Annotated in this window: 40 protein-coding genes, 1 tRNA gene and 1 pseudogene (1 of these 42 only partly in view); 4 read left to right on the top strand and 38 right to left on the bottom strand. The window is 69.6% G+C overall.

Annotated elements, in window-relative coordinates; all coding sequences use genetic code 11:
- Nucleotides 1-93: 93 nt before the first annotated feature.
- From ACIBAI_RS21400 to ACIBAI_RS21275, 26 genes and pseudogenes are all read right to left on the bottom strand, one after another.
- Nucleotides 94-540: a DUF2550 domain-containing protein gene (locus tag ACIBAI_RS21400; RefSeq protein WP_344603583.1), complete on the bottom strand. Its 447-nt coding sequence runs from the start codon at nt 538-540 to the stop codon at nt 94-96.
- Between the two features lie 129 nt (nt 541-669).
- A complete protein-coding gene (locus ACIBAI_RS21395; RefSeq protein WP_344603585.1) occupies nt 670-1,047 on the bottom strand; it encodes a F0F1 ATP synthase subunit epsilon in 378 nt (125 codons plus the stop codon).
- Nucleotides 1,048-1,159: 112 nt separating this feature from the next.
- Entirely contained in the window at nt 1,160-2,596 is a 1,437-nt protein-coding gene (gene atpD, locus ACIBAI_RS21390) for a F0F1 ATP synthase subunit beta (protein WP_399036406.1), read from the bottom strand.
- On the bottom strand, nt 2,597-3,514 hold the full coding sequence (locus ACIBAI_RS21385) for a F0F1 ATP synthase subunit gamma (protein WP_399036405.1): 918 nt from the start codon (nt 3,512-3,514) through the stop codon (nt 2,597-2,599).
- 21 nt (nt 3,515-3,535) lie between these two features.
- Nucleotides 3,536-5,128 carry a F0F1 ATP synthase subunit alpha gene (gene atpA / locus ACIBAI_RS21380; protein WP_344603591.1) on the bottom strand — a complete coding sequence of 531 codons (1,593 nt, stop codon included), beginning with the start codon at nt 5,126-5,128 and terminating at the stop codon, nt 3,536-3,538.
- 146 nt (nt 5,129-5,274) lie between these two features.
- Nucleotides 5,275-6,090, bottom strand: a complete 816-nt coding sequence (locus tag ACIBAI_RS21375) for a F0F1 ATP synthase subunit delta (RefSeq protein WP_399036490.1) — start codon at nt 6,088-6,090, stop codon at nt 5,275-5,277.
- A gap of 2 nt (nt 6,091-6,092) precedes the next feature.
- The gene (locus ACIBAI_RS21370) at nt 6,093-6,647 is read right to left on the bottom strand and encodes a F0F1 ATP synthase subunit B (protein WP_399036403.1); all 555 of its coding nucleotides are present in this window, start codon (nt 6,645-6,647) and stop codon (nt 6,093-6,095) included.
- 42 nt (nt 6,648-6,689) lie between these two features.
- Nucleotides 6,690-6,926: an ATP synthase F0 subunit C gene (gene atpE, locus ACIBAI_RS21365; RefSeq protein WP_159535807.1), complete on the bottom strand. Its 237-nt coding sequence runs from the start codon at nt 6,924-6,926 to the stop codon at nt 6,690-6,692.
- A gap of 75 nt (nt 6,927-7,001) precedes the next feature.
- Nucleotides 7,002-7,772 carry a F0F1 ATP synthase subunit A gene (atpB, locus tag ACIBAI_RS21360; protein WP_399036488.1) on the bottom strand — a complete coding sequence of 257 codons (771 nt, stop codon included), beginning with the start codon at nt 7,770-7,772 and terminating at the stop codon, nt 7,002-7,004.
- 273 nt (nt 7,773-8,045) lie between these two features.
- On the bottom strand, nt 8,046-8,483 hold the full coding sequence (locus ACIBAI_RS21355; RefSeq protein WP_399036401.1) for a hypothetical protein: 438 nt from the start codon (nt 8,481-8,483) through the stop codon (nt 8,046-8,048).
- Between the two features lie 341 nt (nt 8,484-8,824).
- Complete coding sequence (locus ACIBAI_RS21350; RefSeq protein WP_344603599.1) at nt 8,825-10,153, bottom strand: MraY family glycosyltransferase; 1,329 nt, start codon at nt 10,151-10,153, stop codon at nt 8,825-8,827.
- 129 nt (nt 10,154-10,282) lie between these two features.
- The gene (glyA, locus tag ACIBAI_RS21345) at nt 10,283-11,521 is read right to left on the bottom strand and encodes a serine hydroxymethyltransferase (RefSeq protein WP_399036399.1); all 1,239 of its coding nucleotides are present in this window, start codon (nt 11,519-11,521) and stop codon (nt 10,283-10,285) included.
- A 116-nt stretch (nt 11,522-11,637) separates the two neighbouring features.
- Nucleotides 11,638-12,315, bottom strand: a complete 678-nt coding sequence (locus ACIBAI_RS21340) for a protein-tyrosine-phosphatase (protein WP_344603603.1) — start codon at nt 12,313-12,315, stop codon at nt 11,638-11,640.
- On the bottom strand, nt 12,312-12,959 hold the full coding sequence (locus ACIBAI_RS21335) for an L-threonylcarbamoyladenylate synthase (RefSeq protein WP_344603605.1): 648 nt from the start codon (nt 12,957-12,959) through the stop codon (nt 12,312-12,314). Before ACIBAI_RS21335 ends, ACIBAI_RS21340 begins: the two co-directional genes overlap by 4 nt.
- A gap of 50 nt (nt 12,960-13,009) precedes the next feature.
- Nucleotides 13,010-13,849, bottom strand: coding sequence for a peptide chain release factor N(5)-glutamine methyltransferase (gene prmC / locus ACIBAI_RS21330; protein WP_344603607.1), 840 nt, complete (start codon nt 13,847-13,849; stop codon nt 13,010-13,012).
- A gap of 80 nt (nt 13,850-13,929) precedes the next feature.
- The gene (prfA, locus tag ACIBAI_RS21325; RefSeq protein WP_344603609.1) at nt 13,930-14,997 is read right to left on the bottom strand and encodes a peptide chain release factor 1; all 1,068 of its coding nucleotides are present in this window, start codon (nt 14,995-14,997) and stop codon (nt 13,930-13,932) included.
- Between the two features lie 109 nt (nt 14,998-15,106).
- Nucleotides 15,107-15,331, bottom strand: coding sequence for a 50S ribosomal protein L31 (rpmE, locus tag ACIBAI_RS21320; protein ID WP_344603611.1), 225 nt, complete (start codon nt 15,329-15,331; stop codon nt 15,107-15,109).
- Nucleotides 15,332-15,588: 257 nt separating this feature from the next.
- Complete coding sequence (locus ACIBAI_RS21315) at nt 15,589-16,728, bottom strand: LCP family protein (protein ID WP_399036396.1); 1,140 nt, start codon at nt 16,726-16,728, stop codon at nt 15,589-15,591.
- A 237-nt stretch (nt 16,729-16,965) separates the two neighbouring features.
- Nucleotides 16,966-18,453, bottom strand: a pseudogene (locus ACIBAI_RS21310) (S1 family peptidase); the annotation flags it as partial.
- 160 nt (nt 18,454-18,613) lie between these two features.
- A complete protein-coding gene (gene rho, locus ACIBAI_RS21305) occupies nt 18,614-20,659 on the bottom strand; it encodes a transcription termination factor Rho (RefSeq protein WP_399036394.1) in 2,046 nt (681 codons plus the stop codon).
- Between the two features lie 408 nt (nt 20,660-21,067).
- Complete coding sequence (gene thrB, locus ACIBAI_RS21300; RefSeq protein WP_399036393.1) at nt 21,068-21,985, bottom strand: homoserine kinase; 918 nt, start codon at nt 21,983-21,985, stop codon at nt 21,068-21,070.
- Between the two features lie 311 nt (nt 21,986-22,296).
- Nucleotides 22,297-23,355, bottom strand: coding sequence for a threonine synthase (gene thrC, locus ACIBAI_RS21295; protein WP_344603621.1), 1,059 nt, complete (start codon nt 23,353-23,355; stop codon nt 22,297-22,299).
- A gap of 6 nt (nt 23,356-23,361) precedes the next feature.
- Nucleotides 23,362-24,690 (bottom strand): homoserine dehydrogenase, encoded by a 1,329-nt coding sequence (locus tag ACIBAI_RS21290; protein ID WP_399036391.1) that lies wholly within the window; start codon nt 24,688-24,690, stop codon nt 23,362-23,364.
- A gap of 161 nt (nt 24,691-24,851) precedes the next feature.
- On the bottom strand, nt 24,852-26,243 hold the full coding sequence (gene lysA / locus ACIBAI_RS21285) for a diaminopimelate decarboxylase (RefSeq protein ID WP_399036389.1): 1,392 nt from the start codon (nt 26,241-26,243) through the stop codon (nt 24,852-24,854).
- A 15-nt stretch (nt 26,244-26,258) separates the two neighbouring features.
- Nucleotides 26,259-27,374 carry an ArgS-related anticodon-binding protein NrtL gene (gene nrtL, locus ACIBAI_RS21280; protein ID WP_399036388.1) on the bottom strand — a complete coding sequence of 372 codons (1,116 nt, stop codon included), beginning with the start codon at nt 27,372-27,374 and terminating at the stop codon, nt 26,259-26,261.
- A 267-nt stretch (nt 27,375-27,641) separates the two neighbouring features.
- The gene (locus ACIBAI_RS21275; RefSeq protein WP_399036485.1) at nt 27,642-28,202 is read right to left on the bottom strand and encodes a response regulator; all 561 of its coding nucleotides are present in this window, start codon (nt 28,200-28,202) and stop codon (nt 27,642-27,644) included.
- Nucleotides 28,203-28,441: 239 nt separating this feature from the next.
- Here ACIBAI_RS21275 and ACIBAI_RS21270 point away from each other — a divergent pair.
- Nucleotides 28,442-28,513 (top strand) — tRNA-Arg (locus tag ACIBAI_RS21270).
- Between the two features lie 262 nt (nt 28,514-28,775).
- On the opposite strand, the gene ACIBAI_RS21265 is transcribed toward ACIBAI_RS21270, so the two are convergent.
- The 8 genes from ACIBAI_RS21265 to ACIBAI_RS21230 all read right to left on the bottom strand — a co-directional run bounded on the left by ACIBAI_RS21265 (nt 28,776) and on the right by ACIBAI_RS21230 (nt 34,291).
- Nucleotides 28,776-30,164 carry a tyrosine-type recombinase/integrase gene (locus ACIBAI_RS21265; RefSeq protein WP_399036387.1) on the bottom strand — a complete coding sequence of 463 codons (1,389 nt, stop codon included), beginning with the start codon at nt 30,162-30,164 and terminating at the stop codon, nt 28,776-28,778.
- Nucleotides 30,161-30,373, bottom strand: coding sequence for a helix-turn-helix transcriptional regulator (locus tag ACIBAI_RS21260; protein ID WP_399036385.1), 213 nt, complete (start codon nt 30,371-30,373; stop codon nt 30,161-30,163). Before ACIBAI_RS21260 ends, ACIBAI_RS21265 begins: the two co-directional genes overlap by 4 nt.
- A complete protein-coding gene (locus ACIBAI_RS21255) occupies nt 30,363-31,733 on the bottom strand; it encodes a replication initiator (protein WP_399036384.1) in 1,371 nt (456 codons plus the stop codon). The genes ACIBAI_RS21260 and ACIBAI_RS21255 overlap by 11 nt, the downstream gene beginning before the upstream one ends.
- Nucleotides 31,730-31,990 carry a hypothetical protein gene (locus ACIBAI_RS21250; protein WP_399036381.1) on the bottom strand — a complete coding sequence of 87 codons (261 nt, stop codon included), beginning with the start codon at nt 31,988-31,990 and terminating at the stop codon, nt 31,730-31,732. The genes ACIBAI_RS21255 and ACIBAI_RS21250 overlap by 4 nt, the downstream gene beginning before the upstream one ends.
- A gap of 104 nt (nt 31,991-32,094) precedes the next feature.
- Nucleotides 32,095-32,385: a hypothetical protein gene (locus tag ACIBAI_RS21245; RefSeq protein ID WP_399036380.1), complete on the bottom strand. Its 291-nt coding sequence runs from the start codon at nt 32,383-32,385 to the stop codon at nt 32,095-32,097.
- 32 nt (nt 32,386-32,417) lie between these two features.
- Complete coding sequence (locus ACIBAI_RS21240; protein ID WP_399036377.1) at nt 32,418-32,612, bottom strand: hypothetical protein; 195 nt, start codon at nt 32,610-32,612, stop codon at nt 32,418-32,420.
- Between the two features lie 12 nt (nt 32,613-32,624).
- A complete protein-coding gene (locus ACIBAI_RS21235; RefSeq protein WP_399036484.1) occupies nt 32,625-33,734 on the bottom strand; it encodes an FtsK/SpoIIIE domain-containing protein in 1,110 nt (369 codons plus the stop codon).
- Between the two features lie 209 nt (nt 33,735-33,943).
- Nucleotides 33,944-34,291 carry a hypothetical protein gene (locus ACIBAI_RS21230; RefSeq protein WP_399036376.1) on the bottom strand — a complete coding sequence of 116 codons (348 nt, stop codon included), beginning with the start codon at nt 34,289-34,291 and terminating at the stop codon, nt 33,944-33,946.
- A gap of 207 nt (nt 34,292-34,498) precedes the next feature.
- Here ACIBAI_RS21230 and ACIBAI_RS21225 point away from each other — a divergent pair, with 207 nt between their 5' ends.
- Complete coding sequence (locus tag ACIBAI_RS21225) at nt 34,499-35,239, top strand: GntR family transcriptional regulator (RefSeq protein WP_399036373.1); 741 nt, start codon at nt 34,499-34,501, stop codon at nt 35,237-35,239.
- Between the two features lie 504 nt (nt 35,240-35,743).
- On the opposite strand, the gene ACIBAI_RS21220 is transcribed toward ACIBAI_RS21225, so the two are convergent.
- Nucleotides 35,744-37,126 (bottom strand): ATP-binding protein, encoded by a 1,383-nt coding sequence (locus tag ACIBAI_RS21220; RefSeq protein WP_399036371.1) that lies wholly within the window; start codon nt 37,124-37,126, stop codon nt 35,744-35,746.
- A gap of 469 nt (nt 37,127-37,595) precedes the next feature.
- On the opposite strand from ACIBAI_RS21220, the gene pglX reads away from it, so the two are divergent.
- Nucleotides 37,596-41,207 (top strand): BREX-2 system adenine-specific DNA-methyltransferase PglX, encoded by a 3,612-nt coding sequence (pglX, locus tag ACIBAI_RS21215; RefSeq protein WP_399036368.1) that lies wholly within the window; start codon nt 37,596-37,598, stop codon nt 41,205-41,207.
- A 160-nt stretch (nt 41,208-41,367) separates the two neighbouring features.
- Here the strand turns inward: pglX and ACIBAI_RS21210 are convergent, their stop codons facing one another.
- The 3 genes from ACIBAI_RS21210 to ACIBAI_RS21200 form a co-directional block, all read right to left on the bottom strand.
- A complete protein-coding gene (locus ACIBAI_RS21210; RefSeq protein ID WP_399036367.1) occupies nt 41,368-42,270 on the bottom strand; it encodes a hypothetical protein in 903 nt (300 codons plus the stop codon).
- 202 nt (nt 42,271-42,472) lie between these two features.
- Nucleotides 42,473-43,294 (bottom strand): endonuclease domain-containing protein, encoded by an 822-nt coding sequence (locus ACIBAI_RS21205; protein ID WP_399036365.1) that lies wholly within the window; start codon nt 43,292-43,294, stop codon nt 42,473-42,475.
- 846 nt (nt 43,295-44,140) lie between these two features.
- The gene (locus tag ACIBAI_RS21200) at nt 44,141-44,440 is read right to left on the bottom strand and encodes a transposase (protein ID WP_399036496.1); all 300 of its coding nucleotides are present in this window, start codon (nt 44,438-44,440) and stop codon (nt 44,141-44,143) included.
- Between the two features lie 168 nt (nt 44,441-44,608).
- Between ACIBAI_RS21200 and ACIBAI_RS21195 the strand changes: the two genes are divergently transcribed.
- Nucleotides 44,609-44,689: the beginning of a DUF4352 domain-containing protein gene (locus ACIBAI_RS21195; protein WP_399036364.1), read on the top strand. It continues 282 nt past the right edge of the window; only the first 81 of its 363 coding nucleotides appear in the window; its start codon is at nt 44,609-44,611; its stop codon lies off the right edge, out of view.

The following is a 44,689-nucleotide window of genomic DNA, read 5'->3' as shown; positions in this document are numbered from 1 at the left end:
CCTCGGGGGGGGGGGCCGCCCCCGGGGCCGGGCCCCCCCCCCGCGCCCGGGGCGCCCCCCCCCCCCCCCGGGGGGGGGGCCCCCCCGACGCGGTCACGCCACGTTCACCCGCTGTCCGGGCGGCGCCGCCTCCAGCCAGGCGAGGAAACCGGTCAGCGCGTCCTCGCTCATCGCCAGCTCCAGCCGGGTCCCGCGGTGCAGGCAGGCCAGGACCACCGAGTCGGAGAGCAGCGCCAGCTCCTCCTCCCCGTCGGGGACGCGACGGCCGGCCACCTCGATCGCGGAGCGCTCCAGGGCGCGGCGCGGGCGGGGCGAGTAGGAGAAGACCCGGAACCACTCGATGCGGTCGCCGTTGTAGCGGGCCACTCCGTAGGCCCAGCCCTTGCCGCCGGCGTCGCCCTCCTCGGGGGCGTCCCAGCGCAGGGAGCAGTCGAAGGTGCCCCCGGAACGCTGGATCAGCCGGCGGCGCAGACCGAAGACGAACAGCCCCAGCACCACGAGGGCCACCACGATTCCGCACGCAGTCAGAGCGAGGACCATCGGCACCGACCTCCTCGTCTCCTAGGTAACGGAACGGAAAAAACATCCAGATCTGCCTCAGCCGCGACCGGCTCCGGATCGCTCCGGTGCCGGCCGCGGCTGAGGCACATCACCATACGGCTCGCAGGGTCAGCGCGCCGCCGTCGCCGCACGCAGTCGGACGTCCGCACGGCGCTGGGCCGCCACGTCGTCCTCCGCCTTCGCGCGCTCCAGCTCCTGCTCCGCGCGCTGGACGTCGATCTCGTCCGCCAGCTCGGCGATCTCCGCCAGCAGCGACAGCTTGTCGTCCGCGAACGAGATGAAACCGCCGTGCACCGCGGCGACGACCGTCCCGCCATCACTCGTACGGATGGTCACCGGGCCCGACTCCAGCACACCGAGCAGCGGCTGGTGACCGGGCATGACGCCGATGTCGCCGGAGGTGGTGCGCGCGACGACCAGGGTGGCCTCGCCGGACCAGACCTGGCGGTCGGCGGCGACCAGCTCGACGTGCAGCTCAGCAGCCAAGGGTGGCTCCTCGGGTCACCACCCGGCGGGAGTGCCGGGTGTTGGTTACAAGTCTAGTGGGCGTGGAGGAGGGGGCGGGACGAGCCCCGCCCCCTCACCGTGAGCACGGGGCTCAGGAGACGCCCAGCTCCTTCGCGTTCTTCTTCAGGTCCTCGATACCACCGCACATGAAGAACGCCTGCTCCGGGAAGTGGTCGTACTCGCCGTCGCAGATCGCGTTGAACGCGGCGATCGACTCGTCCAGCGGCACGTCCGACCCGTCGACGCCGGTGAACTGCTTGGCGACGTGGGTGTTCTGGGACAGGAAGCGCTCCACGCGACGGGCACGGTGGACGACGAGCTTGTCCTCCTCGCCGAGCTCGTCGATACCGAGGATCGCGATGATGTCCTGGAGGTCCTTGTACTTCTGCAGGATGTTCTTCACGCGCATGGCCGCGTTGTAGTGGTCCTGCGAGATGTAGCGCGGGTCCAGGATGCGGGACGTGGAGTCCAGCGGGTCCACGGCCGGGTAGATGCCCTTCTCGGAGATCGGACGGGACAGAACCGTCGTCGCGTCGAGGTGGGCGAAGGTGGTGGCCGGGGCCGGGTCGGTCAGGTCGTCGGCGGGGACGTAGATCGCCTGCATGGAGGTGATCGAGTGACCGCGGGTCGAGGTGATGCGCTCCTGGAGGATGCCCATCTCGTCGGCCAGGTTCGGCTGGTAGCCCACCGCGGAGGGCATACGGCCGAGCAGGGTCGACACCTCGGAACCGGCCTGGGTGAAGCGGAAGATGTTGTCGATGAAGAACAGCACGTCCTGCTTCTGGACGTCGCGGAAGTACTCCGCCATCGTCAGGCCGGCCAGCGCCACGCGCAGACGGGTGCCCGGCGGCTCGTCCATCTGGCCGAAGACCAGCGCGGTCTTGTCGATGACGCCCGACTCGCTCATCTCGTCGATGAGGTCGTTGCCCTCACGGGTGCGCTCACCGACGCCCGCGAACACCGACACACCGTCGTGGTTGTTGGCGACGCGGTAGATCATCTCCTGGATCAGCACGGTCTTGCCGACGCCGGCGCCACCGAACAGACCGATCTTGCCGCCCTTGACGTACGGGGTCAGCAGGTCGATGACCTTGATGCCGGTCTCGAACATCTCGGTCTTGGACTCGAGCTGGTCGAAGTTCGGCGCCTTGCGGTGGATCGGCCAGCGCTCGCCGTCGTAGCTCTCGTCGACGTTGAGCACCTCACCGATGGTGTTGAACACCTTGCCCTTGGTGAAGTCGCCGACCGGCACGGAGATCGGGGCGCCGGTGTTGATCACCGGGGCCTGGCGGACCAGGCCGTCGGTGGGCTGCATGGAGATCGTGCGGACCAGGCCGTCACCCAGGTGCTGGGCGACCTCCAGGGTCAGCGTCTTCTTCTCGCCCGCCTTGGCCGGGTCGGCGACCTCGACGTGGAGGGCCTGGTACATCTCCGGGATCGCGTCGACGGGGAACTCCACGTCGACGACCGGGCCGATGACCCGGGCGACGCGGCCCGTAGCCGTCGCGGTCTCAACAGTGGTGGTCATTTATCGGTCACTCCCCGCGGTCGCGTCGGCGAGAGCGCTGGCGCCACCGACGATCTCGCTGATTTCCTGGGTGATTTCGGCCTGGCGGGCCTGGTTGGCAAGCCGGGTGAGCGTCTCGATGAGCTCTCCGGCGTTGTCGGTGGCCGACTTCATCGCGCGCCGGGTGGCGGCGTGCTTCGAAGCGGCCGACTGGAGCAGCGCGTTGTAGATGCGGCTCTCCACGTAACGCGGCAGCAGGGCGTCCAGGACGTCCTCCGCCGAGGGCTCGAAGTCGTAGAGCGGGAGGATCTCGTCCTTGGACCGGCCCTCCTGCGCGACCTCGTCGAGGCTCAGCGGCAGCAGCCGGGCCTCGACCGCCGTCTGCGTCATCATCGACACGAACTCGGTGTAGACGATGTGGATCTCGTCCACGCCGCCGTCCGCCGTCTCCGTCCCGATCGCCTCGATCAGCGGCGCCGCGACCTTCTTGGCGTCCGCGTACGACGGCTCGTCGGTGAAGCCCGTGAACGACTCCGTGACCTTGCGCTCACGGAAGTTGTAGTGGGCCACACCGCGCCGGCCGACGATGTACGTGTCGACCTGCTTGCCCTCGCGCTCAAGCCGCTCGGTCAGCTGCTCCGCCGTCTTGATGGCGTTGGCGTTGAAGGCGCCGGCCAGACCGCGGTCGCTCGTCAGGAGCAGGACCGCGGCGCGGGTCGGGTTCTCCGCCTCCGTGGTCAGCGGGTGCCGGGTGTTGGAACCGGTGGCGACCGCCGAGACCGCGCGGGTGAGCTCGGTCGCGTACGGCGTGGAGGCCGCCACCTTGCGCTGCGCCTTGACGACGCGCGAGGCGGCGATCATCTCCATCGCCTTCGTGATCTTCTTGGTCGCGGTGACGGATCGGATGCGACGCTTGTAGACCCGGAGCTGGGCTCCCATGAGTCAGGTCCCTTCCTTACGTCACTTGGCGGCGGCAGCCGGGGTTTCCTCGCCGAGCAGCTTGCCGTCCGAGGTCTCGAACTGCTTCTTGAACTCCGCGATCGCGTCCGCGACGGCCTGGAGGGTGTCGTCGGACATCTTGCCGCCCTCCCGGATGGAGGTCATGAGGCCCTGCTCCTTGCGGTGCAGGTACTCCAGCATCTCCCGCTCGAAGCGGCGGATGTCGGCGACCGGGACGTCGTCCATCTTGCCGGTGGTGCCGGCCCACACGGAGACGACCTGGTCCTCGGTGGCCATCGGCTGGTACTGGTCCTGCTTCAGCAGCTCGACCATGCGCTGACCGCGCTCCAGCTGGGCCTTGGAGGCCGCGTCCAGGTCGGAACCGAAGGCGGCGAACGCCTCCAGCTCACGGAACTGGGCGAGGTCCACGCGCAGCCGGCCCGAGACCTGCTTCATCGCCTTGTGCTGCGCGGAACCACCGACTCGGGAGACGGAGATACCGACGTTCAGCGCGGGGCGCTGACCGGCGTTGAACAGGTCCGACTCCAGGAAGCACTGGCCGTCGGTGATGGAGATGACGTTGGTCGGGATGAACGCCGAGACGTCGTTGGCCTTGGTCTCGACGATCGGCAGACCCGTCATCGAGCCGGCACCCATGTCGTCGGAGAGCTTCGCGCAGCGCTCCAGCAGACGGGAGTGCAGGTAGAAGACGTCACCCGGGTAGGCCTCGCGGCCCGGCGGGCGCCGCAGCAGCAGGGAGACGGCGCGGTAGGCGTCGGCCTGCTTCGACAGGTCGTCGAAGACGATCAGGACGTGCTTGCCCTGGTACATCCAGTGCTGGCCGATGGCGGAGCCGGTGTACGGCGCGAGGTACTTGAAGCCGGCCGGGTCGGACGCCGGGGCGGCGACGATGGTCGTGTACTCCAGGGCGCCGTTCTCCTCCAGCGCGCGGCGCACGCCGGCGATGGTGGAGCCCTTCTGGCCGATGGCGACGTAGATGCAGCGGACCTGCTTGTTCGGGTCGCCCGAGCGCCAGTTGTCGCGCTGGTTGATGATCGTGTCGACGGCCAGGGCGGTCTTGCCGGTCTGGCGGTCGCCGATGATCAGCTGGCGCTGGCCGCGGCCGATCGGGGTCATGGCGTCGACGGCCTTGTAGCCGGTCTCCATCGGCTCGTGCACCGACTTGCGCTGCATGACCGTGGGGGCCTGCAGTTCGAGGGCGCGGCGGCCCTCGGTCTCGATCTCGCCGAGGCCGTCGATCGGGTTGCCGAGCGGGTCCACCACGCGGCCGAGGTAGCCCTCGCCGACGGCGACGGACAGGATCTCACCGGTGCGCTGCACCGGCTGACCCTCCTCGACGCCGCTGAACTCGCCGAGGACGATGGCACCGATCTCGCGCTCCTCGAGGTTGAGGGCGAGGCCGAGGGTGCCGTCCTCGAACTTCAGCAGCTCGTTGGCCATGGTCGAGGGCAGGCCCTCGACCTTCGCGATGCCGTCACCGGCGAAGGTGACCGTACCGACCTCCTCGCGCGAGGCCGCGTCCGGCTTGTACGCCTGGACGAAGTTCTCCAGCGCGTCCCGGATCTCCTCCGGCCGGATCGTGAGCTCCGCCATCTGGGTTCCCTGCTCTCCTTGTTGGGCCCGAAGTTTCACTTGGGGGGATGGGGACTCCCCCCTTTAGGAGGTGAATCCTCTGCACGGCCCAACGAGGGCCGTAAGTACGTACTGCGTGTTCAGTTGCCGTGTCCGTCGCGTGGCCGTCAGCCCGCCAGGCGGCGGCTGGCGTCCTCGATCCGGTCCGCGATGGAGCCGTTGATGACCTCGTCGCCGACCTGCACCCGGATCCCGCCGAGGACCGCGGGGTCCACGTCGAGGTTGAGGTGCATCTGACGGCCGTAGAGCTTCGCGAGGGCCGCGCCCAGGCGCTGCTTCTGCACGTCGCTCAGCGGTACCGCCGAGGTGACGACGGCGACCATGCGGTTCCGGCGCTCGGCGGCGAGCTTGGACAGGGACTCCAGTCCCGACTCCAGGCTACGTCCCCGCGGCGCGGACACGAGGCGCGTCACCAGACGCTCGGTGGCCGGCTTGGCCCGGCCGCCGAGCAGGCTGCGCAGCAGCTCGCCCTTGGCCGGGACGGTGGCCTTGCGGTCGGTCAGCGCGGCGCGCAGCTCGGTGCTGCCGGAGACGATCCGGCCGAACCGGAACAGCTCGTCCTCGACGTCGTCGAGCGTGCCCGCCCGCTGGGCGGCGGTGAGGTCGGCGAGGTTCGCCAGCTCCTCCAGCGCGTCCACCAGGTCGCGGGACTGCGACCAGCGGGAGCGCACCATGCCGGCCACCAGGTCGGCGGTCGGACCGCTGACCTGGGCGCCGAGCAGGCGCTGGACCAGCTCGGCCTTGGCCTCACCGGCCTGCGCCGGGTCGGTGAGGACCCGGCGCAAGCCGACCTCGCGGTCGAGCAGCGCGGTGACGGCGGCCAGCTCGTCGGCGAGCCGCCCGGCGTCCACGGCCGTGGAGTCCGTCAGCGCGTCGAGACGCTCCCGTGCGGCGACCAGGGCCTCGCGGCTCGCTCCGTGCACGGTCATCGCGCCGCCTCGGCCTTGTCCTCGAGCTCGTCGAGGAAGCGGTCGATGACGCGGCTCTGCCGGGCGTGGTCCTCCAGGGACTCGCCGACGAGCTTGCCGGCCAGCTCGGTGGCGAGCTTGCCGACGTCCTGGCGGAGCGCGGACGCGGCGGCCTTGCGGTCGGCCTCGATCTGGGCGTGACCGGCGGCGATGATCTCCTCGCGCTGCCGCTGACCCTCCGCGCGCATCTCGGCGATGAGCGCGGCGCCCTGCTCCTGCGCCTCCTGGCGCAGACGCGCGGCCTCGTGCCGGGCCTCGGCGAGCTGGGCCTTGTACTGCTCAAGGACGCTCTGGGCCTCGGTCTTCATGGCCTCGGCCTCTTCGATACCGCCTTCGATCGCCGCGCGACGCTCCTCCAGAACCTTGTTGATGTTCGGAAGCAGCTTCTTCCAGAAGAAGAAGAACACGATGGCGAAGGCGATGGTGCCGACGAGCAGCTCGGGGCCCGGCGGGAGGAGCGGGTTCTGCTTCTCCGTGTGCTCGGCCGCCAGCTGTACCAGGTTGGCGATCACATCAGTGCCTTTCGTCGAAACGCGTCGGTGAGTAAGAGGGTCTTACTGGCCGAACACGAACGGCATAACGATGCCGATGAGGGCGAGCGCCTCACAGAAGGCGAAGCCGAGGATCTGGTTGGCACGGATCAGGCCGGCGGCCTCGGGCTGGCGGGCGAGGGCCTGGGTGCCGTTGCCGAAGATGATGCCGATGCCGATGCCGGGGCCGATGGCCGCGAGGCCGTAGCCGATGGAACCGAGGGAACCGGAGACAGCGGCAAGGGTCTCAGTGGCAGCCATGCTGAATCTTCCTTCTCTGTTGCGAACCGGTGGGGGTTGGCCACCGGACGGCTGGTGGTTTGGTGAGGGAGTGGCTCAGTGGTGCTCGGCGAGAGCGCCCTGAACGTAGGAGCAAGCGAGCAGCACGAAGACGTAGGCCTGGACCGCCTGCACGAAAAGCTCGAAGAGGATCATGACGACGGTCATGAGGAACGAGACGCCCGCTGCCGGGATCATGTAGCTGTTCAGCAGGTACCAGCTGGCCACGGTGAACATCACGAGCAGCAGGTGACCGGCGAACATGTTGGCGAACAACCGGACCGCGTGGGTGAAGGGCCGGACCAGGACGTTCGAGAAGAACTCGATCACCACGACGAGCGGCAGCACCGGGCCGAGCGACTTGTCGTAACCGGTGAGGTTCTTGAACCCGCCCGCGAAGCCGTGCTTCTTGAACGTGAGCCCGAGCCACACCACGTAGACGATCGCGGCGAGCACCGCGGGGAACGCGATGATCGACGACACCGGGAACTGCGCGAGCGGGATCACGGACCAGATGTTCATGATCCAGATGAAGAAGAACAGCGAGACCATGAGCGGGACGTACTTCTCGCCCTCACGCTTGCCGAGGGTCTCGTAGACGATGCCGCGGCGTACGAAGTCGTAGCCGGCCTCGCCGATCATCTGGAGCTTGCCCGGCACCATCTTGGCCTTGCCGAAGGCCGCCCAGAAGAAGCCGACGACGAGGACGGTGGTGATGAGCGCGAGCAGCATCACCTTGTTGAACTCGAACCCGCCGACGGTGGCGATCGGCTGGAAGAGGAACGAGTGCAGGCCCGGAGCCGGAAAACCACACCCGTTGTCGGACATGATCCGACAGCTCCAGTCAAAGGCGAGCTGGGTCTGGTCAGCACTCACCGCGGGCTCCTTCGGCGTGACGCATAGGTACGGCAACCTCGTTGTGTCGGCGCGGCGCGCAGCCGCGGATCGGCACCGGACAGGTGTTACGGATGTGGGGGCGGCTGGGGGGCATCGAGCCTCGCGATTGAGCAGGCGTCAGCTCAGATGCCCGCGCCCGCGATGCCGCAGTTGGCACCGGACGATAGCAGGAGTTCTCACTGGTCTTTATCGCGCCCCTACTCGTCACGACGGCGACCCGGTCCTCTGGGGCTTCTCGCCCTTCGCGGAGTCCGGATCGACGTAGAAGATCCTGGCCTTCATGTGCGCACGGGCCTGCGCGGCCATCCACACCACGGTCGTGACGACGAGCGACAGGGCGAACGTCTTCGCGTTGAAGGCGGAGGTGTCCCTGAAGAGGGCGACGAAGATCAGGAGCAGCAGGAGCTGGGCGACATAGAGCATCAGCCCCATGGCCTGGAACAGCTGCGGGAGCGTTTTCGCCGTCCACTGCAGGACGTACAGGCCGATACCCATGAAGAGGATGGCGAGCACCGTGCCGACCGCGGCCCCGAGAGCGCCCTTGCCTCCGGCCACCGCACCGCTGACGGCGACGGCGACCGCACCGGCAGCCGCCGTGGGCACAGCGCACTGCAGAAGGTTCCGGACGTCATGGGACGGCATGGCGGCAACTCCGCTTTCGCAGGGGGCAGGGTGTCGTCATGGACGAGCGTAGTCCCGGGCTGAGTGGAGACCTCACACCAATGGACCGTCGCACTACGGTCCTCTTGGCTCTATCCGGGGGGTTCTCGTGAACCGTATCACAAACTATTTGATGCAGTCTTTACCTGCAGGTGTGCCAACCGTCACACATGAGAGTGACTCTGCGCGTCTGTGCAGTTTCAGTGGTGACTTGTCTGGTATTAGGGCGCTTCGCCACCCCACGGGACTCCCACGACTTGGCAATGCTCTAGTCAGATTCTTACCTGGGGCCTCTTACCCGGTGCCTTGCCGGCGCCCGGGCGTCAGCGTGACGAGCCGGCTCTCCCCCGGTCCAGGGGACGCGAACGGGGGCCGACGGCGGTCGCCCCGTTGACGTGCGCGGCACCCGCGGCCACCGGCGCGCGGTGCTCCTGGTCCGCCGGGGCGGAGGCCGGTGCGGCGGCCGGCGCGGATTCCGCCACCGCCCGGCGCCGGTAGCGCGGCGGCACGAAGCGCTCCGCCCACCGCGGGGCGCGCGGGGTGAAGCGCGGCAGCAGGAGCAGCACCAGGCCGACCGCGCTGAAGAAGACGACGCCGAGGACGATCCACATCGACGCGGAGTTGACGGAGTAGGCGAGCGCGCCGAAGGCGATCAGCGCCGACCAGAAGTACATGATCAGCACGGCCCGGCTGTGCGAGTGGCCGATCTCCAGCAGGCGGTGGTGCAGGTGGCCCCGGTCGGCCGCGAACGGCGACTGGCCGCGCCAGGTGCGCCGCACGATGGCGAGGACCAGGTCGGCCGCCGGGATCGCGATGATGGTCAGCGGCATCAGCAGCGGGATGTACACCGGCACCATCTGGTGCACGGTCTCGCGCACCGAGCCGGAGAACAGGTTCATCACGTCCGGGTCGACCTGCCCCGTCACGGAGATCGCGCTGGCCGCGAGCACCAGGCCGATGAGCATCGACCCGGAGTCGCCCATGAAGATGCGGGCGGGGTGCATGTTGTGCGGCAGGAAGCCCAGACACATGCCCATCAGGACCGCCGCGAACAGCGTGGCCGGGGCGGCGGCCTCGATGCCGTAGCTGTACCACAGGCGGTAGGCGTACATGAAGAACGCCGCCGAGGCGATGCACACCATGCCGGAGGCGAGTCCGTCGAGGCCGTCGACGAAGTTGACCGCGTTGATGGTGATGACGACCAGGGCGACCGTCAGCAGGGTGCCCTGCCACTGGGTCAGCGCCACGTTGCCGACGCCCGGGATGGGCAGCCACAGGATGGTCAGGCCCTGGACCACCATCACGCCCGCGGCGATCATCTGCCCGCCCAGCTTGATCAGGGCGTCGATCTCGAACTTGTCGTCCAGGACGCCGATCAGCCAGATCAGGGCCGCTCCGGAGAGCAGGGCGCGCGGCTCGTTGGAGTTCTCGAAGACCTCGTTGAGGTTGGTCAGGTGGTCGGCGACCAGCAGACCCGCGCACAGTCCGAAGAACATGGCGATGCCGCCGAGCCGCGGGGTCGGTTCCCGGTGCACGTCCCGGGCCCGGATCTCCGGCATCGCCCCCGCCACGATCGCGAACTTCCGCACCGGCCCGGTCAGCAGGTACGTCACCGCGGCCGTGATGCAGAGCGTCAGCAGGTATTCACGCACGGGCTTCCCCACAGGTCTCGCTGGCCATTCCAGCCTCACACCCTAGCGACGCACGCATACGGGTGAGGACTTCCGGGTAGCGACGATGGTTGCACGCGTGGCTGTGCGCACGGGAGCGGCTCCCCCCGCTCAGCGGGGATACGGCGGAAATCCACCGGCCAGCTCCCGCACTTCCGCACGGACCCGCGCCGGCTCCACGTCGCCCCGGAGCACCCCGGCGAGCAGCGCGGCGATCTTCGTCATCTCGCCCTCCCCCATGCCCTGGGTGGTCACCGCCGCCGTGCCCAGGCGCAGCCCGCGGGCGTCGCCGTGCGGCAGCGCGCAGCAGTCCAGCACCATCCCGGCGGCCGCGAGCCGTCCGCGCGCGGTGCGTCCGTCGACGCCGAGCGGCCCGGGGTCGGCGGTCAGCAGGTGGGTGTCCGTCCCGCCGGTGGTGACGACGAGCCCCTCCGCGGCCAGCGCCGCCGCCAGCGCCCGCGCGTTGGCGACCACCTGGTGGGCGTACGCGGCGAACGCCGGGGTCGCCGCCTCCCCGAAGGCGACGGCCTTGGCCGCGACGGTGTGCATCTGCGCCCCGCTCTGCGTGAACGGGAAGACCGCCCGGTCGATCCGCGCGGCCAGCTCGTGCCCGCACAGGATCATGCCGCCGCGCGGTCCGCGCAGCACCTTGTGCGTGGTGGCGCAGACGACGTCGGCGTACGGCACCGGGCTGGGCGCCGCTTTCCCGGCGACGAGCCCGATGGGGTGCGCGGCGTCGACGATCAGGTAGGCCCCCACCTCGTCGGCGACGTCGCGGAAGAAGGCGTAGTCGATGTGGCGCGGATAGGCGATCGATCCGCACACGATCGCCTTCGGCCGGTGCGCACGGGCCAGGGCGCGCACCTGGGCGTGGTCGATGAGCCCGGTCTCCGCGTCCACCCCGTAGCCGACGAAGTCGAACCAGCGGCCGGAGAAGTTGGCGGGCGAGCCGTGCGTGAGGTGGCCGCCGTGGGGCAGGCCGAGGGCGAGGACGGTGTCCCCGGGGCGCAGCAGCGCGGCGTACGCGGCCAGCACCGCCGAGGAGCCCGAGTGGGACTGCACGTTGGCGTGCTCGGCGGCGAACAGCGCCCTGGCCCGCTCCACGGCGATGTTCTCGGCGACGTCGACGAGTTCGCAGCCGCCGTGGTACCGGGCGCCGGGGTAGCCCTCGGCGTACTTGTTGGCGAGCGGCGAGCCGAGCGCGGCCAGCACGGCCGGCGAGGTGAAGTTCTCGGCGGCGGTCAGCTGCAGCGTCGTCGACTGCCGGACGAGCTCCCCGAGCAGGATCTCGGCCAGCTCGGGGTCCTGGCGCCGCAGGACATCGGCCTCGAGGGCAGGGGTGACCGACATGGTGCGCTCCGGGCGTCGACGGTGGCGTACGTCCAATGTAGGCCGGGGACGCCCGGGGCGCCCGGTGTCGACGGCCGGCGCCGGTGCGGGCCGTCGACACCGGGCGCCCCGGGCGGCTACGTGTGCGCCGGCACCCCCGTGAGCGCCGTGACGACCGGGTCCAGCGCCTGGTGTATCTCCTCCCCGATCGACCGGAAGAACGTCAGCGGCGCCCCGTACGGGTCGTGCACCTCGTCCGCCTCCGCCGTCGGCGCGAGCAGCCACCCGCGCAGCGCCGCGGCGGCCCGGACCAGGGCCCGCGCCCGCATCACCACGCCCTCCTCCAGCGGCGGCAGGGTGGCCGGGTCGATCGCCTTCACCAGGCGGGTGAACTCCTTCAGCGTGAAGGTGCGCAGACCCGCCGAATGGCCCATGGAGATGACCTGGGCGCGGTGGTCGCGGGTCGCGGTCAGCACCAGGTCGGCGCGGATCACGTGCTCGTCGAGCAGTTCGCGGCCGACGAAGCCGGAGGCGTCCGCGCCGAACTCGGCCAGCACGGTCTCCGCGTTGGCCTCCATCGGCGCTCCCTCGTGCCCCCAGGTGCCCGCGCTCTCCACGATCAGCCCGCCCCCCAGGACGCCGAGCCGCTCCTGCACGAAATGGCGGGTCAGCCGCTCGGTGATGGGCGAGCGGCACACGTTGCCGGTGCTGACGTGGAGGATGCGGAAGCTGTCGCGCGGAAACCCGAACGTCGTCGTCTCCTCCGCGGCACGTTCCCCGCCGCCTATGCCACGCCCCGCGTCAGGGGCCGTCAATTCGCCACCTCAAGGTCGGGTACGACCTTGCGCAGCTCGTCCGCCGACAGGGCGCCCTGGCGCAGCAGCAGCGGCACCTCGCGGGTGACGTCGACGATCGACGACGGGACGTTGCCGGGGGTCGGGCCGCCGTCCAGGTAGACGGAGACGGAGTCGCCGAGCATCTGCTGCGCGGCGTCGCAGTTCTCCGGGGCCGGGTGGCCGGTGAGGTTGGCGGAGGAGACGCCCATGGGGCCGACCTCGGTGAGCAGCTCGATGGCGACCGGGTGCAGCGGCATGCGCACGGCGACCGTGCCGCGGGTGTCGCCCAGGTCCCACTGCAGGGACGGCTGGTGCCGGGCGACGAGCGTCAGCGCGCCCGGCCAGAAGGCGTCGACCAGCTCCCAGGCCTGCTCGGAGAAGTCCGTCACCAGGCCGTGCAGGGTGTTCGGGGAGCCGATGAGGACGGGCGTGGGCATGTTGCGGCCCCGGCCCTTGGCGGCGAGCAGGTCGGCGACGGCCTCCTTGGAGAACGCGTCGGCGCCGATGCCGTACACCGTGTCCGTAGGCAGCACCACGAGCTCGCCCCGGCGGACGGCGGACGCGGCCTCACGCAGACCGGTCACGCGGTCGGTCGCGTCGTTGGTGTCGTATCGCCGTGCCATCTAACGGGCCTCCTCGTACACGTACTGCGGGATCGAAGTCTGGGGCGTGCTCATGGCAGCGCCTTGCGGGCGGTGGCGAACCGGGGCCGGTTGTTGAGGTCGGGGTGGTCGGCCGCGTCGGTCCAGCCCCGGTCGTCGGCGAAGATCCACGGCACCTGGCCGCCCTGGGTGTCGGCGTGCTCGACGACGACGACCCCGCCGGGGCGCAGCAGCCGGTGCGCGGTGCGCTCGATGCCGCGGATCAGGTCGAGGCCGTCCTCACCGGAGAACAGAGCCATCTCCGGGTCGTGGTCGCGGGCCTCGGGGGCGACGTACTCCCACTCGGTGAGCGGGATGTACGGCGGGTTGGAGATGACCAGGTCGACCTGGCCGTCGAGGTCCGGGAAGGCCGTCAGGGCGTCGCCCTGACGCAGCTCGACCCTGGATCCCTCCATGTTCTTGCGGGTCCACCGCAGCGCGTCCTCGCTCAGCTCCACGGCGTACACGCGCGAGCGCGGCACCTCCTGCGCCAGGGCGAGCGCGATGGCGCCCGAGCCGGTGCACAGGTCGACGATGCAGGGCTCGACGACGTCCATGGCGCGCACCGCGTCTATGGCCCAGCCGACCACCGACTCGGTCTCCGGGCGCGGCACGAACACGCCGGGGCCGACCTGGAGTTCGAGGTAGCGGAAGTAGGCGCGTCCGGTGATGTGCTGGAGCGGTTCGCGGGCCTCGCGGCGGGCGATCGCCTCCCAGTACCGGGCATCGAAGTCGGCGTCCTTGACGGTGTGCAGCTCACCCCGTTTGACGCCGTGCACGAACGCGGCGAGCTCCTCGGCGTCGGTGCGCGGCGAGGGCACGCCGGCGTCGGCGAGCCGCTGGGTGGCCTGCGCCACCTCCGCGAGCAGCACGCTGCGGGTGCTGGGGGATCGCCCCCCGGGGGGTTGCCGCACGCTCGTCCTCCGGTGCTCCGTACGTCGTCCTGGGTGCCTTACGCGGCTGCGAGCTTGGCCGCCGAGTCCGCGTCGACGCAGGCCTGGATCACCGCGTCGAGGTCGCCGTCCAGGACCTGGTCCAGGTTGTAGGCCTTGAAGCCGACGCGGTGGTCCGAGATGCGGTTCTCCGGGAAGTTGTAGGTGCGGATCTTCTCGGAGCGGTCGACGGTGCGGACCTGGCTGCGACGGGCGTCGGCGGCCTCCCTCTCCGCCTCCTCCTGCGCCATGGCGAGCAGCCTGGAGCGCAGGATACGCATCGCCTGCTCCTTGTTCTGCAGCTGGCTCTTCTCGTTCTGGCAGGAGGCGACGACTCCGGTCGGAAGGTGCGTGATGCGCACCGCGGAGTCAGTGGTGTTGACGGACTGCCCGCCCGGCCCGGAGGACCGGTAGACGTCGATGCGCAGGTCGTTGGGGTTGATCTCCACGTCGACCTCCTCGGCCTCCGGTGTGACCAGCACGCCGGCCGCCGAGGTGTGGATGCGGCCCTGGGACTCGGTGGCGGGCACCCGCTGCACCCGGTGCACGCCGCCCTCGTACTTCAGCCGGGCCCACACGCCCTGGCCGGGCTCGACCTGGCCGCGGGCCTTGACCGCGACCTGGACGTCCTTGTAGCCGCCCAGCTCGGACTCGGTGGCGTCGATGATCTCGGTCTTCCAGCCGACCCGCTCGGCGTACCGCAGGTACATGCGCAGCAGGTCGCCGGCGAACAGGGCCGACTCGTCGCCGCCCGCGCCCGCCTTGATCTCCAGGATGACGTCCTTGTCGTCGCTGGGGTCGCGCGGGACCAGCAGCAGGCGCAGCTTCTCGGTGAGCTCCTCGCGCTGCCGCTCCAGGTCCTTGACCTCGGCGGCGAAGTCGGGGTCGTCGGCGGCCAGCTCACGCGCGGTCTCGATGTCGTCGCCGGTCTGCCTCCAGGAACGGTACGCGGCGACGATCGGGGTGAGCTCGGCGTAGCGCTTGTTCAGCTTGCGCGCGCCCGCCTGGTCGGCGTGGATCGACGGGTCGGCGAGCTTCTTCTCCAGGTCGGCGTGCTCGGCGACGAGTTCCTCGACGGCCTCGAACATCTTGGGGCTCCTGATACTGCGGTGAGGGGAAGGGCGGGCGACCAAAAACGCCGGTCCCGGCGCTCCCCCGGCTGGGGGCGCGGCCGTGGACCGGCGAAAGAGGGGCTCGCTACTTCTTGGAGCCGACGGCGGCCTTGCCGAAGCGGGCCTCGAAGCGGGCCACACGGCCACCGGTGTCGAGGATCTTCTGCTTGCCCGTGTAGAACGGGTGGCACTCGGAGCAGACCTCGGCCCGGATGGTGCCGGACTCGATGGTGCTGCGGGTGGTGAACGACGCGCCGCAGGTGCAGCTGACCTGCGTCTCGACGTACGCGGGGTGAATGTCGCGCTTCAAGGTGTCTCCTAGGTTTCGGGAGGGCGCCGGGTCGCCGCCGCGGGATGCGGGGGCGTGAACCGGAGCCGACGTACCAGTCTGCCAGGACTGGCGCCATCACCCAAAACCGGGGGGCGGTGCGGTCTATTCCCCGGGGCGAGGGGACGGGGGCGGGAGCGCCGGGGGGCGCGGCCCGGGCTCCGTGGCCGGCCGCGGGTCGGGCGCGGCCGGGTGCGCCCGCCCGGCGCGGCGGCGTGCCGGCAGGGGCTCCGCGCCCCTCACGGGGCGTCGACGACGTCCCCGGCTTCCCCGGTGGCCGTTCCCTCCGTGGCCGACTGCGGGATCGGCCTGTCGTCCCTCAGGGCGGCCCACACCTGCCGGGCCTTGGCCTCCCGGACGACGACGCGGTTGGGGTCGGACGGGTCGTAGCGGACCGGCACGGTGACCATGCGCAGGTCCGAGGCGTCGATGCCCCGCAGGCCGTTCGCGAAGGCCACCAGCCTGTCCACCGAGCCCAGGCCGGAGTCGGTCGTGACGGCCCGGGTGGCGGTGTCGGCGAGGTCGTAGAGCTTCTTGGGGCTGGTGAGGACGCCGATGTCCTCGACCCGGTCGGCCAGGGCCTTGACGAAGGCCTGCTGGAGCTGGATGCGGCCGAGGTCGGAGCCGTCGCCGACGCCGTGCCGGGTGCGGACCAGGCCGAGGGCCTGCCTGCCGTCGAGCCGGTGCGTGCCGGCCTCCAGGCTGAGGTGGCTGCCGGGGTCCTCGATGTCCTCGGTGGTGGTGACCTCCACGCCGCCGAGTTCGTCGACGAGCTTCCGGAAGCCGCTGAAGTCGACCTCCAGATAGTGGTCCATGCGGATGCCGGTCATGGTCTCGACCGTCTTCACCGTGCAGGGGGCGCCGCCCGTGGAGTAGGCGGAGTTGAACATCACCCCGGACGCGGCCGGGTGGTCGGTGCCGTCGGCGCCGGTGCACTCGGGCCGGTCGATGACGGTGTCGCGGGGGATGGAGACCACGGCGGCCTTCCGGTGGCCCTCGTAGACGTGCACGATCATCGCCGTGTCGGAGCGGGCGCTGCCGTCGTCGTCGCCGCCGCCGAGCTCCCGGTTGCCGCCGGAGCGGGTGTCGGAGCCGAGGACGAGGATGTTCTCGGCGCCGCCGCCGGTCCTCTTCGGGCGGTCGGCGCCGAGGGCCTGGTCGATGTCGACGCTGTGCAGGTTGCCGTTGAGCTTGACGTACAAATAGCCCGCCCCGCTGCCGCCCAGGACGACGATGCCCGCAGCGGTCCAGGCCGTGACGAGCATGCCCGTGCGCCGCCTGCCGCGGGACGCGCGGCGGCGGTCCCCGGTCCGGCGTGCGCCGCCGGTGCCGGACCCCCCCGGAGTCGCGGGCTCCGGTGGTGTGCTCTGGGCAGGCATGGGCTCCTCGGTTCGTCCCCGGACGACTACCCCCTGCGGCCGGCGTCAGGCCCGGGTCCGCCGTCGCGGCGCGTGCCGCCCGTCGCCGCTCCGCCGCCCGTCGCCGCTCCGCCGGCCGGGCGCGGGAACGCGGCGCCGGGACGTGCGACGTCCTGCGCCCGCCGGTGGACCGGTGGGCGCAGGACGTGGTCGTTCGGCCGGGCAGGGCCCGCCTCACCCGCGGATTCAGCCCCAGATGTCGTACTGCTGGTAGCCGGAGCCGACCTTCACCCGGGCGGCGAAGGTGCCGTTGCCCTTGCCCGGGTAGATCCACAGCACGCCCGCGGAGTCGACCGAGAGCAGGTCGGGCAGGTAGTCGCCGGTGACGTCCCCGGGGGCGACGATGCGGGTGCGGGTCTTCCAGTTGTCGGCGAGCTGCTTGGTGGCCCAGCTGCCGCTGGAGGTCACGTAGTGCGTCCAGTGGACGTCACCGGTGGCGGTGGCCCGGTACAGCAGGTCCTGGTGGCCGTCCCGGTCGAGGTCGGTCTGCAGGACGACGTCGACGCCGCTCCAGCTGCCCCAGGACTCGCGCGCGGCGAACGAGGAGCCCTTGGAGTCGAGCGAGTAGCCGGCCTTGCTGGAGGAGTTGCGCACCCACAGGTCGGCCTTGTGGTCGCCGCTGACGTTGGTGTCGTCGATGCGCGGGTAGGCCGCGCCGACGTACGTGGTGACCTTCGCGAAGACGCTGTAGGCGCCGCGGGCGACGCAGTCCTTCACGCCCCAGGAGACCACGCCGACGATGCGGTTGCCGGCCACCAGCGGGCCGCCGGAGTCGCCGTTGCAGGCGGAGGCGGTGCCGGTGTCGCTGCCGGTGGCGGGCTTGCCCGCGCAGACCATGTGGCCCTTGACGAAGTCGGCGCCGTAGTAGTTCGCGCAGGTCGTGTCGGACTGGATCGGCAGCGTGGCCGTCTTCAGCGTCCCGGAGACGTTCTGGCTGGTGGAGGTGGTGCGGCCCCAGCCGTAGACCTTGGCGCTGGTGCCGGCGGCGTAGGAGGCGGTGTCGCCGGACGTCGTCATGCGGATCGGCGTCGCCTCGACGCGGCCCGGCAGCGTGAGGACGGCGATGTCGTTGTCGATCCTCGTCGAGCTGTACGACGGGTGGTTCCACTGCCGCCACACGCCGGAGACGGTGCCGCCGTGCAGGTCGGTGTCGCCGGCGCCATCGGTGGTCGGCAGCTGGGCGGTGCCGGTGACGACGGCGCCGTGGGTGTGCCAGTCGTAGCCCTTGACGCAGTGCGCGGCGGTGAGGATCTTCGTCGGCGCGACGACCGCGCCGCCGCAGAAGAAGCCGAGGTCGTCGCCCTCGTCGGCGGTGCCCCGGTCGTCGTGGTACCAGAGCTGGGCCATCCAGGGCGCCGAGGTGATGCCGGTGGTCGTACCGCCGATGACCTTGGCGTCGACGGTGGCGGAGCCGGTGCCGGTGCTCGCGCTCAGGGACGACTTCCTGGCCGTCTCCCCGGCGGTGTCGTCACCGGCGACCGCGCCCGCGACGCGCCTGTCCAGCTCGGCGGGCGACGGCGCGCCGGTGGCGGGCCCGGCCGTCGGCTGCGGCGGCGCGGAGGCGGCTCCGGCGGACGAGGTCAGCAGCGCGGCGGTGACGGCCGCGGCGATGCCGACGGCGGCGACGGGCAGGCCGATGCGTGTCCGGCGTCCGTGCCGACCGCTCCCGGACACGGGTGTACCCACTCAAGTCCCCCCTGGAGATCAGAAGTTCGGAAGACCGAACATTCGAACAGCAAGTTCGAAAGAAAGTCCGAAGGGCGTGATCGTACACCGGCCCGGGCAGCACAAAGGCCGCCCCCGTGGCGGGAGCGGCCCTTGTGGCTCTTCGGAGGACGCGGGTGCCTCAGTCGCCGTTGCCCGGCGCCGGGGTCGTCTTCTGGATCTGCATCAGGAACTCGACGTTCGACTTGGTCTGCTTCATCTTGTCGAGGAGCAGTTCGATCGCCTGCTGCTGGTCCAGCGCGTGCAGCACCCGGCGCAGCTTCCAGACGACCGCCAGCTCCTCGTTGCCGAGCAGGATCTCTTCCTTACGCGTACCGGACGCGTCGACGTCCACCGCGGGGAAGATGCGCTTGTCGGCGAGCTTCCGGTCGAGCTTGAGCTCCATGTTGCCGGTGCCCTTGAACTCCTCGAAGATCACCTCGTCCATGCGGGACCCGGTGTCCACCAGGGCGGTGGCGAGGATGGTCAGCGAGCCGCCGTCCTCGATGTTGCGGGCCGCACCGAAGAAGCGCTTCGGCGGGTACAGGGCGGTCGAGTCGACACCACCGGACAGGATGCGGCCGGAGGCCGGGGCGGCGAGGTTGTACGCCCGGCCCAGGCGCGTGATCGAGTCGAGCAGCACGACGACGTCGTGACCCAGCTCCACCAGGCGCTTGGCGCGCTCGATGGCCAGCTCGGCGACCGTGGTGTGGTCCTCGGCCGGGCGGTCGAAGGTCGAGGAGATGACCTCGCCCTTGACCGACCGCTGCATGTCGGTGACCTCTTCCGGACGCTCGTCGACGAGGACGACCATCAGGTGGCACTCGGGGTTGTTGTGGGTGATCGCGTTGGCGATCGCCTGCATGATCATGGTCTTGCCGGTCTTCGGCGGGGCCACGATCAGCCCGCGCTGGCCCTTGCCGATCGGCGACACCAGGTCGATGATCCGCGTGGTCAGCACGCCCGGGTCGGTCTCCAGGCGGAGCCGGTCCTGCGGGTACAGCGGGGTGAGCTTGTTGAACTCCGGGCGGCCGCGGCCGTGTTCGGGCGCCATGCCGTTGACGGAGTCCAGGCGCACCAGCGCGTTGAACTTCTCGCGGCGCTCGCCCTCCTTGGGCTGGCGCACGGCGCCGGTGATGTGGTCGCCCTTGCGCAGGCCGTTCTTGCGGACCTGGGCGAGGGAGACGTACACGTCGTTCGGACCGGGCAGGTAGCCGGAGGTCCGGATGAAGGCGTAGTTGTCGAGGATGTCGAGGATGCCCGCGACCGGGATCAGGACGTCGTCCTCGGTGATCTGCGGCTCGGAGGCCATGTCGTCGCGGCCGCGGCGGCCCCGGCGGTCGCGGTAGCGGCCGCGGCGGCCCCGGCGGCCGCCCTCGAAGTCGTCGTCGTCCTGCTGGCGGTCCGGCCGGCCGCCGCCCTGCTGGCTCGGCTGCTGGCGCTGCTGGCCGCCCTGGTTCTGCTGCTGGTCGTCGCCCTTGTTGCGGCGGTCGCGGTCCCGGCCGCGCTCGCGGCGGTCGCGGCGGCGGCCCTCGCCGCCGTCGCCGGCGTCGGACCGGGTCTCGCCCTGCTGCGGCTGCGCGGGCGTCTCGGCCCTCGGCTCGCTCTTCGCCTCGGCGACGACCGTCTCGGGGGCGCCCGCGGGGGCACCGGCCTCGGCGGTGGCGCGGCGACGGCGGCGCTCGGCGGGGGCGTCGTCACCGGAGGTGGCGCCCTGCTCGGAGAGCTTGGGGGAGGGCTGGCCCGGGATCTCGATCTGCTGCTGGGCCGCGACCTTGTCGGCGGGGGCCTCGGCGGCCTGGTCGGCCTTCTTCGCGGCCTTCTCGGCGGCGGGGGCCTCGTCGCCCGTACGGGCGCGGGAGGTGGCGCGGCGCTTCGGCTTGCCCTCGGCGGCCTCGGCCTTGGCGGCCGGGGCGGCGCCTCCCCCGGCCACGGAAGCGGCCTGGGGGGCGCCGCCGGCCTGCGCCTCCTTGATGACCTCGATCAGCTGGCTCTTGCGCATGCGCGCGGTGCCCCTGATGCCGAGGCCGGATGCGACCTGCTGCAGCTCGGCCAGCACCATGCCCTCGAGGCCGGTACCGCGGCGCCGCCGGGAGCCGGCACCGGTGGCAGGCGCGGAAGCGTCCGTGGCGGGCGCGGCAGCGGTCTCCTCGACACGTGCGCCCATCAGATCGGTGGTGTCGCTCACGAAGGGTCCTTCCCTGGAGCGGACGTCGGCCTGTCTGGCTCGGCGACCGGTTGTGCTGTCCGGCTTCGGTCCTTGCTGTGTGGACCGTGCCGGGGCGGTGTTCCGCCTGAGCGGCGGAGGAAATATCTGGTGATGGCGCTTCCTTGAGCCGTGGCACCCAGTGTCTGTGTCACTCGGCGTGGTCGCACCGGTTCCGGAGCGTGCCCGTCAGCCCGCTCGGTGTCCGTGTACGGCGTACTGCCCGCGTGCGACGTACGGAACACAGTGCGGCTTGGGGAGCTCCCGGAAGAATGTCTGTCCCGGACGGGGACACGAGGCACCTCGCCATGGTGGGGTCGGGTGCAGACTTGAGGTTAACACTACCGGATCCAACAAACATTCCCCCTCTCCAAATCCGGCAACCGGGTGTCAGGGCGCGAGCGGCAGCACGCTCGCGCCGTGCAGATCGAGGCTCAGCCGGTTCGCGGCCCAGTCCTCGCCCGCGAGGGCCTCGACCTTGTCGGCGGTGCCCGCGTCGGCCAGCGCCATGACCGTGGGTCCGGCACCGGAGATCACCGCGGGGATGCCGTCCGCCCGCAGCCGCTCCACCAGCGCCGCGCTCTCCGGCATGGCCGGGGCGCGGTACTCCTGGTGGAGGCGGTCCTCGGTGGCCGGCAGCAGCAGCTCGGGACGCCTGGTCAGGGCCTCCACGAGCAGGGCGGCGCGGCCGGCGTTGACCGCGGCGTCGACGTGCGGCACGGTGCGCGGGAGCAGGCCGCGGGCCGTCTCCGTCAGCACCGGTTTTCCGGGGACGAAAACCACCGGAACGATGGAATCGGCGGGCTCCATCCTGATCGCCCGGGCCGCGCCGGCCTCCATCCAGGACAGGGTGAAGCCGCCCAGCAGGCAGGCCGCGACGTTGTCCGGGTGGCCCTCGATCTCGGTGGCGAGCTCGAGCAGCGCGGCGTCGTCGAGCCGGGCCTCGCCGCCTATGGTCACGGCGCGGGCGGCGACGATGCCGGCGCAGATCGCGGCGGAGGAGGAGCCGAGGCCACGGCCGTGCGGAATGCGATTGGCGCAAACGATTTCCAGGCCGCGCGGCTGCCCGCCCAGGGAATCGAAGGCGGTACGCAGGGAGCGGACGAGGAGGTGACGCTCGTCCCGTGGCAGCGTCTCGCTGCCCTCGCCCGCGATGTCGATGTGCAGCCCGGAGTCGGCCACCCGGACGACCACGTCGTCGTACAGCCCCAGCGCGAGGCCGAGGGCGTCGAAGCCCGGGCCGAGGTTGGCGCTGGTGGCGGGGACGCGCACCCGGACGGCGGCGGCGCGGAACGCTGGACCGGCCATCGCTCGATGACTCTCCTTGAGCTGCGTGAGGGTCGAATGGCATTCGATGACGTACGAGAACCCGGGGCCGCTGCCGGCCGCCCGCTTCCGGGCCACAAAGACGGCGCGGCCCGTGCCGTATGCGTGGCATATGCGGCGGGCGGGTTCGGTACAGCCTATCGAAGGAAGGTTCTGTGGCGACATAGGGCGCACAGGAGGCGCACGATGCGTGTCGTAAGCCCCCTGTGCATCCGCCATAGGGAATGTCCCCGGGTACGCGTCCTCTTACGCCCGCTCGTGCGGAAACCGAGGCCCTCGTCGTACCGGCTCGCTCACACCAGGCCGAGGCGCTCGGCCGCCGTCGCCGCGTCGACCGGGACGGTGACCGGCTGCGGGGCGCCGGCGACGGCCCAGTCGGGGTCCTTCAGGCCGTTGCCGGTGACGGTGCAGACGATGCGCTGGCCCGGGTCGACCTTGCCCTGCTCGGCGGCCTTCAGCAGACCGGCGACGGACGCGGCCGAGGCCGGCTCGACGAAGACGCCCTCCTGCGCGGCCAACAGGCGGTAGGCACGCAGGATCTCACGGTCCGTCACCTCGTCGATGAGGCCGCCGGATTCGTCCCGCGCCGCGAGCGCGAACTGCCAGGAGGCCGGGTTGCCGATGCGGATGGCGGTGGCGATGGTCGACGGGTCCTTGACGACCTCGCCGCGCACGATCGGGGCGCTGCCGGAGGCCTGGAAGCCCCACATGCGGGGGGTGCCGGTGGCGACGCCGTCGGCGGCGTACTCCCGGTAACCCTTCCAGTAGGCCGTGATGTTGCCCGCGTTGCCGACCGGCAGGACGTGGATGTCGGGGGCGTCGCCGAGCATGTCCACGATTTCGAAGGCGGCCGTCTTCTGCCCCTCGATGCGCACCGGGTTGACCGAATTGACCAGCGCCACGGGGTAGTTCTCGCTCAGCGCCCGCGCGAGCGTGAGGCAGTCGTCGAAGTTGCCGTCGACCTGGAGGATCTTCGCGCCGTGCACGAGGGCCTGGCCCATCTTGCCGAGCGCGATCTTGCCCTGCGGCACGAGCACGGCGGAGACCATCCCGGCCCGCACGGCGTACGCGGCCGCGCTGGCGGAGGTGTTGCCGGTGGAGGCGCAGATGACCGCCCGGGCCCCCTCCTCCTTGGCCCTGGTGATGGCCATGGTCATGCCGCGGTCCTTGAAGGACCCCGTCGGATTCGCGCCCTCGACCTTGAGGTGGACCTCGCAGCCGGTGCGCTCGGAGAGCACCTGCGCGGGCACGAGGGGCGTGCCGCCCTCGCGGAGCGTCACGACCGGCGTGGTGTCGGAGACCGGCAGCCGGTCCCGGTACTCCTCGATGATTCCGCGCCACTGGTGGGTCATTGCTGGTTACTCTCCTTCAACCCGCATCATGCTGGCGACACCCCGCACGGTGTCGAGCTTGCGCAGCGCCTCGACGGTCCCGCTCAGAGCGGCGTCGGACGCGCGGTGGGTGACGACGACGAGGGAGGCCTCGCCGTCCTGGTCGACGGCGACCGCGTCGCCACTGCTCTGGTTCCTGCCCTGCTGGCGGACGGTGTCGATCGACACGCCGTGCTCGGCGAACACGGTGGCCACCTGGGCGAGGACACCCGGTTTGTCGGCCACGTCCAGGCTGATGTGGTAGCGCGTGACGACGTCGCCCATCGGGGAGACGGGCAGTGCGGCGTACGCCGACTCGCCCGGCCCGGTCGCTCCGCTGAGCCGGTTGCGGCAGACGGCGACCAGGTCGCCGAGCACGGCGGAGGCGGTCGGGGAACCGCCGGCGCCGGGGCCGTAGAACATGAGCTGCCCGGCGGCGTCCGACTCGACGAAGACGGCGTTGTAGGCGCCGCGGACGCTCGCCAGCGGATGGCTCAGCGGGATCATCGCGGGATGCACGCGCGCGGTGACCGACTCCCCGTCCGCGGTCCGCTCGCAGATGGCGAGCAGCTTGATGGTGCAGCCCATCTCCTTGGCGGAGGCGAAGTCGGCGGCGGTGACCTCGGTCATGCCCTCGCGGTGGACGTCGTCCAGGCGCACGCGCGTGTGGAAGGCGATCCCGGCGAGGATGGCGGCCTTGGCGGCGGCGTCGAAGCCCTCGACGTCGGCGGTCGGGTCGGCCTCCGCGTACCCCAGGGCGGTGGCCTCGTCGAGCGCCTCCTGGTATCCGGCCCCCGTGGAGTCCATCTTGTCGAGGATGAAGTTGGTCGTCCCGTTGACGATGCCCATCACCCGGTTGATCTTGTCGCCGGCGAGGGACTCGCGCAGCGGCCGGATCAGCGGGATGGCGCCGGCCACGGCGGCCTCGTAGTAGAGGTCCTGGCCGTGCTCCTCGGCGGCGGCGTGCAGGGCGGCCCCGTCCTGGGCGAGGAGGGCCTTGTTGGCGGAGACGACGGAGGCGCCGTGCTCCAGGGCGGTGGTGATCAGCGTCCGCGCGGGCTCGATCCCCCCGATCACCTCGACCACGACGTCGATGTCCCCGCGTTTGACGAGCGCGGTGGCGTCGGTGGTGACGAGGGCGGGGTCGATGCCCTGCCGGACCTTGCTGGGCCGCCGCACGGCCACGCCCGCGAGTTCCACCGGGGCGCCGATTCTGGCGGCGAGGTCGTCGGCGTGCGTCGTCATGATGCGCGCCACCTCTGAGCCGACCACTCCACAGCCCAGCAGCGCCACCTTCAGCGGACGCGTACGCATCATCCGACCTCGTTTCCTCATACCTTCTACGGTGCCCTCAGTCTCACTCACCGGACGGGACTTTCTGCCCCTCGTCCGGATCGTGAGACATCGATTTCATCCCCGCGGGGCTGGAAGACCGAAGATCTTCCAGCCCCCGAAGCTCCGGATCTCTTCCCCGCCGCTCACCCGACGTCGAGGCGGAGCAGGTCCTCCTCCGTCTCGCGGCGGACGATCGCCCGCGCCTCCCCGTCCCGCACCGCGACGACGGGCGGCCGCAGGACGTGGTTGTAGTTGCTGGCCATGGAACGGCAGTACGCGCCGGTGGCCGGCACCGCGATCAGGTCGCCCGGCGCCAGGTCGGCCGGCAGGAACGCGTCCCGCACCACGATGTCGCCGCTCTCGCAGTGCTTGCCGACGACCCGCACCAGCATCGGCTCGGCGTCGGAGGTGCGGGAGACCAGGGCGACGCTGTACTCGGCGTCGTACAGGGCGGTCCGGATGTTGTCCGACATGCCCCCGTCGACGGAGACGTAGGTGCGCAGCCCGTCGAGCGGCTTGACGGTGCCGACCTCGTAGAGCGTGAAGGCGGTGGGCCCGACGACGGCCCGCCCGGGTTCGACGGAGATCCGCGGGGTGCGCAGCCGGGCGGCCTCGCACTCGCGGGTGACGATCTCGGTGAGCGCCTTGGCGATCTCGTGCGGCTCGCGCGGATCGTCGTCGCTGGTGTACGCGATCCCGAGCCCGCCCCCGAGATCGATCTCGGGCAGCTCGATCCCGTGCTCGTCCCGGACGGCCTTCAGCAGCCCGACGACGCGGTGGGCGGCGACCTCGAACCCGGACATGTCGAAGATCTGCGACCCGATGTGGGAGTGGATCCCGACGAGTTCCAGCCCGTCGAGCTGCAGCGCCCGCCGCACGGCCTCGGCGGCCTGCCCGCCGGCGAGCGGGATCCCGAACTTCTGGTCCTCGTGGGCGGTGGCGATGAACTCGTGCGTGTGGGCCTCGACCCCGACGGTGATGCGGATCTGGACCTTCTGCCGCCTGCCCAGGGACTGCGCGATGTGGGCGACGCGGACGATCTCCTGGAAGGAGTCGAGGACGATCCGCCCGACGCCGGCGCGGACGGCCCGCTCGATCTCCTGCGTCGACTTGTTGTTGCCGTGGAAGGCGATCCGGTCGGCGGACATGCCCGCGGACAGGGCGGTGGCCAGCTCGCCGCCGGAGCAGACGTCGAGGTTGAGTCCCTCCTCGTCCAGCCACCGCACGACGGCCCGGGACAGGAACGCCTTGCCCGCGTAGAAGACGTCGGCGCCGGCCCCGAAGGCGGTGCGCCAGGCCCGGGCCCGGGCCCGGAAGTCGGCCTCGTCGAGGATGTAGGCGGGGGTGCCGAACTCCTCGGCGAGCGTCTTCACGTCGACGCCGCCGACGGTGACGACGCCGTCGGCGTCACGGCCGACGGTGCGGGCCCACACCTTCGCGTCGAGGGCGTTGAGGTCGGCGGGCGGCGCGGCGTAGTGCCCCTCGGGGAGGACATCGGCGTGACGGGGCCCGGCGGGGTGCGCGGAACGGCTCATTTCTGGCGTGCTCTCTCAGAGATGGTCGGGTGCGTGGATGCCGAGCAGGGACAGGCCGCCGGCCAGCACCGTCCCGGCGGCTTCGGCAAGGGCGAGCCGGGCACGGTGGGCGGCCGAGGGTTTCTCCGCACCGCGCGGGAGCACGCTGGGCAGGAGGGGCAGGAGGGCGTCGGCGACGGTGACGAGGTGCCGGGCGAGGCGATCGGGGCCGCGGTGCCGGGCGGCGGCGGCCAGGGCGCGGGGGTGGTCGGCCAGGGCGGGGAGGAGGCGGGTGGCCGGGCCGGTGAGGGGGCCGGGCTCGGGCCCGAAGCCGAGGTCGGCGGCGTTGCGGAGGAGCGCGCGGGCACGGGCGTGCGCGTACCGGACGCGGAAGAGGGGGTTGCTCTCGCGCTGCACGAGGTGCGCGTCGGTGAGGCGGGGCCGGTCGTGCGGGGCGGGGTGGAGCAGTGCCCAGCGGGCGGCGTCGCGGCCCAGGACGAGCGGGTCGGCGGGGGCGGGGACCGGGCGCACGTCCTCGGCGGCGCCGCCGGGCGGAGCCGCCGGAGCCGGGGAGCCGTAGGCGTCGACGTGGACGCCGAGGAAGGCCTCCCACTCCGGCTCGGGACGGTCGTCGCAGGTGACGCGGACGGAAAAGCCCTGGGAGCGGAGGATGCGGGCGGCGGCGTCCGCGACGACGAGGGCGCGGACCTCGCGGGGGCAGCGGAGCTGTACGGCTCGGGCTGCCGCGGCGGCCCGGCCGGGGTCGCCGCCGTAGGCGCGCTGCCCGCTCCCGGGACCGGGCGGGCCGCCGGCGTGCCCGTACCGGACCCCGCACCGCAGGATCTCCTCGACCAGGGCGACGGGCGCGGTCCGCCGGAGGCTGATGTTGAGGAATCCGGGCCCGGTGACCACGACGTCGGCGATGCCGTCGGCCCCGGCGAGACGCGGCCGGAGGATCTCGGCGACGCGCCGGGGCGGCTGCCCGGCGGGACGGGCGAGCTGGAGGGCGATGTTGGTGGCGTAGTCACCGCAGCCACCGGGCCCGGGAGGCGTGACGACGGCTCGCGCAGGAACGGTGACGCTCAGCTCCCCCTCGTCGACAGCGCGACGTACCGCGCGCAGCACGGTGCGGGAGAGCTCGACGGGGGTCACGGGACAAGCGTAGGGGAGGAGGGGGGTGAGCAGGCGAACCGGTTTGCGTGAGGGTCCGGCATACGGACGACCCGGCGGACGACGGGGGCGGCCACCGGGCGGGACCGCCGGCTGCGCGCCCGGTGGACGAGAGGGCGGTCATCGAGCGGAACCACGGGCTGCACCGCCCCGGCGGACGACGGGGGCGGCCACCGGGCTGAACCGTCGACTGCGCCACTCCGGCACAGCCGGCGACTGCGGCGGGCGGGCGCGGCTCCGGGCGCCGGCTCAGGCGCCGGCCTGCCCGGCGCGCTCGGGGAAGTCGCTCCCCTGCTCGGGGAACCCGCTCCCCTCACCCCCGCCATCCGGCCCGCCGCTCCCGAGGACGTTCCCCGGGGCCGGACCGCTCCGCCCACCCCGCACCGGACCGCACACCGGCCCGTCCGCGTCGTGCCGCCCCTCGACCAACTGCCGCACGAGCCGCACGAGCTCCGTCGGCTCGAAAGGCTTGGTGAGAAAGGCGTCGACACCGACATCGAGGCCGGTGTCGACCTCGTACCGGGTGCACGCGCTGACAATGGCGACGGGAAGATCCCGCGTCCGGGGATCGGCCCGCAGCCGGGCCGCGGTCCTGAGCCCGTCCAGCCTGGGCATGACGACATCGAGGGTGACCACGTCGGGCCGCACCTGGTGGACGACATCCAGACACTCGGCACCGTCGGCCGCGGTCACGACCTCGAACCCCTCCAGTTCGAGATTGACCCTGATCAACTGCCGGATGACCTTGTTGTCGTCCACAACAAGCACCCGGCCGGAAGCGCCTGGCACAACTCGAGAGTAGGTCCGCACCGGCCATCGCGTCCGGGTTTTCCCCACTTCCGCCCCGTGCGAGCGACCCACCGGCCACCAGGCTGACGCCGCCTTTCCCCGGCCCGCACCCGACACCCCGGCCCCGGCCGACACCCCGGCCCCGACCCGCCGACGCGGCATACGACCGCACTCCCGCGCCGGCCTGCCGGAAACCCGTTCATGACCACCCCGCCGGAGCTGGTAATGTTCTACCCGTCGCCGCGAGAAGCGCCCGACACGCCCCCGTAGCTCAGGGGATAGAGCAACGGCCTCCGGAGCCGTGTGCGCAGGTTCGAATCCTGCCGGGGGCACACTGTGTAAGTGTGTCGAAGACCCCGCCACCAGCGAGTTCGCTGGGTGCGGGGTCTTGTCGTATGCGCAGGCGGGTGCGGCCGGGAGCAGCCGTTTGCCAGTGATCACGTTGTAATAGCGTGTTGATCTTGAAGGGCTTCGCAGCAGGTCGGAAGGCATCCCACCCACCTCCGAGCGCGGCCCTGTGGACCATACGTGGACGGGCGGGAGCCCCGGACCGTTCCCGGTCCGGGGCTCCCGTTCGCCGGTCGTGCGGTTGCGTCAGTCCGCGGTGTGGTCCTCCTCCCCCAGTCCCTGCATGATCCGGTCGTTCATCTCCTGCTCCTGGCCGTCGATGCACTTGGCGTAGATCTTCAGCAGGACGTCCACCGAGTGGCCCGCGCGGGCGGCGACCTCTGGAGCGGGCACTCCGGAGTTGAGCCACTGGGAGACGCCCGCGTGGCGGAGGTCGTACGGCCGGAGCGCGAGGACCGACGCCACCTGATCCGGGACGAGCGCCAGTTCCCGAGCCCGCTTCCACGCCCTGGAGTACGACGAGGCCGCGATCACGTTGCCTCGCTCGCTGGAGAACAGCCGGCCGTCCTCCGCCGTGCCGAACTCCTTCAGGTGCTCACGGAGCAGACGGACCAGCGGAGGCGGAATCGGCACGATGCGTACCTCACCGTGGGCCCGCTGCTTCAGGCCGCGCCGGTCGTGCGCCTCTCCGGAGTCCGTCCACGCCTTCCCGGCCGTGGGACGGGTCTCCGCCAGCTCGATACGGCCCCAGCCCGACGCCGGCAGCGTGCAGTCGGAGCGACGCAGCCCCAGCGCCTCCCCCGGCCGCATGGCCGCGTAGTACAGGCACCCGAAGAACGCCCGCAGCCGTCGGCCGCTCGCCCGGTCGTAGCCGCCCACGTACGTGAGCGCGGTCAGCAGCTCCCGGGCCTGCCGAGGGTTGACCACCACCCGGCGGTCCACCTCCTGCACGGCCCGCTTCCCTCGCTTGCGCCGAACCCGGCTCAGCGGGTTGGACGGCAGGTGTTCCAGCTCGACCGCGTACTCCAGTGCGTTGAAGACGACCGCGCGCCGCCGCCGGTACGTCTGGGTGGCAGCGGGCCTGCCGTCGAGCCTCCGCCCCAGCGCATCGATCAGTTCGTGCGCGCGAGTGATCTCCTGGAGCTCCCCGACCGGCAGCGACGCCTTCTCGATCCACCGCACCGCCGCCGCGATCTCCTCCGGCCGCTCCCGCTCCCGACGAGGGACCGGGAGGACGTACGACCGCAGCGTCCTCCGCAGGACCTCCGGAGCGGGCCGCCCCCGCCCCGGCTTGACCAGGACGGGAACGACCGTCGCCAGCGCGTCCGTCATGCTGTCCCGCTGCTTGGCCGACGCCTCCGCCCACCGGGCGTCCACGTACTTCACCGCCAGGTCGAGGAAGGACAGGGCGGCTTTGCCGCCGCGCAGCGAGTCGGGCAGGCCGGTGACCGTGTCGAACGGTTCTCCCTTGTCGAGCGCCCGCACCAGCTTGGCCCGGAAGCGGTCGGCCAGTGCCTTGGTCTTGTGCGACTCGCTGAACGGCTGTCCGTCGACCACCCAGCGCACCAGGTAGGTCGGCTTCTTGGTGGTCTTGTTGACCGAGAGCTTCCAGACGGAGACCTTGTACGACTTCACGAGGCCGCTCCCTCCGCCCGCTCCTCCAACCAGTCGTCGAGCACGTCACGGCGGACCCGCAGCTCCCCGTTGGGCAGCCGGATACAGGCGGGGGCGATGCGCAGTTCCCGCCAGCGGTAGAAGGTGCGCCGGGAGATGCCGCCCAGTTCGTGCAGGACCTGCGGCACGGTGAGCAGTTCGGCCGGCTTGGTACGGCTCTCACGCGCCATGGCGACCACCGCCCTCCCTCACGGCGGCGGCCAGGAGCGCCGCCTCCGGCGAGTAGCCGCGCCCCGCGTAACGCCAGCGGCCGACCGTGACCGTCGAGTGCTCCGGCAGGCCGAGCAAGGCCCGCTGTTGCTCCGCGCGGTGGTCGGCACGGGCCTGCCGGAGGGCGGTCAGCGTGGTCGAGTAGCGGCGCGACTTGGTGGAGAAGTGGCCGCCGTACCCGAGCATGTGGGCCCAGCTCCGCAGCCCGAGGGACGCGAACTCCGGCAGGCCGCCGAGCCACCAGCACGTGCTGATCATGCGCAGCACATGAGCACGTACCGGCAGCATGACCATGTCGCGTGCGCGGTGAATGCGGCCGTCCACCGCGCCGGCGGTCTCCGCCCCCTTGGTGGCGTACTTCGCGATGTAGCCCGCCACGGCCGCAGCGGGAGCCGGCCGCTCCCCCGTTGCCCGCCCGGACGAGGTGACCGGCCGTACGTCGACCTGGGTGCCGAAGCGCAGCACCCGCGGGCCGAGGACCTCCGCGCCCGGAGCGGTCAGCCGTACCCGTCCGGCCACGGACCGGACGGCGTCGGCCAGGAGGGGCACCGTGGCCCAGCCGGGCGGGGCCGAGTCGGGTCCGTCCGGTCCGTCGAGACGGATCACGGCGTGGAAGTGGACCAGGCCCCGCCGCTGGTACTCGGCGACCTTCGCGTACGAGAGCCGGGCGACTTCCCCGAACTCCGTACGCGACAGCCCGGCCCGCCGGGCGACCTCCCGCCGCAGCTCCAGCCCGAACCGGTGCCAGAGCCGGCCGGCGAAGGCGTGCCAGAGGACGGCCCCCGCGTAGTCGTAGCAGCGCGGGCAGAGCGGTTCCCCGAGCCGGGGATCGTCCGCCGCGTGGCGCTCACGGCATCCGGCCGGCCGCCCGTGCGGGCAGCACTCCCCCGCCCGCCGGGGACGGCAGACCCGTACGCGCCCATCGTGCTCCCGGCGGGTGTGGACCGGGCCGAAGCCGGGAGCGGTGAGCGTGGCGAACACCCGCGGGTGACCGCTCACCGCCTCCGGGACGCTCTTGCCGCCGACGAGCCCGGCCCGGACGAGTTGGTACGTGTCCGCCCGGTACAGGCCGGAGCAGGCCGGACAGACCACCGCCCGCCGGTTGCCGCACGCGGTGAGCAGGCGACCGCCGTAGACGTCCGACCCGTAGGAGAGCAGGACCGCGCCGGTGGTGGTGTCGTAGACGGTTGCCGCGCCGACCAGGTGAATCGGGTTGGTGCAGCCTCCGAGGCGGACGATGTTCCGGCGCCAGGCCGCGAACTCCGGCTCCGACGCCCTGGCGACGAGGGCGGCGGCGCTCTTCGGAAGGGCCATGGTCATCGGCGACCACCCCCACCGCCGAACGCCTGCCCCATCACGGCCGAAATCCCCTCCGGCCGGGTCTTGGCACTGAAGCGGAGTGTCGGGTCCGTGAGCCAGAGCGCGGCGGCGTGCCCGGGGCACAGGCGCTGCTCGACGTCGTCGAGTCCGACGAGGACGATCTGTTCTCGTCCGGCGCAGGTCGAGACCTCCGCTTCGCGCTGCCTGAGATCGCAGTCGGGCAGCGGGGATTTGCGCGAATGGTGCGCGGTGGACAAAGTGTGAGTGCTCCTTTCACTGCTCACGTGGCGGATGGAGTGGGTTCCTGACGGGGTCGGGTTTGGCGACTTCGCGCCCCGTCGGGAGCCCGTCGTGCGGGCGGTCACTGCCGCTCCTCGGGAGGCACCCCGACGACGGCGTACGAGATCGGCCCGAAGTCGCGGCGTGCGTGGAAGTAGCCGCGGCCGGTGTCCTCCGTCGGCACGCCGAGTGGAGCGGCGACGGATTCCACCCCGTCCCGGCGCGCGGCGGAGTCGGGCGCGTCGACCAGGACGGCGAAGGACGCGTAACGCGGTACGGCGAGCGCCGGATGAGCGGTCAGGAAGTCGATCAGCTCCCGCAGACCGGCCAGGAAAGCGGCACGGTCACCGGAGCGGATGACGTGGTCGGACACGGGGAGTCCCCTTCTCGGGTCGGTGGCTTGTTTCAGAAGCGGAGCTGGCCGAGGAAGCCGCTGACGCCGTCGAGGAGCGCTTGGACGAGCGGCGCGGCCACGGTCCGGGCGAGCAGGAAGCCGAAGGTTCCGCAGAGCAGCAGGTCCGCCCACCGCAGGTACCGGATGCGGAGGAGGAACCAGATCAGCAGACCGAGCAGCAGAACGGCGGACATGGACACCAGCACGGCAGGCCCCTTTCACAGCGCTTCGACGTGCAGTTCAGGCAGAACGGGAGTCAGGTGCGCGTACTCGGCGGCCACGGCCTCCGCATCGGCCTCCGTGATCAGGTGCGACCGGGCGCGTTCCCAGCCGTCCCCGGAGGCGAGGACGGCCGTACCGGCCTGTTCTGGGGTGATGGCCTGCGCCGCCTTCAGCGCGTCGGGGTTGAGGTCCCCGAGCGCCATCTCGGCCGTACCGGGGTCGGCCACGCGGTGACAGACCCGGCCGCCCAGTTGGGCCCGTAGCGCGGTGACGCCCGGCCCCAGGTCGGAGCCGACGCGCTGGCCGGCGACTACGAGGAACACCCCCAGGGCCGCGCCGAGTTGGGCCAGCCGGATCAGCGCCGTGCCGGCCGCCTGCGCTTCGTCCTTCTCGTTCCGGCTCGCCACGAGGAACAGCTCCGCGATCTCGTCGACGATCACGACGACCGGGACCGGACGTTCCTTGTCCGGCAGACCCCAGATGTTGCGGACGCGAGCCGCCCGGCACAGGGTCATGCGGTCGAGGGTCAGATCCACGAGCGCGGTCAGCAGCCGGACCGCTTGCTCCCGGTTGGTCGCGAGGGCGGACAGCCGCGGCTCGTAGAGGGACAGCTCCATGCCGCCCTTGCAGTCGATCCCGACGAGTGCGACGGGCTGCGGAGCGAGGCCCGCCACGAGGGCGTTGATCAGCGTCGACTTGCCGGAGCGGGTGGCCCCGACGATCAACCAGTGCGGTACGCGCCGCAGGTCGACCACCCACGCGGCCCCGGTCTCCAGCGCGCCCACGGTCACCCGGAGCAGCCGGCCGGGCCCCCGCCGCTTCGGCACCCGGGGAGCGGCCAGCGGGTCGGCCGCCGAGGCGACGATCCGTACGACTCCCGGCTTCCAGGAGGTCACCCGCACCGCGTGCACCTGCCAACCCTCCGCCAGGGCGGGTGCGGCTTTGACGAAGTCCTCCGGCACCTGGCCCGGCAACAGCCGGACCAGCAGCAGGAAACCGCCGGGGGTAGGGCGTATGAGTCCGGGACGGGGCACGCGCGGTTGCGGCGGGGGCGCCCCGTTCCCGACGAGCCCGGACACGACGGTCAGAGCCGGGCGACGGCTCACGGCGAGTCCGCATCCCGCCATCAACGGCCGCCAGGTGCGCACCACTCGGAGGGCCGCGGCCGGGAAACCGAGCAACACCCACCAGGCGGCGGGGTAGCGGCGGCGCAGGGCCAGGCCTGCGAGGAGCAGACCCGACACCAGCACTGCGGCCACCACCAGAACCCAACTCGGCCCGGTCGCCCCGGCCGAAGCGGTGGAGGCCAGGTTCCTCACTGCCCGGCCCCCTTGCCCGCCGGAGCGGGAGCGTTCAGGGGCCGGATCTCCGCCGCGCGGAACGCGATCCCGTGCCGCCCCTCGTTCTCCCAAGGCGTGGCGACCAGGTCCCGCACGGCCACCGGCATGCCGGTCTGCACACCGGTCGGCTCCCCGGCCACGCTCACGGTCACGACGTCCGCGGACGCCCCGGCCATCAGGCACAGGCCGACCTGGTACACGGTCTTGCCGGTCTCGCGGTCGACCCGGAGCTGACCGGTCTCACGGTTGGCGACCCGCGGAGCCGGGGGCACGGCGCAGATGATCCCCGTGAACTTCGCGGTGTCGATCGGAAGGCTTGCCACTGTTTCGGATCTCCTCATCTCTAACACCCGAAGACCAACCCTTCGGGTTGCTAGACCACCCGTACTACGGGTGGCGCCAGACCAGAGTGACGACCCGTAGTACGGGTTGTCAACCGTCCTGAGGTAGGGGAAGCTGCTTTCACTCGTGGTAGGCAGCTATCCACCGCGAAAGAAAGAAGTAGTTGACCACGGCCGTGGAGGGCCCGCATGCCGCCAAAGAAGACGCAGCCGAAGTACCGGCAGATCGCCGGCTACCTGCGCGAAGGCATCTTGAACGGAACCTTCCCAGCCGGCCAACCACTCCCCTCTGAGGAAGCCTTGGCGAAGCAGTTCGGCGTGACACGTCCCACGGTTCGTCAAGGGCTGGCCGAACTACGGGCGTCCGGTCTCGTCGAGGCCATCATGGGTCGCGGCACTTTCGCCCGTTCCCCCCACAGCCGTCCCGGTCTTACGCGCCCGCGTGGCGTACGGCGGACCTCTGACGGCCGGTACGTCGAGGCGGACGGCATCCGCTGGACCGACGCCGAACCCCCCGTGGCCACCCGCACCGACGCCCCGCTAGCTCTGGCGGACCTGCTCCGCATCCCGCCGGGTGAGCCGATGTTCACGTACGACGCGTTGCAGACCGCGGACCAAGGCCGCCTGCGCCAGCTCCACCGGACGTACGTGCCGTTCTCCGTCCTCATCGGCACCAAGTACGAGGAGGAGGCCCCACCGCCGGCGCCGGATCTTTACACCGCCCTCGCCGGTCTGTGCCACGAACTCCACTTCACGGAGTACGTCCGCACCCGCATGCCCCTACCGGACCAGGCCCAAGTCCTCCGACTGGCGGACGGAGTCCCCATGTTGCACGTCATCCGCGTGACGCTCACGGAGGCAGACAAGCCTCTGGCTCTAGAAGAGTTCCATCTGCCGGGTGACGAGTTGGAACTCTCGTTCAGGCTGTAGCGACTCTCGGGTGGCTCAGACTTTCTCTACGTCATCAAGCCCCGGCTGCGCTCCGCTCCGCCGGGCGCGCTTCCCGGCTCCGCTGCGCGCTGCGCTCCTGCCTTCGGCCCGCTCCGCGCACGCTGCACCGATGCGCGCCCACACGTGGATAGGGCCAGAGGCCATAAGTCGATCACCGCACAGTGCGACCCGCGGTCAAAGCCGATGCCTCCGGCGGGGGATCGGCCGGCACCGGGATGGAGGGGGCGCCGCTTCTGACTGCGGGCCCGTAGTGGCGTGCGCGGGGAGCTCCTATCCCGTCCACCGTCGACCCAGGCGAAGCCGAGCAGACGCGGTCCCTGGCGTCCAGGTCGTTCGTACAGTGGCGCGCTCCACCTGGACGCCAGGGACCACGCCCGCTCCACGGTGTGTGGGTCGACGGCGTACGGGATAGGAGCTGGAGGAAGCAGTGACTGCTATAGCAGGAAACAGCCCGCTGTAGCCCAAAATCCGTCGAACGATTCCTTACACGGAGCCATCCCCCTTCTTCTTGAGCTGATAAGCATACCCACGACCAGCGGTACCCGGCTTGTGCTCAATTTCATCCGCCTGAATCAGGCTTTCGAAGATTTTTTTCATCTTGCTCTCACTGCCAACACCCGTCAGCTTCCGAGCCTCCTCATTCTTGATGGAGTCGTTTACCTTAAGATACTCGACCACCCGCTGGGCCGGGGAAGCCAGGCTTTCGTGGCGCACAGTAACGAGTACCGAATTACCTTTTTCTTCGATAATCGGAGAACGTAGGTTTAACTTTTTCATCGACTCGAAGGCAGTATTAAGACCTTCGCCAACATCCTTGTTGGGCGGGTTAGGGAACCGGTTCAGGTGGCGTACAAGGTATGGATTGCGACTAAGTCGCTCATCGAGGATGTTTTTGGTTGTGATATGACCCGGCAGTCGACCTGGACTCTGAATCTCGATTCTATTCTCAAAGATTCGAATATGAATGTCATCCGTAATGGAGTAATCCCGATGCAGGACGGCGTTAGTGATAATTTCGTGCAGTGCCTCACGTGGGTACTTCACACTGCGCAGGCCGTCTTCATCGAGGAAGGCGGCGGCTGCGACTATCTCCACCGTTCGGTCCACGGCATCGTAGATCTGCTTGTAGAGCGGACCCTCGATGGTGGCCGGATCCTCTACAAGGCGATCACGCGACTGTTCCTCGCTGCTATATCGATAGATCTTGATGCCACATCGCTTGGGCAGGAAAGCTTGCGGTTCGTCAGCGAAGAGGAGTCCAGCCGCTACTACTGGTTTTCCCGAGACAAGCAGATGCTGCTTCCTAAGGTACGTCTCCGGTTCCGTGACGGGCACCGCACTCAGGAGGTATTCAAGGATTGCTTCCGAGTTGGTTACAACCTCGATGTCGATCGGAAGAGTTTCAGACTCGAAGGATTCAATTCCCTTCTGTCTGCGCAGCGCAGTTATGGCATCATCCGAAGTTACCGGAGCATTTTGAGCGCTGAGGCGTTTATAAATTTTCCCGTCGGGCGTCTTGCGAATAACTCGAGACTTGCGCGCGTTGATGTGTAGAACATAACCCGGAAGCTCCTCCGAGTAAAGGAACTCGGCGTCTATGTCGGTACCGAAAGGAGATACGTCCTCAAGTGCGTGAATCACTTGATTGGCATCCTCAGGATCCGCGAAACCGTCCCAGGAAAAACCTGCGGATGACTCGTTGACCCCAATATACAGATCGCCACCATCCGCATTGCAGAACGCAGAAACAGCCCTTGCTACCTTAGCGGGGGGGATTCTTTTATCCTTGAAGTCAAGGAAGTGCCCTTCCTGTCGCGCCAGGAGTGTTGCGGCTTGCTCCTCAGAAATTTCAACGGTCTCGAACAATTTTCCCCCTGCTCAGGTGCCGTCTCGTAAAAACTTTGCGGCAGCGCATGGCCGTCTCTTAGACCCCACACGGTATCTCTCTCCGTGCAACCCAAATTATACGCATCGTGACTTGCCAACAGGGCGTGGCCACGTCAGCCATGCGGGACCACTGCCCCGTCTGCTGGGCCGCCCGATGGGAGCCTGCAACGGCAGGTGTTGACTACCAGCGACAGGTACGCAGACCGACACCCTCGGGTCACCCAAGCCGACCTGCGATATCGGACGCACCATGCCCAAGCACGCAGATCATGCGTTTGTCAAGGTCGTCGGTTGGGGTTGACACCAACAGCGGCGAACAGCGGCGGCTTATGGTTTGGCGCAGTCGCCGAAACTGCACCAACCTTGACGGAGCCCTTCCGTAACAAGTCGCTCCTGGGATGAGCAGTAGCATGCAGAACTCTTGTAAAGGTGACCAGGGAGAGGTGCTGTGATCGGCCGCAAGGCTCTGTTGGATGACCTGAAGCAGCAGGTCAAGGCGGTCGAGACCGACTTGGGCAAGCAAGTCAAGGCACTCGGTGAGGTCCACGCCCGGCTGCGCGCCGAGTACGACCAGGCCCGCAAGCTCGGACGTACGGCCGCGACGTGGAACTCGTGGCTGGACGAGCGGATCACGCAGGTCGCGGTGGCCTGGGTGCTGGGCACGGTCTTCGTCCGCTTCTGCGAGGACAACCAGCTGATCCCCGAGCCCTACCTGACCGGTCCGGACGATGACCGGCGCGAGCTGGCGGAGGCCCGGTACGACGCCTACGTGGAGACGGACGACAACCCGACCTACCGCGGCTGGCTGGAGAAGGCGTTCGACGAACTAAGCACGGGTCAGGCGGGCCGCCTGCTCTTCGACAAGCGGCACAACCCGCTGTACCAGATCCCACTCTCGCACGACGGCGCGCGTGAACTGGTCGAGTTCTGGCGCCGGCGCGACGAGGCGGGCGTCCTCGTCCACGACTTCACCGACCCGCTGAACGAAGACGGCACGGAGGGCTGGGACACCCGCTTCCTGGGCGACCTGTACCAGGACCTGAGCGAGTCCGCCCGGAAGACGTACGCGCTGCTCCAGACACCGGAGTTCGTGGAGGAGTTCATCCTCGACCGGACGATGAACCCGGCGGTGCGGGAGTTCGGGTACGAGGAACTGAAGATGATCGACCCTACGTGCGGGTCGGGGCACTTTGTGGTGGGGGCGTTTCGGCGGTTGGTGCGGCTGTGGGCTGAAGGGAAGCCGGGGCGCGATGCGCATGAGCGGGTGCGGGAAGCGCTGAACTCGGTACACGGTGTGGACATCAACCCGTTCGCGGTAGCTATCGGTCGGTTCCGCCTGCTGGTCGCGGCCATGGCGGCGAGTGGGGTGCGGACGTTGGGGGATGCGGCCAAGTACGAGTGGCCGATTCATCTGGCAGTCGGGGATTCGCTCATCAAGGCGCGCCGCTCCCAACAGGGCAACCTGTTCGGAGAGGTGGACGAGGCTATCGCAGACGAGCTGGCCGAGTTCAAGTACGCCACGGAGGATGTACACGAGTACCCGGACATCCTGCAAGCGGGGCGCTATCACGTGGTGGTCGGGAACCCGCCCTACATCACGGTGAAAGATAAAAAGCTCAATGAGCTGTACCGGGAGCTGTATCCGACGTGTGCCGGCACGTACGCGTTGTCGGTTCCGTTCGCACAGCGCTTCTTTGAGCTGGCCAAGCGCGGCGATGCCCAGGGGCACGGATACGGCATGGTCGGGCAGATCACCGCGAACTCGTTCATGAAGCGCGAGTTTGGAACGAAGCTTATCGAGGGTTACTTCGGGCACGCGGTCGAGCTGACCGAGGTTATCGATACGTCGGGTGCATACATTCCGGGGCACGGGACGCCGACAGTCATTCTGATTGGCAGGCAGCGGGGTGGGAGCGCGCGATCGGCAGTCATCCGAGCCGTCCGCAGCGTACAGGGAGAGCCTGCTGCACCGGAGAACGCCGAGGAGGGACTGGTCTGGCGGGCGATCGTCGAACAGATTGATCAGCCAGGTTCGGCGAGCCAGTGGGTGTCCGTGGACGACCTGGACCGCAAGAAGTACTTCGGTAGACAGCCCTGGATTCTCACCGACGGTGGCCTTGAGATGGTCGATCAACTGAATAGTGGCGCAGAAATGACTCTGTCGATGATCTCTGAGGAGATCGGAGCAGGTGCTGTTACGCGGGAAGATGAAGCATACATGGTTGGCGCCGGAGCACTGCGGCGTCATAGAATCGCGCCAACTCATCAACGAAGCCTCGTGGAAGGCGGAGAGGTTCGGGATTACTCGATCAACGATCCAGTGCTGTCGCTATGGCCCTACCGTGAGACTGACCTAGAAGCCGACGCGCCACCCAGCGTTGAGCGTATGCTCTGGCCTGCTCGAATTTATTTGAGAAGAAGAATTGCCTTTGGCAAGACTCAACTTGAACGCGGACTAAGATGGTATGAGTATTCAATGTTCTTTAGGAGGCGATATAAAGCATCCTTTTCAATCGCATTTCCATTCGTTTCTACGCATAACCACTTCGTTCTGAATCGTGATCGACAAGTGTTCATCCGTACTGCACCTGTCATCAAGTTGCGAGAGGGGGCGAGCGAGGAAGCCCACCTGTGGCTGCTTGGGATACTCAATAGTTCTACGGCTGGATTTTGGCTGAAGCAAGTCAGCCATGACAAGGGCATCCGTGGAGAGGGTGGCGGTTTTACCAGCGACGACTGGGAGCGGTTCTTTGAGTTCACTGGCACTAAGCTCCAGGAGTTCCCTCTCCCAGCCGAGCACCCTTCCGCCTTTGCCGCAGCCCTCGACACCCTTGCCCAGCAACTCTCCGCTATCTCACCCTCGGCCTTCATCGAAGGGGACGCCCCCGCTGCTTCCGCGCTCCGCGAGGCGAAAGTTCGTTGGACGGCTCTCCGTGCCCGAATGATCGCCCTACAGGAGGAACTGGACTGGCAGGTCTACTCCCTCTACAATCTCCACCCCGAAGACCTCCGCGTATCCGAAAACCCCGACGACCCCAATATTCCCGAACTCGCCCTCGGCGAGCGCGCGTTCGAGATCATTCTCGCCCGCCGCGTAGCCGCGGGCGAGGCCAGTGACGAGTGGTTCAAGCGGCACAACTCCAAGCCCATCACCGAAATCCCCGCCCACTGGCCGGCGCCCTACCGGAAGATCGTTCAGAAGCGCATCGACGCCATCGTGTCGAACCGGGCCATCGGCATGGTCGAACGACCTGAGTACAAGCGCCGCTGGGCGACCGAGGGCTGGGACGCGCTGCAGGAAAAGGCCCTGCGTTCCTGGCTGCTGAACCGGATGGAGAAGCGTGACCTCTGGTTCGACGGGAACGGCCAGCCGATGATCCTCACCCTGGCCCGCCTCACCGATGCGCTCTCCCGAGACGAGGACTTCGTCTCCGTGGCCAAGCTCTACGCGCCCCGCAAGGAACTCGCGAAGGTCGTCGCCGAACTGATCACCGACGAGCATGTGCCGTTCCTCTCGGCCCTGCGCTACAAGCCCTCCGGGCTGAAGAAGCGCGCCGACTGGGAAGAGGTGTGGGATCTCCAGCGCAAGGAGGACGCCGCCCCGGACGAGCAGACCAAGCGGAAGATCCAAGGCTCCATCCCAGTGCCGCCGAAGTACACCTCGGCCGACTTTCTGCGCCCGTCCTACTGGAGGGCGCGCGGCAAGCTGGACGTGCCCAAAGAGCGGTTCATCTCCTACGGGCAGACCAACGCCGCCACTCCGGACCTCTACGGGTGGGCCGGCTGGGATCACAAGGAGCAGGCGCAGGCGCTGGCGACGTACTTCACCAACACCGCGCTGTCCACCGAGGAGATCACGCCGTTCCTCGCCGGCCTGCTGGAACTCCAACCGTGGCTGTACCAGTGGCACAACGAGTTCGACATGCTCTATAGCGGCTCTCCTGCCGACTTCTTCGCCGGTTACCGCCAGCAGAAGCAGGGCGAGCACGGACTTACCGACGACGACCTTCGCAACTGGAGGCCCCCGGCCGCAACCCGAGGCAGGGCCAAGAGGGGATAGGGCCGACGGCGAGCTGCCGGCAAGTTCGGGTAGGCAGTTGGTCACGCTTGAGCGGCTCCGTGACCTCGAATTTTGGCCGTTTGGAGTGGGTGGCTCGCTTGTAAAAGTGAGCCACCCACTCTAAATTGGTCTGCCTGTTGGTCAGACTGACTTTGCCCGCTCAGTTGGCGATGTGGGTGCGGTGCCAGGAGTAGAAGGGTGCGCGGTGGGGGCCGTAGTCGGCAACGGTGCGGCCTTCGAGAGCCTTCGCTGCGGCAGCCAGGTCAGGGGTGGTGTTGCTCTTCGAGCCGGCGGCGATGGTGCCGTTGTCGGTGACGTACACGTAGCCGTGCTCGAAAAGCTCGTCGCAGCCGATGAGACAGGCGGGCATGATGTTGGCCATCATCAGCCGCTCCTGGCGGCTGGCCGCGCTGCGCCGCTTAATGTGGGCGGCGCGGATAAACCGGGTGGGCAGGACACGGCCGCACAAGGCACAGGCCGCCTCGGTGGCGCCACCGAGCAGGTTCCTGCGGAGCTTGGCCTGCTCCCGACGGACGAGTACCTGGGCGACGGCGCTGTCGGCGCCCTCGTGGTCCACGGTCGCGTCGCCCGGAAGGGCAGGAGCAGGCGAGAGCGCGTCGGCGAGCTGGGCGACGGCTGCGATACCAGGCTGGAGGACCGCGGCCCCCTGCTTGTTGGCGGACAGACGCAGAGCTTCCATGGCGTCGGTACCGAGGGCGGTGCCGTGCACGTTCTGTTCTTCCTCGAGGACGTCGATGCCGATGCGCTCGGGGTAGTCGTCGTCCGGCCAGACAAGGGTGCTGTCGGTGAAGTAGGGCCGGCTGACCTGGGTAACGATGACACGCTGCAGGATTGCGTTCGCCCATCCGCCCGGAGCAACTCGGCTGTTGGGCCCCCGGTGCCCCAGGACGAGGAAGTCGCCTTCGGTAAGGGACTGGACTGCCTGGCGAGTGCCGGCACGGTCGAGGGCGCTGCGGCGCCATCCCCACAAGCCCTGGTCGAGCCCGATTTCAAGGTTCTCGCGGGAAGGGCTGGGTACGTAGATGTACGCGGTTTTGGGCATGAGCTCTCCATCACTCGGCCTCCCTTTGGGGAGGGTGCAGTGGACTACGCCAGCAGCGAGTCCGTGGACTGGAAGTGGCGTAAGTTGCCCAGGAATTGGGACGGCGGCCATCGTACAGGAGACCGATCCAGAGGGGTGGCGGCAGGAAGCGAGTCGTGAACCCAAGGTTCGGTCGCATGTCCCGCTACCGTCAGCCAGCGTGCTAAAAGGGCTCACCGAGGGGCTTGTTGGAGCGCCAGTCAGCAAAGGACCCATCCCGTGAGCGGACGCCGGTGAGATCTCCGTGGAACAGCACCGCTGCCTCTGGTCTGTGAGCAGGAGGATCGGTTAAGTAGGCGTTGGCGTGATCCCAGGTCTGCAAGTCGGCAGCGAGACTCTCGTACCAAGCCAAACCGCGGGTGTTGCAGTCCTGGCACAGCAGTCCTCGTACGCACTGTCCGCAAGAGGTTGGGCCGGGACAGCAGCGATGATCATGATCAATGTGCCACCATGACGGCCCTTCCATCGAGGAGTCGCCTCCCAGGCGGCGACAGAGGGGGCAGGTGTCATCCTGAACTCTAAGGATTGCATTGACACGAGCACGTGTCAGGTTGTGTCGTCGTGACTGCCGTTCAGCGTTGCGGCACTGCGAACATACCCTTCCTTTGGGTCCCGCATCGACCCGCCAAAGCTTGTCGAAGCACACCTTGCACGGTTCCAAAGTATCAACCCATGCATCGAACTCTTCACTTGTCAGGGCGACGATCTCGTCGTTTGTTAACCAGGCCACAAGCCGCAGGATAGACGGCGCCACTGACAGCTGGTTAGCTGCCGCTGTAAGGTTTGTCCTGTCGCTCGTTGTACGGACCGCACAGCTGTTCCACCTGCTATGCGCAACGAGAGGTGTGAGGCACGGCGAGTGTCTAACTGCGTGACAACCGCGGACAGCTGTAGACGTCAGCGAACCGGGCCTTGACCCGGAATCTTGGACACGGGCTATGCGGCTTGGGCAGGGTAGTTGATGTTGTGTCGAGTGCTGTCTCATAGGCGATGGGGCTGCGTTGTCCGAGGCGGGAGTGACGGCGTCGGGTGTTGTAGCGGTGCAGCCATCGGAACGCGTCGAGGCGGGCCTCGCGCTCGCTGGACCAGCGCTTTCGGCCCTGGAGGGTCTCACGTTTGAAGGTCGCGTTGAAGGACTCGGCGAGCGCGTTGTCCGCGCTGGAGCCGATCGCGCTCATGGACTGGCGGACACCGGCCCTGCGGCAGGCGTCGGCGAAGGCCCGGCTGGTGTACTGGGCTCCGTGATCGGTGTGCAGGACCGCTCCGGTGAGGCTGCCGCGGGTTTGTTCGGCGGCGGCCAGGGCGTCGGTGACGAGGCCGGTGCGCATGTGGTCCGCGATCGCCCAGCCGGCCAGGCGGCGTGAGGCGAGGTCGACGACGGTGGCCAGGTAGAGGAACTTCTCGCCCTCCACGGGGAGATAGGTGATGTCGCCGACGTACTTTGTGTTCGGCTTGCGTGCGGTGAAGTCGCGGCCGATCAGGTCCGGGGCCTTCGCCGCGGCCGGGTCCGCGATCGTGGTGTGGTGCCTGCGACGCAAGCGCACGCCTGCCAGGCCGATGATTCGCATCACGCGCGCGATCCGCTTGTGGTTGACCCGCTCGCCCGCCTCGCGGAGCTCGGCGGTGATCCTGGGGACGCCGTAGGTGCCGTCCGACTCGCGGTGCACAGTCCGGATCCGTGCGGCGAGAGCGGCGTCGGCCGCCTGCCGGACGGCCCGGTCCGTGGCCGTGCGGCGCCAGTAGTAGAAGCCGGAGCGGGCGATGCCCAGGACGGTGCACAGCCGCTTCACGCCGTAGCGGCGCTGGTGGTCGGCGACGAACTGGAAGCGGTTCACCAGCGCGTCTCCCCGGCGAAATACTTCGCCGCCTTCCGCAGGATTTCGCGCTCTTCCTCCAGCTCACGGACCTTCTTCCGCAGAGCGGCGTTCTCCGCCTCCAACCGCGTCGGCGGCTCGGCCAGCGCCTCCGCCCGGCGTCCCCGGGGCCGGCTCGCTCCGGCCGCCCGGACCCAGTTCCGCAGGGTCTCGGGGTTGATCCCCAGATCGGCGGCGACCTGCCTGATCGTCGCCTCGGGCCGCGACTGGTACAGCGCGACCGCGTCCGCCTTGAACTGCGGCGGATAGTTCTTCATGACCACGAGATGTCCGTTCTCAGATTCTCAGGATCCAGTGTCTCGTGTGTCCAGGATCAAGGGTCAAGGCCCCCCGACAGCTCGACCCCGAGCCCTACTCCTTCAGCCAGCGCAACGCGGAAGGCGCTGAAGCTCGGGGACACGGCGAACGTCAGCGCCGAAGCCAAATTGAGCGCCACCGCCCTGACCTACAGGGACGAGGGCATCAAAGACTCCCTGAGCCTGCTGAACACGGGTCAGAAATGGGCG

It is taken from the genome of Streptomyces sp. NPDC051041 (genome assembly GCF_044456065.1).
GTDB classification, from domain to species: Bacteria; Actinomycetota; Actinomycetes; order Streptomycetales; family Streptomycetaceae; genus Streptomyces; species Streptomyces glaucus.
The sequence above is the reverse complement of the archived record's forward strand: the minus strand, read 5'-3'. Positions and strand labels throughout refer to the sequence as shown.

Excerpts from the sequence above, each read along its gene's own strand:
- ACIBAI_RS21400 (WP_344603583.1), bottom strand. The coding sequence starts at position 540 with ATGGTCCTCGCTCTGACTGCGTGCGGAATCGTGGTGGCCCTCGTGGTG.
- atpD (WP_399036406.1), bottom strand. The coding sequence starts at position 2,596 with ATGACCACCACTGTTGAGACCGCGACGGCTACGGGCCGCGTCGCCCGG.
- ACIBAI_RS21385 (WP_399036405.1), bottom strand. The coding sequence starts at position 3,514 with ATGGGAGCCCAGCTCCGGGTCTACAAGCGTCGCATCCGATCCGTCACC.
- atpA (WP_344603591.1), bottom strand. The coding sequence starts at position 5,128 with ATGGCGGAGCTCACGATCCGGCCGGAGGAGATCCGGGACGCGCTGGAG.
- atpE (WP_159535807.1), bottom strand. The coding sequence starts at position 6,926 with ATGGCTGCCACTGAGACCCTTGCCGCTGTCTCCGGTTCCCTCGGTTCC.
- atpB (WP_399036488.1), bottom strand. The coding sequence starts at position 7,772 with ATGTCCGACAACGGGTGTGGTTTTCCGGCTCCGGGCCTGCACTCGTTC.
- ACIBAI_RS21355 (WP_399036401.1), bottom strand. The coding sequence starts at position 8,483 with ATGCCGTCCCATGACGTCCGGAACCTTCTGCAGTGCGCTGTGCCCACG.
- glyA (WP_399036399.1), bottom strand. The coding sequence starts at position 11,521 with ATGTCGGTCACCCCTGCCCTCGAGGCCGATGTCCTGCGGCGCCAGGAC.
- ACIBAI_RS21335 (WP_344603605.1), bottom strand. The coding sequence starts at position 12,959 with ATGGCACGGCGATACGACACCAACGACGCGACCGACCGCGTGACCGGT.
- prfA (WP_344603609.1), bottom strand. The coding sequence starts at position 14,997 with ATGTTCGAGGCCGTCGAGGAACTCGTCGCCGAGCACGCCGACCTGGAG.
- ACIBAI_RS21315 (WP_399036396.1), bottom strand. The coding sequence starts at position 16,728 with ATGCCTGCCCAGAGCACACCACCGGAGCCCGCGACTCCGGGGGGGTCC.
- thrB (WP_399036393.1), bottom strand. The coding sequence starts at position 21,985 with ATGGCCGGTCCAGCGTTCCGCGCCGCCGCCGTCCGGGTGCGCGTCCCC.
- thrC (WP_344603621.1), bottom strand. The coding sequence starts at position 23,355 with ATGACCCACCAGTGGCGCGGAATCATCGAGGAGTACCGGGACCGGCTG.
- ACIBAI_RS21290 (WP_399036391.1), bottom strand. The coding sequence starts at position 24,690 with ATGATGCGTACGCGTCCGCTGAAGGTGGCGCTGCTGGGCTGTGGAGTG.
- lysA (WP_399036389.1), bottom strand. The coding sequence starts at position 26,243 with ATGAGCCGTTCCGCGCACCCCGCCGGGCCCCGTCACGCCGATGTCCTC.
- ACIBAI_RS21260 (WP_399036385.1), bottom strand. The coding sequence starts at position 30,373 with ATGGCGCGTGAGAGCCGTACCAAGCCGGCCGAACTGCTCACCGTGCCG.
- ACIBAI_RS21255 (WP_399036384.1), bottom strand. The coding sequence starts at position 31,733 with ATGACCATGGCCCTTCCGAAGAGCGCCGCCGCCCTCGTCGCCAGGGCG.
- ACIBAI_RS21225 (WP_399036373.1), top strand. The coding sequence starts at position 34,499 with ATGCCGCCAAAGAAGACGCAGCCGAAGTACCGGCAGATCGCCGGCTAC.
- ACIBAI_RS21210 (WP_399036367.1), bottom strand. The coding sequence starts at position 42,270 with ATGCCCAAAACCGCGTACATCTACGTACCCAGCCCTTCCCGCGAGAAC.
- ACIBAI_RS21205 (WP_399036365.1), bottom strand. The coding sequence starts at position 43,294 with ATGAGACAGCACTCGACACAACATCAACTACCCTGCCCAAGCCGCATA.
- ACIBAI_RS21200 (WP_399036496.1), bottom strand. The coding sequence starts at position 44,440 with ATGAAGAACTATCCGCCGCAGTTCAAGGCGGACGCGGTCGCGCTGTAC.